Genomic DNA, 57,671 nt, shown 5'->3' with positions numbered 1-57,671 from the left:
ATCTGACCGCCGGTCACCTTGCCCGTCCCGGGCAGCAGGTTGATGATCGCGTGCGCGGTCGTGGACTTACCCGAACCGGACTCACCGACGATCGCCACCGTCTGCCCCGGATACACCGTGAGGCTGACACCGCGCACCGCGGGCACGAGCCCGGAATGCGACTGGAACGACACCTCCAGGTCCCGGATCTCGAGCAACGGCACCTCGTCGGCCGAATTCTGCGGTCCGGCCGATTCGTTCGTGGGCACCGCGCTCACCTCTTCCGGGCCTTGGGATCGAGCGCGTCCCGCAGAGCGTCGCCCATCATGATGAAACCGAGCACCGTGATCGCCAGCGCGGTTGCCGGGTAGAACAGGATCGGTGACCCCTGACGGAGCGTGACCTGGGCCGTGCTGATGTCTCCGCCCCACGAGATCTCGGTGGACGGCAGCCCGATGCCCAGGAACGACAGCGTCGCCTCGGCCACGATGTAGGTGCCGAGCGAGATGGTCGCGATCACGATGATCGGGGCGAGGGAGTTCGGCAGCACGTGCCGGACGAGGGTGCGCACGTTCGACACACCGAGCGCCCGCGACGCCATCACGTAGTCGTTGTTCTTCGCCGAGATCACCGAGCCACGAGCAATTCTCGCCATCTGAGGCCACCCGAACAGCGCCAGGACGACGATCAGCGTCCAGATGGTGCGGTCGGCGAACAGCTGCATCAGGACGATCGCGGCGAGGATGAGCGGGATACCGAAGAAGATGTCGGCGATCCGGGACAGCAGCGAGTCTGCCCAGCCGCCGTAGAACCCGGCGACCGCACCGAACACCACGCCCACGACGAGCACGATCGACGTGACACCGACACCCACCAGCACCGACGCCCGGGCCCCGTAGATCGTGCGGGAATAGATGTCGCAACCCTGCTTGTCGAATCCGAACCAGTGCCCCGCCGACGGACCCTGCATGCTGAACGCGAGATCGCAGAACCTGGGGTCGGTGCCGGTGAACAGACCGGGGAAGCCTGCCACGGCGATCACCACGACGATGATCACCGTGGCGACCAGGAACAGCGGACGTTTGCGGAGGTCCCGCCACGCATCCGACCACATGCTCGTCGGCGGCTGGTCGATGTGGACGGCGTCGGTCTCTCCCGGCGCCGCCACTTCTTCGGGTGCCACGAAATGCGCCTGACGGGTCTTCCGGTCGCCCGTCCGAGGCGACTCGTTCTCCACTTTCTCAGACATAGCGAATCCTCGGGTCGAGCGCGGCGTACAGGAGGTCGACGAGCAGGTTGGCGAGCAGATAGATGACGATCAGCACCGTCACGAAGGACACCACCGTCGGCGCCTCACCGCGGGTGACCGCCTGGTAGATCGTGCCGCCGACACCGTTGATGTTGAAGATGCCCTCCGTGACGATCGCGCCGCCCATCAGGGTCGCGAGGTCGGCGCCGAGGAACGTGACCACCGGGATCAGCGAATTCCGCAGCACGTGCACCTGCACCACGCGGCGCCGCGAAAGACCCTTGGCCGTCGCGGTTCTCACGTAGTCGGCGGTGAGGTTCTCGGCGACCGACGTCCGGGTGAGCCGGAGTACGTACGCGAACGACACCGACCCGAGGACGAACGCGGGCAGCAGCAGATTCTTGAAACTGGTGTTGCCCCCGACCGTCGGCGGCACCAACCCCCATTTCACGCCGACGAAGAATTGGGCCAGGAAGCCGATGACGAAGATCGGGATCGCGATGATCACCAGGCTCACGAGGAGGACGGAACTGTCGAAGATGCCGCCCTTGCGGAGTCCGGCCCACAGGCCGAAGCCGATCCCGAAGATCCCCTCGATGGCGAGCGCCATCAGGGACAACTTGATGGTGATCGGGAATGCCTGCGCCAGAACCTCACTGACGGGGCGGCCGGAGAAGGACGTACCGAAGTCGAGGGTGAAGATGCCCTTCAGATACAGGAGGTACTGCGTCAGGAACGGCTCGTCGAGGTGGTATCGCTCACGGAGTTGGGCCGCCACCGCGGGGCTGAGTGCCTTGTCGCCGGCCAGCGCGGCAATCGGGTCTCCGGGCAGCAGGAACACCATCGCGTAGATCAGGAACGTGGCCCCGAGGAACACCGGGATCATCTGGAGCAAACGGCGACCGACGTACCAGAGCATCGGATCACCTCCTATTCGTCGGGAGCAGTGACGTCAGGAATCCGTAGCCTCGGCTCGTACTCCCGAGCGGGGCCGCGAACTGACAGCTCGCGGCCCCACCCGTCGTCGAAGAATCTCCGGTGCGTCAGTTCTTCTCGATGTCGGAGTACATCGGGATGCCCTTCCAGTCGATGACCACGTTCGACACGTTCTCCGACCAGCCGCTGGCGGCGTTGCGGTACCACGTCGGGACGGCAGGCAGGTCGCGCAGGAGAACTTCCTGCGCCTGATTCAGCAGTTCCTGGGCCTTGTCGGGATCGACCTCACCCGCGGAGGCACGCAGAAGCCGGTCGAACTCGGGATTCGAGTAGTCGCCGTCGTTGGAGCTGCCGCCGGTCTGGTAGTTCTGCGCGAGGAAGCCGTACTGCTGCGGGTAGTCGCCCTGCCACCCCGAACGGAACGCGCTGGGGATGGTGCGGTTGGTGGCCTCGGTGCGGATCTGCGCGAACGTGGGGTACTCCTTGCCCTTCGCGTCGATACCGAGGGTGTTGCGGATGTTGTTGGCGGTGGCGTCGACCCATTCCTTGTGGCCGCCGTCGCCGTTGTACGCGATCTCGAAACTGCCCGACCACGGGGCGATGGCGTCGGCCTGGGCCCACAGCCGCTTCGCCGTCTCCGGGTCATACTTCAGGTTGCCGTTGCCGACGAGCGAATCCGACCAGCCCTCGATGGCGGGGCTGGTGAAGTCGAGCGCGGGGGTGCGGGTGTTGTTGTAGATCTGCTGGGTGATCTGGTCGCGGTTGATCGCCATCGAGATGGCCTGGCGGCGCAGCGTGCCCTCCTCACCGCTGAAGTGCGGCAGCCGGCCCGGGATCGTGAACGTCTCGATGGTCGCGGACGGCTGGTTCACGGTGCGGCCCGGCAGGTCGGTCTCGAACGTCGTGACCGCGCTCGGCGGCACCTGGTCGAGAACGTCGACGTTGCCCGCGAGCAGATCCGTGTACGCCGTGTCGAGGCTGTTGTACATGACGAAGTCGACGCCGGCGTTCTTCGGCTTACGGTTGCCGTTGTAGTCGGGGTTCACGACGGTGTCGATCCGGACGTTGTGCTGCCACGCTCCGGGGCCGGACATCATGTACGGACCGTTGCCGACGGGATTCTCACCGAACGCCGCCATGTCCTGGTACGCCACCGCAGGCAACGGGTAGTACGCGGCGAATCCGAGGCGGTCCGGGAATGCCGACTCGGGCTGCTTCAGTTCGATCGTGAACGTGGAATCGTCGACCACTTTCAGTCCCGACATGGTCTGCACCGTCGGGTTCTCGGCGGCCACCTCGTCGTAGCCCTGGATCGGGTCGAAGAAGGACGCTTGGATCTGCGCATTCGTGGACAGTGCGCCGTAGTTCCAGGCGTCGACGAACGAGGCTGCCGTGACCGGCGTGCCGTCCGTGAACGTCCAACCGTCCTTCAGCTTCACGGTGAAGTTCTTGCCGTCCGTCGTCTCGATCGACTCGGCGACCTCGTTGTTCACCCCGCCGTCGGAGTCGTAGGAAACGAGGCCCGCGAACAGTGAGTCGACGACGCGGCCGCCCTGATTCTCGCTCGTATTGGTGGGAATCAACGGATTCTGCGGTTCACTTGCCCAGGCGTTGACGATTCCGCTACCACCCCCGCTCGTCGAATCACCGGACGAGCAGGCGGACAGCATCCCTGCTGCCAGGCCGACCGCCAGAACGGCGGTTGCCACACGTGTGATGCGCAAAACGATCCTCCCAGATCTGCGTGGTTCCGGGCAGCGGTTCCGGGCGCAGCCCGAATGATGGGATGACGATAAGTCAACGTTTCAATCTGTGTAGCCACGACGGGCGAAACTCGTGCAATCGGCACCTGATCGAAACATCGTCGGCGCAGGGGTATCCACTCGTCGCACCCGATCGCCGTCCGTCGCGTCCAGCCGACCGATCGTCGCAGAATATGGGCATGCAACCCTCTGCAACGGTGCGCTCGGGAGACCATGTGACTACCCTCACACGTGCTAGAAGTGCCGAATTCGAGACTGGAAAGAAGGCCGGGCCACAATGACCAGTGCAGCACAGGCGAGCGGAGCGACGGAGAAGTCGGAACATTCTGATTCCGTCCCGCAGGTGTATCCGCCGAGCCCCGAGTTCACCGCAACGGCGAACGCCGGCCCCGACCTCCAGGCTGCCGCCGACGAAGACCGTCTCGCATTCTGGGCGAAGCAGGCCGAGCGCCTGCACTGGCACGCCCCCTTCTCCGAGGTTCTCGACTGGTCCGACGCGCCCGTCGCGAAGTGGTTCGTGAACGGACGGCTCAACGTCGCCTACAACTGCGTCGACCGCCACGTCCTCGCCGGCAACGGCGACCGCGTCGCCATCCACTTCGAAGGCGAACCGGGCGACACCCGCGACCTGACCTACAACGACCTGCTCGCCGAAGTCAGCAAGGCCGCCAACACCTTCACAGACCTCGGACTCGTCGCCGGCGACCGCGTCGCGATCTACATGCCGATGATCCCCGAGGCCATCATCACCATGCTCGCCTGCGCCCGCCTCGGCCTGACCCACTCGGTGGTGTTCGCCGGCTTCTCCGCCGCCGCCCTGCGCTCCCGCATCGACGACGCCGAAGCCAAGCTCGTCGTCACCGTCGACGGACAGTGGCGCCGCGGCCAGGCCGCACCCCTCAAGCCCGCCGTCGACGAAGCGGTGGACGGCGCCGCATCCGTCAAGAACGTGCTCGTCGTCAAGCGCACCGGGATCGACGTCGACACCACCGAGGGTCGTGACCTGTGGTGGCACGAGACCGTCGAAAAGGCGTCCGACACCCATCAGGCGCAGCCGTTCGACTCCGAGCACCCGCTGTTCATCCTGTACACCTCCGGCACCACCGGAAAGCCCAAGGGCATCATCCACACCTCCGGCGGCTACCTCACCCAGGCGTCGTACACCCACCACAACGTCTTCGACCACAAGGCCGGGCAGGACGTGTACTGGTGCACCGCCGACATCGGCTGGGTCACCGGCCACAGCTACATCGTCTACGGGCCACTCTCGAACGGTGTCACCCAGGTGGTCTACGAGGGCACCCCGAACTCCCCCGACGAGCACCGCCACTTCCAGATCATCGAGAAGTACGGCGTCAGCATCTACTACACCGCACCCACCCTGGTGCGCACCTTCATGAAGTGGGGCAGGGACATTCCCGACGCCCACGACCTGTCCTCGATCCGGCTCCTCGGCTCGGTCGGCGAACCGATCAACCCCGAGGCCTGGAAGTGGTTCCGCGAGGTGATCGGCGGGAACACGGCCCCGATCGTCGACACCTGGTGGCAGACCGAGACCGGCGCGATCATGATCTCCCCGCTTCCCGGGATCACCGCCACCAAGCCCGGATCGGCGATGGCACCCCTGCCCGGTATCTCCGCGAAGATCGTCGACGACGACGCCAACGAACTCGGCGCCGGCGGCTCCGGCTACCTCGTGCTCGACAAGCCGTGGCCGGCGATGCTCCGCGGCATCTGGGGCGACATGGACCGCTACCGCGAAACCTACTGGTCCCGCTACCCCGAGCAGGGCTGGTACTTCGCCGGCGACGGCGCCAAGTACGACGAGGACGGCGCCCTGTGGGTGCTCGGGCGCGTGGACGACGTCATGAACGTCTCCGGGCACCGCATCTCCACCTCCGAGGTCGAATCCGCCCTCGTCGGGCACCACGGTGTCGCCGAGGCCGCCGTCGTCGGCGCCGCCGACGACACCACCGGCCAGGGCATCGTCGCGTTCGTCATCCTCCGGGAAGGCGTCGAGAACACCGGCGACACCCTCATCGCCGAACTCAAGGCCGAAGTGTCCCGGGAGATCAGCCCGATCGCCAAGCCCCGCCAGATCACGATCGTCCCCGAACTCCCCAAGACCAGGTCCGGCAAGATCATGCGACGCCTGCTCAAGGACATCGCCGAAGGCCGCGACCTCGGCGACACCTCCACGCTCGTCGACCCCAAGGTCTTCGACGCCATCCGCGGCAAGTAGGGCGCTCCGCGCCCCGTGAGTGGTTGACGAGTCCCTGCACTCCTCAACCACTCACGGGCGGCGAAGCCGCCACAGCGTCTGCTCCTCGCCGATTCCCTTCAGACCGGTCGTGAAAACGTCGCACCGGTAGTCCGATTCCGCCAGCAGCGGTGCCACCTCGGGGTCGTCGTGAACGGCCCGGGACAGGACGATGTCGCCGCCCGCCGCACAACCCTGCACCCGCGCCGCCAGGTTGACGGTCGCGCCGAAGTAGTCGATCCGGCCGTCGTTGTCGATCATCACCGCGGGTCCCTGGTGCAGCCCGACTTTCAACGCCACCGAATCGTCGCCGCCGAGGTGCCCGCGACGGAAGTCGTCCCAGCCGGACTGCATCGACGCCGCCGCCGACCAGGCCTCCCGCGCGTCCGCGAACGTCGCCATGACCGCGTCGCCCATCTGCTTCACGACGCCGCCGTTCTCGCGCACCACGGCGTCACGCAGGTAGCGGAAATGGCTCTGCACGAACGCGAACGCCCGGACGTCCCCGATGCGCTCGTACAGGGCAGTCGAGCCGCTCAGATCCGTGAACAGCACCGCCAGGTTCGCGATCCCGATCTCGTCGCCGGGCGCTACCCCCTGGTCCGGGAACAGGTCCTGGAAACCGTCGAGCGACGTGACGAGCGCGCCGGTCGCCGCGGCGTCCTTCCACCGCTCCCGCTCGACCACCACCAGCGCTTCGCCGGGGAGCCGGTTGGCGACCTCCAGCCGGATCGCTCCGTCGGTGGCGGGTGAACTCCGCACCCGGAGTTCGCCGGGCCCGCACTCGACCCGCAGCGTTCCACCGGCCTGGCCGACCTCGCAGGCCACCGGGGAGCCCACCTGATAGCACCGGAGCCGCAGCCACCCCGGGTCGAGTTCGAGGTGCTCGGAACGCTGCTCACCCGGCTCGAGCCGCAGCTGAGCCACCGCCGACGGTGAATTCGCCGGACCACCGATGCAGTACCGGGCCCGCTCCGCCCGGCGCACGGCCGCATTGACGTCGAAGCGGATCTCCACCGACCGAACCAGGTCGGTGTCGAAGGCGATGTCGCACGTGTCGCAGTGGACACGGCTCGCCAACTGTGACATCCGGCCGGCGTCCTCACGGACGGTCCGGCAGACGGGGCACAGCACGCTCCAGCTCAGGTCCAGCAGTCCACAGTCCGCGGCGTGGAGGAAGACGTACAGCAGCTGCATCCGATCGACACCCCAGCGGTCCGCCAGCTCGAACGGCCGCATGCCCGTCACCTCCAGTTCGGAGGCGGTCCGCAGGTGGGATGCCAAGCGCCCGATGAGGTTCGGGGCATCGTGCGATCGGGACAGCTGTGCTGTGCGGAGTTCCAGCCGGCCGGCGTCGAGTTGCTCCGGCGGCGGCAGCGCGGGCACGGCGTGCGTCTGCGGGTCGCGAACGTGGAGTTCCAACGCGCGTGCGAGCGCCACCGTTTTCCGTATTCCCTTGCGCGCCAGTAGGGTTCGCGCCACGATCGACCCGAACCAGGTCCGCGGGACGATCCGGGCGAACACCTCGACGTCGGTCTCGTCGGCGACCGGGCGAAGCCGGACACCCGTGGAGACCTCCGCGAGCGGACCGCGAGAGAACCGACGAAGGACCTGGTAGAAGCGGCCCTCGATCCACTCGAACGGGAACTCCTCGTACCGCACCCGCCGCCCGTACGAACGGGTCTCCGCCGAATAGTGCCCCTTGCGCCGCCGGTCCGGCATCGGAGCGAAGTGCACCGGTGACAGATCGATGTTGCGGTTGAGCCGATCGGTATCGGCGAGGAACGACCACAGATCCTGCTTCGGCAGCCGGATCCGGGCCGTCCTGGACAGCAGCACGGCTTTCGCCATGCAAGAACTATAGGCGTAGCCCGTGCGCCTTTCTGGTAGTTGGAACTACCAGAAAGGCGCACGGGGGCTATGCCCCTACGTCGTCGAGGGACTGGTCGCGGGTCTCGCGCATGACGAGCAGCGCCACGAACGTGAGCGCGGCGGCGATCAGCAGGTAGATGCCCACCCAGCCGACGCCGTACGACGTGGCGAGCCAGGTGGCGATGAACGGCGCGACGGCGGCACCGAGGATGCTGGCGGTGTTGTAGGCGATCCCCGAACCCGTGTAGCGCACGTTGGTCGGGAACAACTCGGGCAGAACGGCGCTCATCGGACCGAAGGTCATGCCCATCAACAACATTCCGATGGCCAGGAACACGAGCATGCGGGCGTTGCCCATGCCCTCCTGGTTCAGCATCACGCCGAACGTGAGCCCGAAGACCATGATGAACCCGGTGATGGTGAGCAGCGTGATGCGGCGACCGAAGCGGTCGGCCAGCCACCCCGACACGGGGACGGCGGCCGCGAAGAACAGGACCGCGATCAGCTGGAGGACGAGGAAGTCGGTGTAGTGGAAGCCGGCTCCGGTGCCGCCCTGGGCGGGAGTCTTGCCGGTGCCGTAACTGAGCACCCAGGTGGTCATGATGTAGAAGAGCGTGTACGTGGCGAGCATGACGAACGTGCCGATGATCAGCTGACGCCAGCTGGTCTTGAACACCTCGGCCAGCGGGGTCTTCACCTTCTCGCCCCGCGCGACGGCGCGGGCGAACACGGGCGTCTCCTCGAGCTTCAGCCGCACGTACAGGCCGATCATCACCATGATCGCGCTGAGCAGGAACGGGATACGCCAGCCCCAGGTGAGGAACGCGCCGTCCAGGTCGGGGCTGCTGTTGTCGTGGGCCAGGAACAGCGTGATGATCAGGAACAGACCGTTGGCGAGGAAGAACCCGATGGGTGCGCCGAGCTGCGGCCACATGGCGGCCCAGGCCCGCTTGCCCTTCTGCGCGGTCTCGGTCGCGAGCAACGCCGCGCCACTCCACTCACCGCCTAGTCCCAGACCCTGACAGAACCGCATCAACGCCAGCAGTGCGGGCGCGACGAGGCCGATCTGGTGGTACGTCGGCAGCAGGCCGATCACGAACGTGGCGATACCCATGGTGAGCAGTGAGCCGACGAGCGTCGTCTTGCGTCCGATGCGGTCGCCGAAGTGGCCGAACAGGATCGAGCCGAGCGGCCGGGCGACGAAGGCCAGACCGAACGTGGCGAGGGACGCCAGCAGGGCGGTGGTGCCGTTTCCCTTGGGGAAGAACAGGTGCGGGAACACCGACACGGCCGCGGTGGCATAGATGTAGAAGTCGTAGAACTCGATGGATGTTCCCACCATGCTCGCGACGACGATCCGGCTTCTGGGTACGCCGGCGACGGTGGCCCCGCCGTCCGGTTCTGGCTTCGACGTATCGACGGCACTGCTCACTCGACTTACTCCTGCACGATGCTATTTCAACTATTGGGACGAGCGTCCATTCCTTAGGAATTGAACACCTCGTGTCTTTCGCTTGGCAAATTGGATAAGCTCTTCTCGGTGCGCCGGGAAGTCTGGTCGGCAGAGCATTTGCCGTACCCGGACCACATCGAAAGCGAGCGCCCCCGGTGACCCAGCCCCTCCGCTCCGAACTCTCCCGCTACCTCCGCACCGAGACGGTCGGCGGTTCGATCCTGCTCGTCGCCGCGGCGGTCGCCCTCGTGTGGGCGAACTCCCCCGTCTCGGATTCGTACTTCGCACTGCGCGACTGGCAGATCGGCCCGGAGGCACTCCACCTGAACCTGACGGTCGGGACGTGGGCGCAGGACGGGCTCCTGGCGGTCTTCTTCTTCGTCGCCGGCCTCGAATTGAAGCGGGAAATGGTGGTGGGCGAACTCGCCGACCGCAAACGTGCCCTGCTCCCGATCATCGCGGCCTGCGGCGGTGTGGTCGTGCCCGCGATCATCGCCGCGACGATCGGCGCCGGCACGCCCGGCATGGAACGGGGCTGGGCGATCCCGGTCGCCACCGACATCGCGTTCGCACTGGGTGTGCTGGCGCTGACCGGGTCTCGCATCCCGGCCAGCGCCCGGGTGTTCCTGCTCAGCCTGGCCGTCGTCGACGACCTGCTCGCGATCGTGCTCATCGCGGTCCTGTTCACCAGCTCGATCGCCCTGCTGTGGCTGCTGGGCGCCGCCGTGTGCCTGGCCGTCTACGCGTTCGCCCAGCACCGGCGCATCACCACCCCACTGCTCTACGTTCCACTCGCACTGCTCACCTGGTTCTGCATGCACGACGCCGGAATCCACGCCACACTCGCCGGTGTCGCGCTCGGCCTCCTCACCCGGGTCCGGCGCGACCCCGGCGAGAGAGAATCCCCGGGCGCCCGCCTCGAGCACCGCATCCAGCCGCTGTCGGCGGGCGTCTGTGTCCCGCTGTTCGCCCTGTTCGCGTCCGGCGTGGCCCTGAGCAGCGAGCTCCTCGGGCAGTTGTTCACCAACCCGATCTCGCAGTCCGTGATCGCGGGGCTCCTCGTCGGCAAGACCGTCGGCATCTTCGGCATCTCCTGGCTCGCGATCCGCCTGGGTATCGCGAAGAAGCCGCGAGCACTGGGATTCCGGGACATGTTTGCCCTCTCAGTGCTCGGTGCGATCGGGTTCACCGTTAGCCTTCTCGTAGCGGATCTCGCGCTTGCGGGAATCGGTGACGGCAGCGAGGCCGAAATAGCTAAGGTCGCGGTGCTCGTGACATCGTTGACAGCGTCGCTGATCGGATCAGCGTTACTGTGGCGACGCGGTCGGGTCCATGCGGCCCGGAAGGATGACTCGGAAGTGCAAGAGCTACCTGGAGGGGTCGACAAGTGAGCATCACTCACGGCAAGGGAGACAGCCCGCGATACACGGGAGACGGGGTGCCGAACACGGTGTCGTCGATCCCGCTCACGGACGTGGACGCTCAGACACCCGGCGAGGCGAGCCTCGGCACGCTGGTCAAGCATGCGACCGCGCAGGTGTCCACCCTGGTCCGCGCCGAGGTCGAGCTCGCGAAGGCCGAGGTCACCGGTGAGGTCAAGAAGGGCCTGCAGGGCAGCCTGTTCTTCATCCTCGCGTTCACCGTGCTGCTGTTCAGCTCGTTTTTCTTCTTCTTCTTCCTCGCCGAACTCCTCGACGTGTGGATCGCCCGCTGGCTGGCGTTCCTGATCGTCTTCCTGATCATGGTCGTGGTGACGGCGGTCCTCGCGCTGCTCGGTTATCTGCGGGTACGCAAACTCCGCGCACCGGAGAAGACCATCGACTCGCTGAGGCAGGCCAAGACGGTGCTCCCGACGTCGTACTCGGACGCGGAAGCCCATCTCGCGTCGTCCAGCGGACGTCACGCGCGGTAACTCGCTCCTGTGGCACCACCCGATCCGTCTACCGTCCGTTTCGACGGCCCCTGGATTCATCGCGACATCCATGCCAACGGAATCCGCTTCCACACCGTCGAGGTCGGCGCATCCGCCCCGGATGCGCCGCTCGTCGTCCTGCTGCACGGATTCGCGGACTTCTGGTGGTCGTGGCGCCATCAGCTGACCGCGATGTCCGCGGAGGGGTACCGGGCCGTCGCCGTGGACCTGCGCGGCTACGGCGATTCCGACAAACCGCCGCGCGGCTACGACGGGTGGACGCTGGCCGGCGACATCGCCGGCCTCATCCGGGCGATGGGCTACGGCGAGGCCACCCTCGTCGGGCACGCCGACGGCGGCCTCGTCTGCTGGGCGACGGCCGTCCTCCACGCTCGCCTCGTCCGGTCGATCGCACTGGTCAGCTCGCCGCATCCGGTCGCGCTCAAGCAGGCCGTCCTCCACGACCGCTACCAGCGCAAGGCCCTGCTGCCCTCGTTCGTCTCCTGCCAGGTGCCGTGGCGTCCCGAACGTCGCCTCACCCGCGACAACGGGTCGGAGGTCGAACGGTTGATCCGCGAACGCTCCGGACCCGCCTGGACGGAGAACCCGGAGTTCGACGTCGTGATGTCACGGATGCGCTCGGCGATTCAGATTCCCGGGACCGCGCACTGCACCCTGGAGTATCAGCGGTGGGCGTTCCGCAGCCAGTTCCGCCCGGACGGCAGCCGGTTCATGGCGTCGATGGATCAGACGCTGCGGATCCCGGTCCTGCACCTCCACGGCGACCTCGACCCGTACGTGCTCGCGGACACCGTGCGCCGCAGTCACCGCTTCGCACCCACCCAGCAGATGCATACGGTCCCCGGTGTCGGCCACTACGCGCACTGGGAAGCCCCGGAGCGGGTCAACGCCGCCCTGCTGGACCTCGTCGCACCCCGCACCGTCTGACCGACGGTCAGAGGATGCACGCCCCGGTGTCCACGGCGACGGACGCCCCGGACGCCGCCTGCAGCTGACGCGATACCTCGGCGGCGGTGAGCACGAACCCGGTGTCGCTGTTGTCGACGGCGGCGCCGAAGACCACCCCGAGCACCCGGCCGTCGCTGTCGACGAGCGGTCCGCCCGAGTTCCCCTGCCGGATGGAACCGCGGACCGTGTACACCTCACGCTGGACCGTTCCCGCCCGGTAGATGTCGGGACCACTGAGGTCCAGGATCTCCCGGATCCGCGCGGCGCTGGCGGTGTACGGCCCGCCGCCCGGGTATCCGAGCACCAGGGCGTTGTCGCCGGTCCGGGCCGGCTCGGGCGCGAAGTTCAGGACGGGGGCGTCCAGTCCGGGCACCTCGAGCACCGCGACGTCGGCGGACGGGTCGAACAGCACGACCTCGGCGTCCATCGGCCCGTTCGCCGTGTCGACGACGATGCCCGCCGTTCCCGCGACCACGTGGGCGTTGGTCATCACCCGGTCGGGCGCCACGACGAATCCGGATCCCTCGAGCGCCCGCTGACAACTCGGGGCCACACCCCGGATCCGCAGCACGCTCGACTGCAGCGAGGACGCGACGGGGCTCTCCAGGACGCTGGCGTCCGGCGGGTCGACGGTCGTGATGGGGGTACGCCCGAACGGGCCGATGACGTCGGGAAGCCCGGACGTGTCGAGCAGGGCAGTGAACTCGGTGGGCAGTTGCCGCATCCAGGCGGGCGCGATGTTGTCGACAGTTTCGAGGACGCTCGACCCGCGCACCGCCGCCGCCAGCTGAGGCTGGGACGAGGACGTGAGCGGGATCGCCAGCAGCCACGCCGCGACGAACACCGCGACGGCCTGCACGCAGGCGCCGATCACGCTGTCGACGGACCGCGCGACCGGACTGTGCATACTTCCCCGCGCGGCGCGGCCGAGGACCATGCCCGCGACTTCGCCGATGATCACCAGCACCACGATCAGGGCGATACCGACCAGCACGCGGCCGCGACCCTCGTCCACGTGCACGAGCACGTGTGGGGCGATCAGGATGCCCGCCACCGCACCGAGTACGACCCCGATGAAGGCGAGCACCGACGCCACCGCGCCCTGCCGCCAGCCGGACGTCGCGGCGACGAAGGCGATCAGCACGATCGCCAGGTCGATCCAGTGCGAGCCCGTCATCGCTCGGCCGCCGGCCGGCCGTGACCGTGGGTCAGATGGTCGTCGTCGAGATCGTTGTCGAGTTCGGCGAGGACGGTGTCGAGGTCGCGGATGTCGTGGCGGTCCCACTCCTGTTCCCAGCCGGAGACCGCGAACAGGGCGGCCAGGATGCCGGCCGTGAAACCCCACACGAGCATGCCGTCGACGGCGAACGCGGGACCCTGGTATCCGGCCGGGTGCCGCACCTGGAACCGGTTTCGCGGATCGATCAGGGTGTGCACGGGGACCCGGGCGACACGTTCCGCCTCTGCGGGATCGACCACGCCGACCTCGCTGGGCTTCTCCCAGTACGCGAGGACGGGAGTGACGTCGAAGCCGGACGGCGGGATGAAGATTTCCTCGAGCACGGCGAGCGGGCGGACACCGGACGGGTCGAGTCCCGTCTCCTCCTGGGCCTCCCGCAGCGCGGTAGCGATGGGCCCCTCGTCGCCGGGATCGCTGGCGCCCCCGGGGAACGCCACCTGACCACTGTGCTGACGCATCGTGGACGCACGCTGGGTGAGCAGGATGTCCGCGTCGGCGGGCAGACCTCCCGACATCAGCGGGTCCGCCTCGACGGGGCCGCCGAACAACACGAGCACCGCCGCCTCACGGGTGGTCGCGCCGCGGGGTGCGCGCCGATCGAGGACGGGGTTGATCTTGTGCGGGTCGGCCGGGGTCCGGTGCACGACCCGGCGCAGCCACGGCGGAACGGCGGAACCCTCCACGGAGTTCGTCATGCCGCCACCCCCAGGTTCTGTTCGACGGCGTCCGCGATCTCGTCGACGCTGCGGAACGGCTGCGGCAGAACCTTCGCCACCGTGCCGTCGGGCCGGATCAGCACCGAGACGGGCAGGACAGGCGGGGCTCCGACCGCGACGCGGACGCGCCCGTCGCCGTCCTGCACACCGGGCAGCGTGACGGAGTAGTCGACGAGCCGGGACAGCGCGCTGGACTCGTTGGGATCGGTGTGCACCGTAAGCACGGTAACCGCGTCACCCGCACGATCCGAAAACTGCTGCATATAGGGCAGCTCCTCGGCGCAGGGGCCGCACCAGTAGGCCCACAGATTCAGCAACGCCGGTTTACCACCGAGCGCGGCGGCCAGATCCACCTGGCTGCCGTCGGCCACGCATTCCAGTGTGATGCCGGACAGCACCGAACCCGGCGAAGGCTCGGACGTGGCCGTCGAGGCCGGGCACGATTCCAGACCCGCCTGCGTCCTCAGTGCCGCGAGCGCGTCGGGATCGGCGCTCACCGCCGTCGGGGTACGGCCACCCGAACCGAACCGGTCCTGGTACGACGGCACCTCCGCGTCGTCACCCCGCGGCCAGATCGCGACGACGAGAGCCACCACGACGACGAGGGCGGCCAGACTCCACCGCGCTGCGCTAGACACCCGTATCTACCCTCACCTGCCGGCCAGACGCAGCAGATGCTCCGTCTCCGGTCCACGAACCAGTTCGGCGGCGACGTCGGGGTCGATCGGGCCCAGCCCGTACGACGGACAGTCCTTGGCGAGCACACACACCCCGCAGGCGGGCTTGCGGGCGTGGCAGACGCGTCTGCCGTGGAAGATCACGCGGTGCGAGAGCAGCGTCCACTCCTTGCGCTCGATCAGGGCGCCGATCGCGTGCTCGACCTTGACCGGGTCTTCCTCCTCGGTCCACTTCCAGCGTCGGACGAGCCTGCCGAAGTGGGTGTCGACGGTGATTCCCGGCACATCGAACGCGTTGCCGAGGATCACGTTGGCCGTCTTCCGGCCGATCCCGGGCAGCGTCACGAGGTCCTTCAGATTGCCGGGGACCTCGCCGTCGAAGCGTTCCAGCAGAGCCTGCCCCAGCCCGATCAGTGAGTTCGTCTTGTTGCGGTAGAAGCCCGTGGACCGGATGTATTCCTCGAGTTCGGTGCGTTCGGCCTCCGCGTACGCCTTGGCGTCGGGATAGCGGGCGAACAGCGCCGGCGTCACCATGTTCACCCGCACGTCAGTGCACTGCGCGGAGAGGATGGTCGCGACGGCGAGGTCGAGTGGGGTGGTGAAGTCGAGCTCGCAGTAGACGTGCGGGAAGGCCTCGGCGAGCCGCCGGTTCATTCTCCGGGCGCGCCGGACGAGTCCGATCCGGGTTTCGTCCTGTTTCGCGGCCCGCGAACGGGTGCGTCCACGCACTTCGGAGCCGTCGCTGGGGGTCGCATGCACGGGAACAATTCTACGGATACCCGACCGATCCGAATCGCCGCTGTGTCGCTTCTGAGACATTTCCAGTGTTTACTTCCCGGTATGCAAGGTCTCGCTGTGGTCCTCTTCCCAGTGCTGCTGATGCTGTTTGCGCTGGCAATGGAGCGGGTGGAGTTCAGACTCCGCCGGCTCACGGTTCGTCAGCAAGAGGTGGAAGAGTTCCTCGACCAGGCAAGTCACGACGAAGTGGCCACCCTGGCCCACGAAGGTTTCCCCCACGCATTGGCACGCTTCCATCGACGTCGCAAGGGTCGGTCGGGCTTCGAATCCGACGACGCCGCCGTCACCGAAGTGGGCTCGCGGCGCGCCAGCTGAGCGCTGGGCAGCCCCCGTATCAGCACACCGAAGGACGCATCCCCCGGTTAACTTTTGCGACTTCCGTGGTATCGGTCACTCAGACCGAGCCGTCTCAACGTAGACTTCAGAGCCGTACCTGTTGCACAGCGACACGCCGCGGATCACCGGGGCATCGTCGACATGCAGCAAATCGCGCACAATATGCATACAGACGAACAATATTCCCAAGGAGCGCACGTGGACGACGTCCTGGCAAGAGCCGGCATCTTCCAAGGAGTCGAGCCCTCAGCGGTAGCGGCGCTGACCAAGCAGCTGCAGCCTGTCGACTTCCCCCGCGGACATGTCATCTTCAACGAAGGTGAGCCCGGTGACCGCCTGTACATCATCGTTTCGGGCAAGGTGAAGATCGGCCGCCGCTCGCCGGACGGCCGTGAAAACCTGCTGACGATCATGGGCCCGTCCGACATGTTCGGTGAGCTGTCCATCTTCGACCCGGGTCCGCGTACGTCCACCGCGACGACGGTCACCGAGGTCCGCGCGGTCAGCATGGACCGCGAAGCGCTCAAGGCGTGGATCGACCACCGCCCCGAGATCGCCGAACAGCTCCTGCGGGTGCTCGCGCGCCGTCTGCGTCGCACCAACAACAACCTGGCCGACCTCATCTTCACGGACGTCCCCGGTCGTGTCGCCAAGGCGCTGCTGCAGCTCGCGCAGCGGTTCGGCACCCAGGAGGCGGGCTCGCTGCGCGTCACCCACGACCTCACGCAGGAAGAGATCGCCCAGCTCGTCGGCGCTTCCCGTGAGACCGTCAACAAGGCGCTCGCCGATTTCGCGCACCGCGGATGGCTTCGCCTCGAAGGCAAGAGCGTGCTGATCTCGGACTCCGAGCGCCTGGCACGTCGCGCGCGGTAGTCCCGGCACCTACGACTGCGGCCACCCCCTCACAGCGAGGGGGTGGCCGCAGTCGTTTCAGTGACTAGTCGACGCTGCGCAGGTAGGCGAGCTGCACGTTGACGGACTTCTCCGCCACCGGCCACAACTTCGGGTCGACGTCGGAGTAGACGTGCTCGACCACCTCGCGGACGGTGGGGGTGCCGCCGAGTTCGCCGAGCGCGGCCCGCACCTGATCGAGTCGCTCCTCGCGATGATCGAGGTACTGCTGCGCGACGACGTTCAGTTCGGGCAGTTCGGGTCCGTGGCCGGGCATCACCCGGTGTCCGGTTCCGAGGTCCAGCAGGCGGCGCAGCGACGACAGGTAGTCGCCGAGGTCGCCGTCCGTGTCGTCGAGCACAGTGGTGCCGCGGCCGAGGATCGTGTCGCCGGTGAGGACAGTGCCCTCACCTTCCACGGTGAAGGACACCGAATCCTTCGTGTGCCCGGGCGTGGCGATCACCGTGAGGGTGAGCCCCGCGACGTCGATGGTCTCGCCGTCCACGAGGGTTTCGCCGCCGCCCCGAAGGAATTCGGGATCCACCGAACGCACGGGCGCACCGGTCAGTTCGAAGAACCGCTGCACTCCCCCGGTGTGGTCGAAATGACGGTGCGTGATCAGCGTCAGCGCGACCGGTCCGAGTGCCGCGACGCGGGCGAGATGCTCCTCGTCGGCGTCACCCGGATCGACCACCACACACTCGTCCCGGCCCGGCGCACGAAGGATCCACGTGTTGGTTCCGTCGAGCGTCATCATGCCGGGATTGTTCTCGAGCATGACCGAGACGATCGGGGTGACCTCCCGCACCTGGGCGTAGGCCGGATGGGCAAGCGTCATGGCACTACGACTCCGGCCGCACTTCGGCGATCAGTTCCACCTCGACGGGTGCGCCGAGCGGCAATTCCGCGACGCCGACGGCCGAACGCGCGTGGGCGCCCGCGTCCCCGAACACCTCACCGAGGAATTCGGAAGCGCCGTTCACAACACCGGGCTGACCGGTGAAACCCTCGGCGGACGCGACGAATCCGACGACCTTCACGATCCGCACCACCGAGTCGATGCCGACGAGCGCGTCGACCGCCGCCAGCGCGTTGAGTGCGCAGGCCCGGGCCGCGGCCTTGGCGTCTTCGTCCGACACGCCGGCGCCGAGCTTCCCCGCGACCGTCAGCTTGCCCTCGACGATCGGCAGCTGCCCCGACGTGTAGACGTAGTTGCCGGTGCGCACGGCGGGCACGTAGGCGGCCACCGGCGGAACGACGGACGGCAGCGTGATGCCGAGCTCGGCGAGGCGAGCAGACCAGTTCTGTGTCTCTGCCACGGCCGTCAGCCCTTCGGACGCTTCAGGTACGCGACGTGCTGCTCACCGGTAGGCCCGGGCAGAACCGTCACCAGTTCCCAGCCGTCGGTGCCCCACTGGTCGAGGATCTGCTTGGTCGCATGTGTGAGCAGCGGAACGGTGGCGTACTCCCAGGAAGTCAATTCACTCATGCCGGTGAGCCTATCCCCCGCACATCCCGGCTCCCAGACTTATAGGCTCGACCCGTGGTTGCATCCCCAGACCAGCTCACCCCGACGTGGCCCGAGAAGGCCGCGCAGGCCCGGCTGCACTTCGTCTCCGGAAAGGGCGGCACCGGAAAGTCCACGGTGGCCGCCGCGTTGGCTCTCGCGCTGGCCGAGGGTGGGCGTCGCGTGCTGCTGGTGGAAGTCGAGGGCCGGCAGGGGATCGCCCAGCTCTTCGACGTGCCCCCGCTGCCGCCGCAGGAGACGAAAGTCGCGGCCGCCGAGGGCGGCGGGGAGGTCATGGCGCTGGCCATCGACATCGAGACCGCGTTCCTCGAATACCTCGAGATGTTCTACAACCTCGGCTTCGCCGGCCGCGCGATGCGCAAGTTCGGCGCCATCGAGTTCGCCACCACCATCGCACCGGGGCTTCGGGACGTGCTGCTGACCGGCAAGATCAAGGAATGTGTGGTGCGCACCGACAAGTCCGGCAAGCGGGTGTACGACGCCGTCGTCGTCGACGCCCCGCCGACCGGGCGGATCGGCAACTTCCTCGACGTGACGAAGGCGATGGCCGACCTCGCGAAGGGCGGGCCGGTGCGTTCGCAGAGTGAGGGCGTGGTGCGCCTGCTGCATTCCGACGAGACCGTCGTCCACCTCGTGACACTGCTCGAGGCGCTTCCGGTGCAGGAGACCACCGACGCCGCAGAGGAACTGGTCCGCGCCGATCTGCGGCTGGGCGCCATCGTCGTCAACCGCACCAGCCCGCAGTTCCTGCCCGCCGAGACGCTGGCCGACGCCGCGAAGGGGCGCATCGACGCCGAATCGATCCGGGCCGGACTGCAGAAGAGCGGGATCACCCTCGACGAAGAGGATTTCGCCGGGTTGCTCACCGAGACGATCGAGCACGCGTCCGTCCTCGAGGCACAGGAGGAGAGCGCCGGTCAGCTCAGCGAAGTGGATGGCGCGCGACTGCATCTGCCGTCCCTCGCCGACGGTGTCGACCTGGGCGGACTGTACGAACTCGCCGAATATCTGACGGAACAGGGTGTCCGATGACCCAGACAACTGAACACGAGCGTCGCCGCACCGCCTCCGCTCTCGATGTCGCGGGGATTCTGCAGAACAAGGCGACGCGGATCGTCGTGTGTTGCGGCGCCGGTGGCGTCGGCAAGACCACCACAGCCGCATCGCTGGCACTGCGCGCGGCGGAGCAGGGGCGAAAGGTGGTCGTGCTGACCATCGACCCGGCGCGCCGGCTCGCGCAGGCGCTCGGCGTCGCGGAACTCGACAACACGCCGCAACCCGTGGAGCTCGGACCGGACGCGACGGGCGAACTGCACGCCATGATGCTCAACATGCGCCGCACGTTCGACGAGATGGTCATCGAGCACTCCACGTCGGAGAAGGCGGAGCAGATTCTCGCGAACCCGTTCTATCAGACCGTGGCCACCTCGTTTTCGGGAACGCAGGAGTACATGGCGATGGAGAAGCTGGGGCAACTCGCCTCCAGCGACAAATGGGACCTGGTGATCGTCGACACCCCGCCGTCCCGCAACGCCCTGGACTTCCTCGACGCACCCCAGCGCCTGGGCGCATTCCTCGACGGTCGCATGATCCGGTTGCTCACCGCGCCGGGTCGCGGTCTCACCCGGCTCGTCACCGGTGCGATGGGCCTGGCGCTGCGCGGCGTCTCCACCATCGTGGGTAGTCAGATGCTGTCGGACGCCTCGAGTTTCGTGCAGTCACTGGACTCGATGTTCGGCGGCTTCCGGGAAAGAGCCACGCGCACTTACGAATTGCTCCGGCAGCCGGGCACGAAATTTCTGGTGATCGCGGCCGCGGAGCCGGACGCACTGCGGGAGGCGGCGTTCTTCGTCGACCGGCTCGCAGGCGACGAGATGCCGCTCGCGGGCCTCGTCCTGAATCGGACGCACCCCACTCTCAGTTCTCTGTCGGCCGATCATGCGGTCACTGCCGCCGATCAACTCGGGGACCAAGACCCCCTCACCGCCGCTGTGCTGCGAATCCACGCCCATCGGGCGGTGATCGCCAAGCGTGAGGTCCAACTGCTGAGCCGGTTCACGGCCGCCCACCCTCGGGTGCCGATCGTCGGCGTGCCCTCGCTGCCGTTCGAGGTGTCGGACCTCGAGGCGTTGAGAGCGGTAGGTGACCAGCTCACCCGCACGAGCTGATCAGCTCGCTGCCGGAGAACCGGTCACCCGCCTGTGCCTGTCTGCGATTCCGATCCTCGAATTTCAGACAGCGGATTGGTGCTGCCGCTGAGCTTCGAAGAAGTCGGACCATGATTCCACCTCGGGGTGCTGCTTGAGCAACGCCCGGCGCTGACGTTCCGTCATGCCACCCCACACGCCGAACTCGACACGATTGTCGAGAGCATCGGCTCCGCACTGCATCAATACCGGGCAATGCCGGCAAATGGTTGCGGCCTTGCGCTGTGCTGCGCCGCGTACAAAAAGTTGGTCGGGATCGACTTCCCGGCAACGAGCCTGGGTGACCCAGGCGATTCGCGCTTCTGCTTGCTCGACGTCCAGACGGCTGGTTGGGGTGGTCATGTGCATTCGTTTCCCCTCTTCGAGTCTGCACCCCCCGGCACCTAGCACGCCGAGGCTGCACCACATAAGCGATGGGGTGTTATCTCCATCACACTGTTCCAACAATTTAGGTAAAGAAACCGCAACGCGCAAGACGAAGAACACGCTTTTTTGGTACGCCCGTCCATACCCCGTGCTCAGGGCATTTTCCTGGCCGAATTCCGCGCCCAACCAGCGCACCCGCAGACCCCACGTACTCTGTAGATCGTGTCGATTGCAAAAACAGTGGGGAAGCTCGCGGGATCCTCCGCCTTGGCAGGAGTGCTCCTCGCCGGCGTGATGTTTCCGCTCGCCGGCGGGTTCGGTTACGCCTCCAACAGGGCGGCTGACACCGTCGACAACGTCTCCGCGGAACTGGTCGAAGGAACGGTTCCCGCGGTCTCGACGATGGTGGACTCGGCGGGCAATCCCATCGCGTGGCTGTACGACCAGCGGCGCTTCGAAGTGCCCAGCGAAAAGATCTCCAACGAGATGAAGCTCGCCATCGTCTCCGTCGAGGACCGCCGGTTCCCCGAGCACAAGGGCGTCGACTGGCAGGGCACGATGCGCGCCTTCCTGACCAACACCACGAGCGGTGAGGTGCAGCAGGGCGCGTCCACCCTCGACCAGCAGTATGTGAAGAACTACCAGCTGCTCGTCGTGGCCAAGACCGACGCCGAACGCCGGGCGGCGATCGAGACGACGCCCGCCCGCAAGATCCGCGAGATCCGGATGGCGCTGACCCTCGACAAGGAACTCACCAAGGACGAGATCCTCACCCGCTACCTCAACCTGGTTCCGTTCGGCAACGCCTCGTTCGGCATCCAGGACGCCGCACAGACCTACTTCGGCATCGACGCGTCCGAACTGAACACGCAACAGTCCGCGATGCTCGCGGGCATGGTGCAGTCGAGTTCGGCTCTGAACCCGTACACGAATCCCGATGGCGTCCTCGAACGACGCAACGTGGTTCTCGACACGATGATCTCGAACATTCCCGAGCGCGCCGCCGAACTCCGGCAGCTCAAGGAGACGCCCCTCGGCGTGCTGCCCGAGCCCAACCGGCTGCCCCGCGGGTGCATCGCGGCCGGCGACCGCGGCTTCTTCTGCGACTACGCCCTGCAGTACCTGGCCAACGCCGGCATCAGCCGCGAGCAGATCGACAAGGGCGGCTACCTGATCAAGACGACGCTCGACCCCGCGGTCCAGGCGTCGACGAAGGCGGCACTCAGCGCGAACGCCAGCCCGGGGCTCGACGGCATCGCGAACGTCATGAACGTGGTCCAGCCCGGCCAGGATTCGCACCGGATCCTCGCGATGGGCAGCAGCCGCACCTACGGCCTCGACGCGAACGCCAACGAGACCGTGCAGGCGCAGCCGTACTCACTGGCCGGTCACGGCGCCGGGTCGATCTTCAAGATCTTCACGACGGCCGCCGCGATGGAGAAGGGCCTCGGCACGAACGCCATCCTGGACGTGCCCGGGCGGTTCGAGGCCCGGGGCATGGGTAGCGGTGGTGCACGAGGCTGCCCCGCGTCCACGTACTGCGTCGAGAACGCAGGCAAGTACCCGGCGGCACTGTCGGTGACGGACGCCCTGGCGCAGTCCCCCAACACCGCGTTCGTCAAGCTGATCCAGGCGACCGGAGTCGCCCCCACCGTCGACATGGCGGTGCGGCTGGGTCTGCGCTCGTACGCCCAGCCCGGCACGTCGGGATTCGACGACCGCAGCATGGCCGACTTCCAGAAGGATCAGAACCTGGGTTCGTTCACCCTCGGTCCCACGTGGATCAATCCGCTGGAACTGTCGAATGTCGCGGCGACGCTCGCCTCGCACGGCAAGTGGTGCCCGCCCACCCCCATCGATTCGGTGTTCGACCGTGAAGGCAAGCCCGTCTCGGTCACCCAGCAAGCCTGCGAGCAGGTGGTCGAACCCGGCCTCGCGGACACGCTCACCAACGCCATGAGCAAGGACGACAAGCCCGGTGGCACGTCCGCCGGGGCGGCGGGCAGCGTCGGCTGGACGCTGCCGATGGCAGGCAAGACGGGTACCACGGAATCCCACATGTCCTCGGGCTTCCTCGGATTCACCAACAACTTCGCCGCCGCCGTCTACGTGTTCGGCGACTCGCCGACGCCGGGTGAGATCTGTTCGGCCCCGCTGCGGCCGTGTGGCGACGGCAACCTGTTCGGTGGAAACGAACCGGCGCGGACCTGGTACGCGGCGATGAACCCGATCGCCAACAACTTCGGGCCGACGACGCTGCCGCCGGTCGACCAGAAATACGCGCGCGGTTCGCAGAACGGTCAGGTTCCGGACGTCACCGGACTGAGCCAGTCGGCCGCGACGTCCCGTCTGCAGGGCGCGGGGTTCACGGTGAACGCGGTCACCACCGCGTCGCAGGCGGCCAAGGGGACGGTCACGGGCGCATCGCCGTCCGGTTCGGCCATTCCGGGGTCGACCATCACGATCTACGTCAGCGACGGATCGGTGAAGGCCGCTCCTCCGCAGGCGCCGGCTCAGGGGATCCCCGTTCCGCCCATCCAGCTGCCCGGCCTGCCGCCGATCCAGCTGCCGCCCATACCCCGCTAACCATCGGTGAGTGGGAAAGTGTGGCGACGCACGCTTTCCCACTCACCCCGGGAAGTCAGAGGCGGGACTTCACCGCGTGCGAGAGCCGCGACCCGTCGGCCTTGCCGCCCGCGAGTGCGCCGGCGGCCTTCATGACCTGCCCCATCTGACGCATGCCGGGACGCTCACCGATCTCCTCGGCCACCTGAGCGATCGCGGTGTCCACGACGTCGACCAGTTCCGCGTCGGTCAGCGGCGTCGGGAGGTACTCGTCGATGATCTGCGCCTCGGCCCGCTCCTGCGCTGCCAGCTCACCTCGACCGTTCTCGGTGTAGATCTCGGCGGACTCGCCGCGCTTCTTCGACTCCTTCGCGAGGACCTTCAGCACCTCGTCGTCGGTGAGCTCGCGGGCTTCCTTGCCGGAGACCTCTTCGGTCTGCACGGCGGCCATCAGCATGCGGATGGTGGCGGTGCGCAGCGAATCCTTGGCCTTCATGGCGGCCGTCATGTCGGAGCGCAGTCTTGCTTTCAGTGAATCTGGCATGGGCGAAACGCTACGCGCCCCGATTCGTCCACTGCATCTCGATTGCGCTCATCAGTATCCTGGAAGAGTGTCTGACGAGTTCCGTGCCAACCTGACCCGCGCCGCCCTGGGTACGGCGGGTGCCGCCGCCCTCGGCATCGGCTACGCCTCGCTCATCGAGCGCAATGCGTTCGCGCTGCGCGAGGTCACTATGCCGGTACTCGAACCCGGGTCGTCGACGCTCCGTGTGCTGCACATCAGCGACCTACACATGATGCCCGGACAGCGGCTGAAACAGAACTGGCTGCGGGAGCTGGACAACCTCGACCCCGACCTCGTCGTGAACACCGGCGACAACCTGTCGCACCAGCGGGCGGTGCCCGCAGTGGTCCAGGCGCTGGGGAATCTGCTCGCCCGCCCCGGACTGTTCGTCTTCGGCAGCAACGACTACTTCGCGCCCAAGCCGAAGAACCCGCTCGAGTACTTCCGCAAGGAACACAAGCGCGTCCTCGGCGAGCCGCTGCCGTGGGGCGACCTGCGGGCCGCGTTCACCGAGCGCGGCTGGTTCGACGTCACGCACGTCCGCCGCGACCTCGAGGTGTCGGGTGTCCGGATCGCGTCGGCCGGAGTCGACGATCCGCACCTCAAGCGCGACCGGTACGACACGATCGCCGGTCCGCCCAATCCGCTGGCCGATCTCCGGCTGGGCATCACCCACTCGCCCGAACCGCGGGTGCTCGACCGGTTCGCGGACGACGGCTACGACCTCGTGCTGGCGGGCCACACGCACGGCGGTCAGCTGTGCCTGCCGTTCTACGGCGCGCTGGTCACCAACTGCGACATCGACCGTTCACGGGTGAAGGGTCCGTCCAAGTGGGGTGCACACACCCAGCTGCACGTGTCCGCGGGAATCGGGACGTCGCCGTGGGCGCCCGCCCGCTTCTGCTGCCGCCCCGAGGCGACGCTCCTGACGTTGGTTCCGGCTCAGCGCGGCGGCTCGGACGCCGACGCCGCGCGGGGTCGCGCCGAGTCGTCCGAGAGCACCGTTATACGCAACTGACCAGGGGATTTAATGGTGACTGGTTGGGTAATGTAAGCTAGCCGAGGTTCAACACGGGGTGTGGCGCAGCTTGGTAGCGCGCTTCGTTCGGGACGAAGAGGTCGTGGGTTCAAATCCCGCCACCCCGACAGTGTGAGACACCGAGAAGAGGCCTTGACCGGTTCGCCGGCCAGGGCCTCTTCTGCGTGGTGAGGGTGTTTCCGTTTGCGGCGACCCCGCGACCATCGGTCCGAAACCTCAGGCTAGCCTCACCTCATGTCTTCGAGGCTCTACGTACGCGCCGGGCTGGTCGCCCTGGCCACCGTCTTTCTCGCCGCCTGCGGCACCACCGACACCGGGTCGTCCGCCGGCAACGCCGACGTCGCCACCGGCGGCCGCCAGTTCGCCACGGCGGACGCCGAGACGGCCAAGCTCGGCACCGACGCCGAACCGGGCGTCTTTCCCCGGACCATCACCCACGCCCTCGGCGAGACCGTCATCGAGAAGAAGCCCGAACGGGTGATCGTCCTCGACGGCGGTGAGCTGGACGACGTGCTCTCCCTGGGAATCACACCCGTCGGACTGGCCAGCCCGGAGAGCGCCGCCGGTCAGCCGTCCTACCTCGCCGACAAGCTGGCCGGGGTGCCGGACGTCGGGACCACCAACAACCTGAACCTCGAGGCGATCTCCGCTCTGCAGCCCGATCTGATCCTGGGCAGCAAGCTGCGCGCCGACAAGCTGTACCCGCAGCTGTCGTCCATCGCGCCGACCGTGTTCGGCATCCGCCCCGGTTTCCCGTGGAAGGAGAACTTCCTGCTGGTCGCCGACGCCCTCGGTGAGGAGACCAAGGCGGAGGAGGTGCTCAACGCCTATCAGACCCGCGCCGACGAGGTCCGGGAGTCCATCACGGGCGAGCCGACGATCTCGCTGGTCCGGTTCATGTCCGGCAAGATCCGCCTGTACGGCAACCTGTCGTTCATCGGCGTCATCCTGAGGGACGTCGGACTTCCGCGTCCGACGGTGCAGAACGTCGACGAACTTGCCGTCGAGGTGAGCCAGGAGACGATCGGTGAGGCGAACGCCGACCGGATCTTCTACTCCAGCTACGGCGCGCCCGAGACCACCGACGAGTCGACCGTGGTCGGCGGTCCGCTGTGGAATCAGATGCAGGCGGTGAAGGACGGCAAGGCCGTGCACGTGAGCGACGAGACCTGGTTCCTCGCGCTGGGGCCCACCGGGGCGATGATCGTCCTCGACGATCTCGAGAACATGCTCGCGGCCTGAGTCACTGCGGGGCGGGCATGAACGCGTCGTAGATTGCCTGCGGCGCACAGTCGATGGCCCAGATGACCATGAGTCCGACCGCCACCGTGAGGGCGGGCCCGAGCACGACCTTCTCGAAGGGCCCGCCTGCCCGGATGGACAGGAACGACGGGAGCCGGAACTCCCACCACCGTTCCTTCCCGAGCGTGAGGAACGGCGCGAGGAAGGGGACGCCCTCCTTGGTGATGGCGTCCCCGAGGCAGTGGGTGGCGCAGCCGAGGGCCACCGCGACTCCGAGTCCGGTGGAACCGGCCTCGGTGGGATACGACTGCCAGGTGAGCGCGGACAGCACCGCCGCAACCGCCGAAACCGCCAGCCAGCCTTTTTCTTTGGCCAGCTCTCCGGCCAGCCCGCGGAGCGCGAGCCCGAGGCAGACGAACAGCGTCGCGATGATGGCGGGCTTGCCGAACTGGACGACCAGCGCGGACACCCCGGCCCCGATACCCACGGCAAACAGGGCCGTGTGGGTGAGCGTGCGGTGCCCGCCCCGCCGCTTGCCGTCGCGTTTGCCTTTGGTGACGGTGTAGAACCCCAGCGACACCGCATCGACGCCCTTCGCGACGACGTTGCTGACCGGACCGAACGAGCGCGAGACCGTGGACTGGCTCGTGTCCAGGTCCGGGAGAAGCGCCGCTCCGGCGCACACCGCCGCGAACGTGAAGGTCTCGGCGGTCGAGGTGGGCCCACCCCAGTCGAGAGGCAGCAGATCTGCCACCGCCAGACCGACAGCCGCACCGGACATTGCATGGGTGGGACCCATCACCATGGAAGACAGCACCTTTCGACCCCGACTCGGGACACGGTCATCCGAGCCGGTGTCCTGACACCGCCCAACCTAGCAACAACATCCGACACACCCGTCACACCCCTGTGAGTACTTCTCAACCACGGGCGGTTGAGAAGTACTCACGGGCGCGAAGCGCAGTGGCGTCCGTCCCCGCTCGAGGTGGATGATGGAAGTGCACTGCATGCAGTCGGGCGGAGGAGGGTCGTCGTGGAAACTGTGATCGTGTTCGTTCTCGCCGTACTGATCTATTGGTGGGGCCTGCTCTGAGCCTGCCCCACCCACGGCATCAGTGCTGGCTCTGCCCTTCCCGGACACCGATTTCCACTCGCTTGCCCAGGTCGGGGTCGACGCTCTTCCAGTAGTCGAAGACCCGCAGCAGAACCGGTTCGCTGACACCGCCGAGCGCGTGGCCGACGATGTTGTTCACCAGGCGGTCGCGTTCGTCGTCGCTCAGGACCTCACGGACGAGCGTGCCCGCCTGCGTGAAATCGCCGTCCTCGGCGTGCTCGATGTAGCCGGCTCGCACGGACTCGCCGTCGAACGCCCACAGGCCCTCGTCGCCGGCGAGCGACGCGTCGGCGTGCGGGCCGCCATACGAGTTCGGCGCGTACACCGGGGTCTCGGGCGAATTGGTGGCGTACCGCATCGCACCGTCCTGCGAGTACGAGTTCACCTGGTTCTTCGGCGCGTTGACCGGCAGCTGCGCGTAGTTGGCGCCGATGCGGTACCGGTGCGCGTCCGCGTAGGAGAAGACCCGCCCCAGCAGCATCTTGTCGGGCGAGAAGCCGATTCCCGGAACGACATTCGACGGCTCGAACGAGGCCTGCTCGATCTGGGCGAAGAAGTTGTCCGGGTTACGGTTGAGGGTCCACTTGCCGACCTCGATCAGCGGGTAGTCCTTCTGCGACCACACCTTGGTGAGGTCGAACGGGTTGAACCGGTACCCCTCGGCCTCGTCGACGGGCATGACCTGAACCTTCAGCGTCCAGCTGGGGAACTCGCCGCGGGCGATCGTGTCGTACAGGTCGGCGCGGTGATGATCGGGGTCGTTGCCGGCGAGGGTGTCGGCCTCGTCCTGCGTGAGGAACTCGATGCCCTGATCGGTCTTGAAGTGGTACTTGACCCAGAACCGCTCGCCGTCGGCGTTGACCCACTGGTACGTGTGCGAGCCGAAACCGTCCATGTGACGCCACGTCTTCGGGATTCCGCGGTCACCCATCAGCCAGGTCACCTGGTGCGCGGACTCGGGCCGCAGCGTCCAGAAGTCCCACTGCATGTTGTGGTCGCGCAGACCGGATCCCGGCAGTCGCTTCTGCGAGTGGATGAAGTCGGGGAACTTGATCGGGTCCTTGATGAAGAAGACGGGCGTGTTGTTGCCGACGAGGTCGTAGTTGCCGTCCTCGGTGTAGAACTTGACGGCGAATCCGCGCGGGTCACGCCAGGTGTCGGGGCTGCCCTGCTCGCCGGCGACGGTGGAGAAGCGCACCAGCGACTCGGTCCTGGCGCCGGGCTGGAACAGAGCGGCCTTCGTGTAGCGGCTCACGTCGTGGGTGACGACCAGTTCGCCGAACGCACCGCCGCCCTTGGCGTGGACGACGCGCTCCGGGACACGCTCACGATTGAACTGGGCGAGCTTCTCGATCAGGTAGTGGTCGTGCAGCAGGATGGGGCCCTGCGTGCCCGCGGTGAGGGATTCGTTGTCGCTGGCGACGGGAATTCCGAAGTTGTTGGTGGTGGCGCGCTGTGTTTCAGGCATGGCAAAGCCTCCAGGTTGCATCGGGTGAGGGTGTAGCGGTGGGGACGGACGGGGTCAGGACAGGGCTGCTGCCGACCCGGTTCCGCTCTGCGCGCCGGTCTGGCACTGCGAGCAGAGCCCCCAGAAGACGACCTCGGCCTCGTCGATCTCGAAACCGTGGGCCTGCGAAGGGTCGAGGCACGGAGCCTCACCGACGGCGCAGTCCACGTCCACGACGGTCCCGCAGCTGCGGCACACGAGGTGGTGGTGGTTGTCTCCGGTACGGGTTTCGAACCTCGCGGGCGATCCCGCGGGCTCGATACGTCTGAGCAGGCCGGCGGCGGTGCACGCCTTGAGGACGTCGTATACCGCCTGGGTGGAGACCGATCCCAGCTCTTCACGAACTACGGCCGCAATGTCGTCGACGTCGGAATGCGGCCGTACGGCAACCGCATTCAACACTGCAACACGTGGCGCAGTGACACGCAGGCCCACCTCGCGCAGCTGCGCTTTGGGATCCGTGTCGTGTCGCATGTGTTCCAGTATCGCGCCTTTTTGGAATTAGTCAAGAAAAGGATGTGTCGAAAATTCTTGACATGTCGGAAATTTCCGACATAAAGTCGCGGCGTGCCCGACGACGACGTCTTCATCGCCCTCGCCAACCCCGTGCGACGGCGCCTGCTGGAAATCCTGGTGGACGGCCCCCTCACCGCCGGAGACCTCGCCGGCCGGTTCGACCTCAGCCGGCCCGCGGTGGCAGAGCACCTACAGGTCCTGCGCCGGGCCGGACTCGTCCGCGACGAACCGTCCGGACGGCAACGGCACTACCACCTGACCGCCGAGCCGCTCGCCGACGTCGGCGACTGGCTGCACCCGTTCGAGCGGTTCTGGCGTGGCCGCTTGCGCACACTCGCCGACTTCCTCGAGGAGGACTCGTGACCGACCGCACCACCACCAAGATCTCCGTCGACCAGTTCATCGCCGCGCCGCCCGCCAAGGTGTGGCGCGCCCTCACCGAGCCGGAACTGCTCGCCCGCTGGTGGGCCGCGGGCGATATCGCCGCCACGGTCGGGCATCGGTTCCACCTCGAGATGCCCGGCTGGGGCGCCGTTCCCTGCGAGGTGGTCGAGGTCGAACCCGAGCGGCGCTTCGTCTACACGTTCACCGAGAACTGGACGCTGGCCTGGCGCCTCGTTCCCGAGGGTGCGGGCACCCGCCTGTTCCTCGACCACTCCGGCTTCGACCTCGACGACAAGCGCAGCCGCGACGCGTTCGAGCGGATGGGTCCGGGCTGGCGCGACACCGTGCTGCCCCGTCTCGCCGGCGTGGTGGCGGACATCGGACCGCGACCCGCCTGATCGGGTCAGCGGAGTTGCGCGGGTCCTGTGGTCATCCGGCCGTCCGTGATCACGATGCCGTGGTGTGTGCCGGGCGTCAGCCAGTCACCGAGGCTGGGACCTTCGGCCGCCACGTCCACGCGGGCATATCGGAAATGGCCCCGCAGTCGTGCGGATGCCGTCACGAGGCCCCGGTCGCCGGGTTGCGCGAACCCCAGCGCTCCGGCGATCGGTAGTCGCGGGCCGCGCGGCCGAGTGTTCGTGGTGACGCGCCACGCGTCGGACGACGCCTCGAAGTCGCCGTGCACGTCGCCGTCGAACTCGGCCGGCACCTTCGGCAGGCTCCAGTGCACCCGTCCGCCGTGTACGGAGGGTTCCGAATCCACGGCGATGAACGGGACCGCCATGCGGGGCAGGACGCCGATGCGACGACCGGGCGCGCGGAGCACCGGACTCGCGAGGATTTCCCGGTAGGGGCCGACCGGCGAGTCCAGGTAGTCGACCATCATCGCCAGGGTCAACGGCACTGTGGCGCCGTCGGGTCCGAGCGCGCGGGCGGCCGCAGTGCTGCGATGCCACCACAGCGTCGCGCGGACTCCCGCCGGCCACGGGGGCGGCGCGCTCTCGGGCCAGTCGGTGCGCTGGGTGGTCGATTCAGGCACGCTCCACATCGACTGTCTCCTTTCGGGTTGCGACCGTCAGCGGGAGCCGCAGCGCACCCGGCGCATCGGCGGGCACCACCGGACTCCGGGGCGGCGACGGTTCGATACGTACGTATGGCTTGCCCGGTTCGGGCCGGGCATCGACCTCACCCTTGTTGGGCCACAACGCGAATGCACGCTCGGCCTGGGCGGTGATGGTCAGCGACGGGTTGACCCCGAGATTCGCGCTCACCACGGAACCGTCCGCCACGTGCAGGCCGTCGTGTCCGTACGCCCGCAGGTAGGGGTCGACGACACCGGTGTCCGGGGAGTCCCCGATGGTGCAACCCCCGAGGAAATGCGCGGTCATCGGAATGTTCACGACGTCGGCGAACGAACCGCCGGGGTCTCCCCCGATCCGCTCGGCCACCTTGCGGATGGCCGTGTGACCCTGCGGGATCCATTCAGGTGGTGGATCTCCGGGTCCGGGCCGGCTGGTCACCGCGCGGCCGAGGCGGCCTTTCCCCTTGGCCAGTTCGAGCGAATTGTCGTCGGTCTGCATGACGAGCGCGATCACGGTGCGCTCCGACCAGTGCCGTACCGAGAGGCTGCGCACGAACGCCCCGGGGCGACGCAACGCGACGCCCACCGTTTTCAGCAGCCGCGGCGTTCTGCCGCCGCCGTCGCTGAGGACCGTCTGCAACAGTCCGATGGCGTTGCTGCCCTTGCCGTACCGGACGGGTTCGATGTGGGTGTGATCGTCCGGGTGGAACGAGGACGTGATGGCCACACCCTTCGTGAAGTCGGTGGCGCGGTTCTTCGCCGTGGCCGCGAGGACCGCTTCGGAGTTGGTGCGCACCACCGATCCCAGCCGCGGCGACAACCGCGGCAGCGCACCGGATTCCTTCATCGCCAGCAGCAGCCGGGCGGTGCCGTACGTGCCCGCGGCGACCACCACTTGGTCGGCGGTGAACGTGTGCTCCCGCTTGCGGATTCCGTCGGTGCGGCGGGTCCGCAGCTCGTAGCCGCCGCCCGCCCGGGGGTGCAACGCCTTCACCGTCGTCAGCGGATGTACCAGGGCGCCCGCCTTCTCGGCGAGGTGGAGGTAATTCTTGACGAGCGTGTTCTTCGCGCCCACCCGGCAACCCGTCATGCAACTGCCGCACTCGGTGCACCCCGTGCGCTCGGGTCCCACTCCGCCGAAGAACGGATCGGCCACCCGCGACCCCGGTTCGCCGAAGAAGACGCCCACCGGTGTGGACGTGAACGTCTCAACGGCGCCCATCTCCTCGGCCACCTCGCGCATGACGGCGTCGGCGGGGGTGAACGACGGATTGGTCGTCACGCCCAGCATCCGTTTCGCCTGCTCGTAATACGGGGCCAGCTCCGACTGCCAGTCGGTGATGTGCGCCCACTGCTTGTCCTCGAAGAAGCGGCGCGGCGGCTGGTAGAGGGTGTTCGCGTAGTTCAGCGATCCGCCCCCGACGCCCGCCCCGGCCATGACCAGGACGTCGGGGAGGAGGTGGATCCGTTGCACGCCGTAGCAACCCAGCCACGGCGCCCACAGGTAGCGCCGCAGCCGCCAGCTCGTCTCGGGCAGCTCGTCGTCGGCGAAACGTCTGCCCGCTTCGAGAACACCGACCCGGTAGCCTTTCTCGGTGAGCCGGAGCGCCGCGACGCTGCCACCGAAACCGGAGCCGACCACGATCACGTCGTAGTGCGTCACGCGACGGTCTCCTTCGCGGCCCTGCGTCGTGAGACGTAGTTTTCCTGGTCGAAGCGCTGCAGCTGGGAGCGGAACTTCCAGGTGAAGGTCGGCCACTGGACGGAGTTCCGTCCCTCGGAGTCGTAGTACCAGCTCGAGCAGCCGCCCTTGTTCCAGACGGTGGACTGCAGGTCGGACTGGATGCGGGTGTTGTACCGGCGCTGCGCCTCCTCGGTGACCTCGAAGGCGGTGATGCCGCTGTGGTGCATCGTGTTCAATGCGTCGGCGATGTACGCGGACTGCGATTCGAGCATGTAGACGATGGAGCTGTGCCCGAGGTTGGTGTTGGGACCGTACATCAGGAACAGGTTGGGGAACCCGGCGACGGTGGTCCCCTTGTACGCGCTCGGGCTCCCGTCCCAGTGCTCGGCGAGCGTGCGGCCGTTCGCACCGCGCAACGCCTGCGCCACAGGAGGTTCCGTCGGCGTGAAGCCGGTCGCGAAGATGATGGTGTCGACCTTGTGCACGCCCCCCACCGCGTCGACCACGCCGTCCGGCGTGACCCCGGCGAGTCCCGCGTCTACGAGCGTGACGTCGGGACGGTCGAGGGTCCGGAGCCAGTCGTTCGACAGCAGCATCCGCTTGCAGCCGATCGTGAAGTTCGGCGTGAGCTTGCGGCGCAGTTCGGGATCGCGCACCTGCCTGCGCAGGTGCACCTTGGCGACCATTTCGAACACCGGCAGCAGCCCGGTCGCGTGCGCGAGCACACCACCCAGGGCCTCGCGGAAGCTGTACACGGACCCACGGACAGCTTTCTGCACCAACGGCAGTCGCCGGTAGATGCCCTTCTCGGAGCCGGACAGTTCGCGGTCGAGGCGCGGGATCACCCAGGCGGGCGTGCGCTGGAACACGGTGAGATGCTCGGCCGCCGGCGCGATCTCCGGGACGAACTGCACCGCAGACGCACCGGTGCCGATCACGGCCACGCGCTCACCGGTGAGGTCGTGGTCGTGGTTCCACGTCGCCGAATGGAACGTGGTGCCGCCGAACGTCTCCAGCCCCGGCATGTCCGGGACGCTGGGCGTCGACAGCGCACCGGTAGCGGCCACCACGACATCGGCGGTCAGCGTTCCGCGGCTCGTCCGGACGGTCCAGATGGTCTCGCCATCGTCCCAGTGCGCTTCCTGCAGTTCACAATCGGTCACCACCCGGGACCGGACACCGGTGTCGGCCGCGACCTTCTTCAGGTAACGGTGGATCTCGGGTTGGCGGGCGAACGTGTGACTCCAGTCGGCGCTCGGCGCGAACGAATACGAGTACAGCGACGTCGGGACGTCGCACGCACACCCGGGGTAGGTGTTGTCTCGCCACGTGCCGCCGACGTCGTCGCCGCGCTCGATGATCAGGACGTCGGCCTGCGGCTGCGTCTGCAGGATGCGCGCCGCCAGTCCCATACCGGCGAAACCTGCCCCCACGATGAGGGTGTGTACGTGCTGCGGAAGATTCACGACTTCTCCACCTTCGATTCCCACACGGGCAACAGCCGCGCGCGTAGTGACTGTTCGGCCTCGGGGGTGCGGAACAGTGCCGACACCGCCAGACCGCGAACCAATTCAATAGTGAGCTCGATGGCGTCGGCGTCGAGCCGATCGCCGAACACCGCCGCCGACCCGCGGCGCAGAGCGTCGTTGACCTTCCGCTCGAGCGGAACCGTCGCCTCGTACAGCGCCGGGTCGGTGCGGGCGGCCACCCACAGCTCGAGGGCCGCATAGAACAGCGGGCCGGAGAAGGCGTCGGCGAGCACTTCGACGCCCCGACCTGCATCCACTTCGGCGGCGAGGATCTCCTGCAGCCGCTTGTCCACGAGATGTTCCACGGCGGCCACCACCAGCGACTCCTTGGTCGGGAAATGGTGCAGCTGCGCGCCGCGCGACACCCCCGCCCGACGGGCGATGCCCTGCGTGGTGGTGCGGGCGTACCCGAGCTCGACCAGGGAGTCGACGGCCGCGTCGAGCAGCTTCGTGCGCATCGCCGCGGTCCGCTCGGCCTGCGTGCGGGCCGGCTTGACTACTTCTGTGTCAGGTGTCACACCCAGCACTGTAGGCGGAAAAAAGAAAACAGTCCAGACTGCTTGTAAGTTTGCGCTACGCGCCCGTGAGTACTTATTAACGTCCGGCGGTTAATAAGTACTCACGGGCCTAGGGCACCAGGCGGTACCGCAGCATCATGTCGTGGTCCTCGTGGTCGAGCATGTGGCAGTGCCACACGTAGCCCTGAAGGGGATGCGACGACTGCTCCATGTGGCCGTGGCCGCCTTCGGAGTGGTCCATCGTGTGCGCCGACATCCCGAACGTGGCGTCCGGGTCGAAGCCGAGTTCGTCGGCAGTCGGGAACCGGACGATGATCCGGGTGATCGAGTTCGCGTCCGCGATCACCGTGTCCTTGAACCCCGACTCCCACACCTGGGGCGCCAGGTTCGGCCCGAGCACGAACGGGTCCGCCGACGGCGTCCACCGCATCCCGACCGCGGGCACCGGGACCGCCTGCATCAGGGCGTTCGTGTCGATCGCCTGCCGTCCGATCACCCGGAACGTCACCAGATGCAGGTGGATCGGATGCGGTTCGGGCGTGACGTTGACGATGTTCCACTGCTCGACCGTCCCCTGCCGGGGCATCTCGATGTCGTCGGTCGTGTAACGCAGGTTGTTCAGCGACATCAGCGGCGACGGCTGACCGAGACCCTGCGCGAGCTGCATCACCGACACGTTGCGCACCACCGACGGCCGCGCGACGGGCGGGAGGACGGCGAGACCACGGCTTGCACCCCGCAGCGTCTCCGGCACGCCACCGGTGAACCCGGCGGCGGTCCCCACCCGGAACCGGCAGAACCGCGGCATGATCTGCACCCCGCGCTGCGCGACCTGCGCCGGTATCGGCTCGTCGTTGCGCAGTTCCACCGTCGTGCCGGGTGCGAGGGTCCCGAAGTCGACGAGGAGGTCCACCCGCTCGCCGGGTCCGAGCCGGACGTGGTCGGTGGCGACCGGCGCGTCGAGCAACCCGCCCTCGGCGCCGATCACCCAGAACCTCATCCGGTTCTCGAAGAACAGATTCCACACGCTGAACGATGCGGCGTTCACCATCCGCAGACGGTACAGGCCCCGCGCCACCGGCACTTCCGGCCACACCTTGCCGTTCACCACCCCCACGTCACCGGGTGTGGCGGCCTCCCAGCTGCCCTGCGGGTTCAGCGGGTTGGACCGGACACTCTGACGTCCGTCGTCGGTGAAGTTCTTGTCCTGCAACACGAGCGGAAGTTCGAACTGCCCCGAGGGCAGACCGAGCGGGTTGCCGGTCCCACCGGTGTCGTACTCGTCGCGCAGCAGGTACATGCCCGCCAGCCCGGCGTAGATGTTGAGCCGGGTGACGCCCATCGCGTGGTCGTGATACCAGAGCGCGCAGGCCTCCTGCCGGTTCGGGAACTCGTGCACCATCCCCTGCCCGGGCCGCATCGTGTCCTCGGGGTGTCCGTCGAACTCGGGGGGCGTCCGTCCGCCGTGCAGGTGCAGCGACGTCGGCACCTGGGTGCGGTCCTGCTCGCTCACGCCGTGGATCCGCGTGTCGACGTCGGCGGCGAGGGGGTTGCTCGCGATGTCGTTGCGGTAGGTCAGTGAGGTCCGTTCACCGACGTGGGCTTCGATCGTCGGGCCCAGGTAGTCCATGCCGCCGTAGCCGAGCGCCGGGGACGCCGGCAGGTCGGGATGGAACACGTGCGTCGTGCTGTTCGCGTGCACCTCGACGGAGCTCCCACCCATCATCGGCAACGGCGGCAACTGTTCCCGGAACGGCTGGAGCGGCGGCGAGGAGAAGACGAACGGCCGCAGCGGATCGATCCCGAACGGGTACGCGCTCGCCGATCCCACCCCGACCGCCCCCAGCCCGGCCGTCAGCGCCAGTCCACGAACGAACGACCTACGCGGAATCCGTCCATCCATTCGGAGGAGCCCCCTGCACGGTGAGAACAGCATTGCGAATCGAGTAGCCGACGGTACCGCAACCGTTGCCCCTCTCACCGGGTTTACGGGACGTCCCTTCGCACGGCGGCCGTCGTCGTGCCAGTCTGACCCCATGACTGGTGCAGCTCCGAAGAACATGGCGTGGATCCCCGGGGGCACCTTCTGGATGGGTTCGGAGGACTTCTACCCCGAGGAACGGCCCGTCCACCAGGTGACCATCGACGGGTTCTGGATGGACACGCACCAGGTCACCGTCGCCGAGTTCCGGCGATTCGTGAAGGACACCGGTCACGTCACGACCGCCGAGATCGCCCCCGACCCCGCGCAGTACCCGGGCGCGGATCCGGCTCTGCTCGTGCCCGGTTCGCTGGTGTTCACCCCGACACCGGGACCCGTCCCGCTCGACGACTACACCCGCTGGTGGTCGTTCACCGCGGGCGCGGACTGGCGGCACCCCGAGGGTCCGGGCAGCAACGTCGGCGGACGCGAACGCCATCCCGTCACGCACGTGTCGTGGTTCGACGCCCGCGCCTACGCGGAGTGGGCGGGCAAGGACCTGCCGACCGAGGCCGAATGGGAGTTCGCGGCCCGCGGCGGCCTGGACCGGAAGCCGTTCGTGTGGGGCGAGGAGCACGAACCGGGCGGCAGGCCCGGCGGGAACGTCTGGCAGGGACGGTTCCCGTGGGAGAACCTCCTCGAGGACGGCTACGCCGGGACGTCGCCGGTCGGCCATTTCCGGCCCAACGGTTACGACCTCAGTGACATGGCCGGCAACGTGTGGGAATGGACCACCGACTACTTCACGGTGGATCACTCCGAGAGCGGGAAGAACGTCGCACCCACCAGTTCCTGCTGCATTCCGACCAACCCGAGAGTCGACACGGCACGCGCCGAGAACTCGGACGAGCCCTACGCGCGCCGCGTGATCAAGGGCGGCTCGCATCTCTGCGCGCCCAACTACTGCCTGCGCTACCGACCCTCGGCCCGGCAGGGTGACACCGAGGAGACGTCGACGTGCCACATCGGGTTCCGGTGCATCATCCGCCCGTGACGGGCGTTCTCACCTGACGCGGATGATGACAAGCGGGCCCGAACGGTGTTCGCTCGAGGTGTGCGGTCGACGAAACTGTCTGTGGCGCTGGCCAGGGAAGCTCTGGCCGCGCGCACCGAAACGGCCAACGGCTGGTTGCAGGGCACACCTCCCGGCCGTACCGTTCGGCGCGTCATCGACGGGCTGATCGAGATCGAACTCGTCGACCGGTCGATGACGCTCGCCGCCAGGATCTTCACGTCGGTGCTGCCCGTGATGATTGCGGCGTCGACGCTGAGCAGTTGGAACGTGACCGCACGCACCATCAAGACCCAGTTCGGCTTCGACCCCACGGAACTGACGTCCACGTCCGGCACCGTCGACACCACCGACGCCTCCTTCGCCGCGTTCGGGGTCGTCGGTCTGCTGATGATCGCGATCAGCGGTACGTCCTTCGCGAGGGCCCTCGCCCGGATCTACGGAAAGATCTGGAACGTCCCGTCGATCAATCTCCGAGACGCCTGGCGGTGGCTCGTCGTCCTGTTCGCCGTTGCGCTGTCGGGGACGGCGATCGGCGTGGCCAGCGAGCTTACGAGCATCCGATTCATCGGGCCACCTCTCGCCGTCGCCGGGGAGTTCGCGGTGTGGATGGCCGTGTGGACCCTCAGCCCGTACCTGTTGACGATAGGCACCCTCAAGGGTCGCGTGCTCTGGGCGACGGGCGCGCTGACCGCCGCCGCGCTCACCGCTCTCCACGTCGGCGGACGTCTCGTCCTGCCCCGGATCACCGCCGCCGCGCAACACCAATTCGGGCCGCTCGGCCTGGTGTTCACCGCGATCAGCTGGCTGTTCGTCCTCTCCGTCGTCATCGTGGGTTCCGCGGTGATCGTCAAGGCCATCGCGCTCGACGAGGGCTACGTCGGTCATTACCTGCGCGGACCGGACGCCGTCGCGTCAGAACAAGCCGCCGAAACCCTTGCCCAGGACGACGGCGCCCATCACGAGTAGCAGCACGCTCATCACCGCGGCGTTGTTGGCCTGGAGCCAAACCTTGAGATTGTCGAGGGTCCTCCGCATCTTGTCTGCGGCGACGGCGTAGGCGATCACCGGGACGAGGACGGTCGATCCGGCCAGCACGGTGTACACGATCAGGGCCACCACCTGCTCGCTGCCGTTCACGCCGGCCGTGCCGATCCCGACGCCCGCGGACACGCAGAGCAGCAGGTTCTTGGGATTGATTGCCGCCAGCGCAAATCCGAGTCCGGTGGATTTCACGAAGTTCAGGTCGTCGATGGCCTGCATCCACTTCGGTGGCTCCGCGTGGGCATTGCGGCTTCTCCACTGCCGTCCCGCGAGCAGGAGCAGCAGCACACCGAGAATTACCTTCACCCAGGACGCTGTCGCGGAGGGACCTTCGGAGTCGGACGTGTCGATGCTGCCGGCGAGGAGCATGAAGATGCCCGTCGCGACGAGGATGCCCAGTATCCAGCCGACACCGAAGCCCGCGCTCGCACCGCCCGCACGCTTCGACAGCAGCATCAGGATGACGGCGATGATCGGGATCGGCGAGATCGCGACACCTACCGCGAGCGGTAACAGTTCTCCGATGACTGAGCCCATGTCCGAACCGTAGGGTGGGGGCGTCGTCTCCGCCTCGCACGTGTCGGGTGAACCCATTTCACGCCGTGCTGCTGCATCTCGGCGAGCTGCGCCCACGTCAACGGAATCGGCACCGACGTGTCGGACAGACTGTGCACCACCCGCAGAGGGCGGTCGAAGCCGTCGACGGGCACCTGCTGCATCTCCCGGAACAGCTCCCGGAACTGCTCGTTCCACAAGGGCGCCGCGAACAGGTCGCCGACCGCAGTGGGATGGGCGAGCAGGTACCGGCCGAGTTCCCGGCTGCACGTCACCTTCGCCAGCTCCATCAATTCGATTCCCTTCGGCGACAGATACCGCCGGATGTCGACCTCGGGCCGCTGGTCGTCGATGCCGGCGAGGGTCAGCAACGCGTAGTTCACGATTCCGGTCGTCGGCAGTGCCGGAATCGCGGGTCCCGCGGCCGGGAAGAGCTGTTCGAGGTGTGTCGGCGCCGCCACGGCGACGGCACCCCGATAGTCGAGTGCGGGTGCCCGGGTGGTGGCCCCGCGGGCGGCGAAGTAGGTCGCGTGCCCGCCCTGCGACAGTCCCGTGACGATCCACCGGTCGCTGAGCACGTCGCCGTAGACGTCGTGTGCGGCCAGGACGATGTCGACGGCGTTCGCGGCAGCCGCAGGACCGTCGAGGTAGGCATTCACACCGGCCGTGCCGATTCCCGCGTAATCCGTTGCCACGACGGCGTACCCGGCGGCGAGCCACTGTTCGATCGCGGGCAGTTCGACGTAGTTGAACCCGGCGACCGACGGTGCGCACTGGTCGGCGATCCCGACCGTGCCGTGTGCGTAGGAGACCACCGGCCAGCCGCCGTCGGGTGGATCACCACGGGGCAGGAAGATCGATCCGGTCGACTCACCGGCCGCGGTCGCGGTGCGCAGCGTCGAGTAGCGGACCCGGACGCTGTCGCCTGCCTGGGCGGGGACCGCGGCGGGTGGAAGTTCTTCCTGCGACAGCAGGATTCCCGGCTGCGCGGACGCCTCGCCCGCACCGGTGAGCAGCAACAGAACCGCCGCCACCGCAGCACCGACGACTCTCATTGGCCCAGTGTCCACCCGCACAAACAGACGTGAGTGGCAAAGCGTGCGGAAGCACACCTTGCCACTCACGTGGGGGGGAGATCAGACCAGCAGTTCGGCGATCTGAATGGTGTTGAGGGCGGCACCCTTACGCAGGTTGTCGCCGGACACGAACAGTGCCAGACCGCGACCCTCGGGGACACCCGGATCCTGACGGATACGCCCGACCAGCGACGGGTCGCTGCCCGCGGCCTGGAGCGGGGTGGGGACGTCCACGAGCTGCACACCGGGAGCCGTCGACAGGAGCTCCTGCGCACGCTCCACCGACAGCGGACGCTCGAATTCGGCGTTGATCGACAGCGAGTGGCCCGTGATCACGGGGACGCGGACACACGTGCCCGACACCAGCAGGTCGGGCAGGCCGAGGATCTTGCGGCTCTCGTTGCGGAGCTTCTGGTCCTCGTCCGTCTCACCGCTGCCGTCGTCGACGATCGAGCCGGCCAGCGGCAGGACGTTGAACGCGATGGGTGCGACGTACTTGTTCGGGGCCGGGAAGTCGACGGCGCTACCGTCGTGCACCAGCTTCTCCGCGTCGTCGATGACGGCGCGGGCCTGGCCCACGAGCTCCTCGACACCGGCGATGCCGCTGCCGGACACGGCCTGGTAGCTCGACACGATGAGACGCTGCAGACCGGCCTCGTCGTGCAGAACCTTCAGCACCGGCATCGCGGCCATCGTGGTGCAGTTGGGGTTGGCGATGATGCCCTTCGGCGGGTTCTTCGCCTGCTCCGGGTTGACCTCGCTGACGACCAGCGGGACGTCGGGGTCCTTGCGGAACGCCGACGAGTTGTCGACGACCGTGGCGCCTGCCGCCGCGAACCGCGGGGCCTGCTCACGAGAGAGCGTCGCACCGGCCGAGAACAGGGCGATGTCGATGCCCTTCAGGTCCTCGTCGGACGTCGCGGATGCGTCCTCGACGACGATCTCCTCGCCGCGGAACGGCAGCTTCTTGCCAGCCGACCGCGCGGAGGCGAAGAACCGCACCTTGTCCGCGGGGAAGTTGCGTTCCTCGAGGAGGGTGCGCATGACGATGCCGACCTGTCCGGTCGCACCGACGACAGCGATGGTGGTCATGATCTACCGTCCCGTTCCTGCGTGCACGACAGCTTCTTCGTCGCCGCCGAGCTCGAATGCATCGTGGATAGCCTTCACGGCCTTGTCCAGCTCCACGTCCTTGACGAGCACCGAGATACGGATCTCGGACGTGGAGATGAGGTCGATGTTGACACCGGCCTTCGCGAGAGCCTCACAGAACGTCGCGGTGACGCCCGGGTGGCTCTTCATGCCGGCGCCGACCAGCGACACCTTGCCGATGTGGTCGTCGAACAGCACCTGCGTGAAGCCGATCTCGCCCTGCAGCTTGGTCAGCTTCTCGACGGCGCGCGGGCCGTCGGCGGTGGGCAGCGTGAACGTGATGTCGGTCTTGCCGGTTTCGACCTTCGAGACGTTCTGCAACACCATGTCGATGTTGATCTCCGCCTCGGCCACCGCGCGGAAGACCTGCGCGGCGTAACCCGGGGTGTCGGGCAGGCCGACGACGGTGATCTTGGACTCGCCGCGATCGTGCGCGACTCCGGTGATGATTGCCTCTTCCACGGGGATGTCCTCCATCGATCCGGACACGATGGTGCCCGGCTTGGTCGTGTATGACGAACGGACGTGCACAGGCACGTTGTATCGGCGGGCGTACTCGACGCAGCGGAGCATGAGCACCTTCGCGCCGCATGCCGCGAGCTCGAGCATCTCTTCGAACGACACCGTCTCGAGACGCTGCGCGTCGGGAACGATGCGCGGGTCGGCGGTGAAGATGCCGTCGACGTCGGTGTAGATCTCGCAGACGTCGGCCTCGAGGGCCGCTGCGAGGGCCACCGCGGTGGTGTCCGAACCGCCGCGCCCGAGGGTCGTCACGTCCTTGCTGTCCTGGCTGACGCCCTGGAATCCGGCGACGAGGACGATCGAGCCCTCGTCGAGCGCATCCCGGACGCGGCCCGGTGTGACGTCGATGATCTTGGCGTTGCCGTGAGCACCGGTGGTGATGACGCCCGCCTGCGAGCCCGTGAACGAACGGGCCTCCGCACCGAGCGAATGGATTGCCATTGCGACGAGAGAATTGGAAATGCGCTCACCGGAGGTCAGCAGCATGTCCATTTCGCGGGCGGGTGGGGCTGGGCACACCTGCTGAGCCAGATCGAGCAGCTCATCAGTGGTGTCCCCCATCGCTGAAACCACGACGACGACATCGTTGCCGGCCTTCTTGGTCTCGACGATCCGTTCAGCCACTCGTCGGATTCTCTCGGCGGTTGCCACCGAGGATCCGCCGTACTTCTGGACGACGAGAGCCACGCGTTTCTACCTCCAGGTCGATGAATCTGTACTGGTCCAGCTGTCGAGCTTACCGGCGGAGTCCAATCTGATCCCGGGTGAGTCCGTTCGGCCGCCTATCCGAACGCCGTGTTCGCGGCGTCCGCGACTCTCGCCACGGCCGCGCAGTTCGGCCCGTGAACAGTGACGACTGCACCCGCGTGACCGAGCCTTCGGGTGAACTCGTCGACCACCGCTCCGGGCCGTGTGACGTCGATCGGCTCACCCATCGGGCTCGTCCACCGGCATCGGTCGCCGACTGTCTCCGGCTCGGCGGGAACGGGTGGTCGGTTTTCCTTGACCGGCGACATCGTGAACGACACGGTCACCTCGCTCCCGGGCACCCGATTCGGGTTCGGAAACAGGACGCAGTCGAACGGGGTGGGCGGTGATTCCGGATCGACGACGCGTCCGCCCGCTGTGGTCCCCAGCACGTCGAGCACTTCGCACGGGTCGTGGACCGCGAGCGCCACCTGACGCGGGGACGTCGGGACGCGAGCGGGCAGTTCCGACCGCATCCTGTCGATCGCCGAGCCGAGCACCGCGTCGGCGAGCGGGCAGGCGTCCTGGCCGGCGACGGTTCCGGCGCGGACGGACGCGAGCGGCGGTTTCAACTGTTCCTCGAGGACGTTCAACTGGAAGACGCGCTCGCACGTCCCGCGGGCCAGGTCGGCGCCCGCGCCTCGATAGACGGTCACGCCGTCGACCGTCTCAGGCCCGGTCAGCGCCGCATCCGACAGCATCGACGGCAGCAGGGACAACTCCACGTACGTGGTCGCGCCGCCGGGCCGGACCATCAGCGCCGAACACACCGGCAGTTGGACGGCGGACCCGTACTGCTGGACTGTCCCGGCGCCCCGCACGACCGCCTCGTCGAGCAGTCCGCACGGATCGGCGTCGCGGAGTGCGTCCTCGACGTGGACCTGCCGTTGCTGCTCCGGCGTCAGTTCCTGCAGCGGCGACGCCCCCGCAGTCCCCGACACGCTGTGCGCACATCCGGACGTGAACACGGCGCACAGGAGCGCCGCGGCAACTTTCTTCACACGATCCCCCCTCGAATCGGCACGAACACTACCGCCGACTCGGGATCATCGGAGAGAGGACGGGACGCTGTGAACCAGACCGATCATGTCGGGAACGAGCAGCCAGATCGGATCGCTCACCAGCGCCCCCTGATCACCTGGTCCTCACGAACGGCGGGATCTCGAACGTTCCGTCGAACACCTCCGGCTTCGGGCTGTACATCCGGAGCAGCGGCCGGAACCCGACTGCCGGTGTCGGCAACCAGTTGGCGCGGGCCACCGGATCGGTCGGGGCGACGGCGCTGAGCGTGATGGTCAGCGAACCGTCGTCCGCGAACACCAGTCCCGGCGTGCGGTCACCGATCGAATAGCGGTCGATCGGATTGTCGACGAGGTAGAACTCCGGAAGGTCGTACATGGTGATCGACCAGAACGCGTCGACCGGCGGGGTCGGCGCGAACGTGAGTGTGTAGGTGTGTTCGCCCGACAGTTCGTTGCCTTCGCTGTCGTGGTAGATCGGCGCGTACGCGGCCTCGTAGCCGTGGTTTCCCCACAGTCCCGCCATCGCGGCGCCGGCCCGCAGTCCCAGCGCCTTCGAGCGGTCCTCGATGCGCCACTCGGGTGAGTCGAGGGTGCCGATCTCGAAGTAGTCGTCGTTGTAGTCGAAGGCGTGGTACATCAACTGCCAGCCGTTGACCACCTCGCTACCTGCGCCCGATTTCAGCGCGGTCGTCAGCGATTGGCGCCCGGCCTCGGCTCCGGCCGTGAGCACGGACGCGAGGTCCGGCGGCGCCTCGAGGTACGGCGACGGCCCGGTCTCGAGCAACCCGAGCGGGGCGAACGCCTGCTGCGCGACGAGGTCCTGCGCGGAAGGAGGGTACGCCTGCGAGTACACCCGCAGCTTCTCCCAGAACTGAAGTTCCTCGGGGACGTTCGGGTCGGGTATCGGCAGGCCCTCCGCCGGTTCCTGGTCGCCGACGGGTTCCAAGGTCAGGGCCGACTGCAGTCGCTTCACCCGCTCCAGGTCTGCCTCACCGTCGCAGGCCCAGCGGCCGATAATGGTGCCCACCGCGGTCGGGAACGCGATCTGCGTCGCGCCGTCGGGGACCTCACCGGACCACCCGGGTCCGGTCAGCAGGAAACGGCCGGCCGCGGTACCCGTCGCGCGTTTGCCGACGTACGCGAAGTTGTCGGTCCACGCATCGACGAATTGCAGCACGTAGTACGCGCCACCGGCGTCCGGCACTCGCAGCAATTGCGGTCCGTGGCCGAGATCGATCTGGGCGATCGAGTAGATGGTGTCGTTGTTGACCGAGACGAACGTGTCCTGCGGCCCCGCGAGTGTGCGGGCGTGGCTGAAGGTGTTGAAGGGTCCCGCGTCGAGGCTCCCCATCCCCTCCGACACGAAGCGGTTCACCTGGTCGAGGTCGAACACCAGCGGAAATCCGTACACCCACGCCTTCGCGGCGAGTTCCTGCAATTCTCCACTCACTACTGTCTCCTGTCATGGGCGGCTCCGCCGCCCGTGCGTGGTCTGCGAGTCCAGAGACTCGTCAACCACTCACGGGCGCGCAGCGCCTACTGTCGGTCCGGTTCCGCGAGTGCCTCACGCACGGTCGGATAGAGGTCGACGGGGGTCGAGTCCGAACCCGAGTGTCGAATCGCGTCCCGGAACTGCCCGATGTCCCGCGCCACGCGTAGCTCGATTCCCCGGCGCGCGAGCACATCCCGCAACTGCACGAGCATCTGCGCGGCACTGACGTCGATGAACGGCGACGTCTCGGCGTCGAGGACCACCACTCGCGTGTCGTCGGTGCACAGGTCCTCGATGCGGTCCTTGACGTGATCGGCGTTCGCGAAGAACAGTCCCGCCTCGACGCGCACCACGACCACGTGCGGTGTGGTCGGGAGGTCGGGGTGACGCTCGGCGTCCACCCACAGCGACCCTTCCTTCGCGAGCGCCGCGACGTGGGGACGCGACGCCCGGTAGAGCAGCAACAGCATCGACACGCCGATGCCGATGACGAGTCCGGGCAGGGTGTCGAACAGGAGCACGCCAACCATCGCGGCGAGGGCGGCCGCGAAATCGGCACGCGCGGCGTATCCGTAGATGCTGCCGAGCCTTTCGGTCCACACCCCGTAGAGACGGCGCAGCGCGGAGATGTCCACGAGTTCGATGACGGCGGCGATGACCACCGCGGCGAGCGTCGCCTCGGGGAGTTTCTCGAACAGTCCGGTGAGGAACAGCAGGGTCACCACGGTGAGGACCGCGACGACGAGACCGCTGACCTGCGATTTGGCACCGGCCCCACCGTTGACCGCCGTCTTGGAGAGGCTCCCGTTCACCACCATTCCCGAGCACAGCCCGGAGCCGAGATTGGCTGTGCCGAGGCCGAGGAGTTCCCGGTTGGCGTCCACCTCGTAGCCCTCTTTCGCGGCGTACGTCTTCGCGGCACCGAGCCCTTCCGCGAACCCGATGAGCAGCACGCCCACTGCGGGGCCGAGAAGGTCGATGTAGTCGTCGAATCCGACACCGTCCGGCAGTCCCACCGACGGCAGACCGGAGTCGATGTGACCGACGATGTCGACACCTCGACCGTCCAAACCGAACACGGCGACCGCGGCGATCCCGAGGAGGACGGCCAGCAGCGAACCGGGGACGAGCGGCAGCCACCGCTTGAATCCGAGAACCACGACGAGACTGAGGACACCGACGGCGAGTGTGCCCCAGTCGATGTCGCCCAGGTGGGTGACGACTCCCCAGGCCTGTTCGAAGAAGTTGCCGTGCTCCTTCTCCACGCCGAAGAGGGCAGGAACCTGCCCGATGATGATGGTCAGAGCCAGCCCGACGATGAAGCCCTTCAGCACCGGCTCCGAGATGAACGACGCGATGAAGCCCAGACGGAGGAGCCCCGCCAGCAGCCCGGCGATGCCGGTGGCAATCGCCAGCACTGCTGTCAGGGCGGCGTACTTGCCGCCGTCCGCCCCGGCGAGCGGCGCGACGATGGCAGCCGACAGGGCGGCCGTCGCCGACATCGGCCCGACCACCAGATGCCGGGAACTGCCGGCCGCCGCGTAAAGAATTAGGGCGGGTATCGCCGCGTACAGACCGACGACAGGGGGAACTCCCGCGATGGTCGCGTAGGCCAGGGCCTCCGGGACCAGCACGGCCCACACGGTCAGGCCCGCGATCACGTCGGGCCTGACCCATCCTTTCCGATACTCCTGCAGCGAGCCGAATACCGGCCAGGTGCCGGTCGCGGAGCTCACCACGTCGTCATCGTCCTAGTCCCTGGCGGTGTCCCAGGTGGTGACCGCCCAGATCACGACGACGTCGAGCGCGATGATCAGAATCGACCACAGCGGGTAGTAGGGCAGCCAGAGGAAGTTCGCGAGGATCGACAGCGCGGCGATGCAGACGGCCACGACACGGGCCCAGGTGGCGCCCGTCATGAGGCCGATCGCGCTGATGACCAGAACGACGCCGAGAACGATGTGGATCCATCCCCACGCGGTGGTGTCGAACTGGTAGGTGTACTCGACGCCGATGACCAGCAGGTCGTCGGAGGCGACTGCGGCGATGCCCTGGAAGAAGGAGATCACGCCGACGGTCAGCAGCAATATCGCCGCTGCCAGCGACGTTCCCGCGGCAAAACCCTGTTTGACAGGGCTGTTGGTCCTGGACTCCGGATGTGTCGTCATGTCCATGCCCTTCTCGAAAGGATGTGCTCGAACAGTGGAATCGTGCGACTTCGCGATGGCATCGGCATCATCCGCACCGGGTGATCCTCATCTGCAACGGATGATGTGTCGTCGTCGGCCGGGTGCAAGAGTCGATTCGGGGCATCCCGGTTGGCCGGCCGATTGTTGCGAAGGGACACGCGATGACCGATCCGCAGGACGTATCCGGCACGGCGCCGGCTTCTCAGTGGTCGATGCCGCGGGGGCTGATCGTGATTCTCGGGCTGGCCGCGCTCGTCGTCACTGTGGCGGGAATCCAGGTGGCTGCGTCGATCGTCGGGCCGATCTTCCTTGCTCTCATGCTGACCGTCGCGGTTCACCCGCTGCCCGAATGGCTTCACCGGAAGCGTGTCCCGGGATGGCTCGCGACGATCGCGGCGATCCTGGTCGTCAACGGCATCATCCTCGTCCTCGTGCTGTCGCTGGCCCTGTCGGTCGCCCAGCTCGCCACGCTTCTACCGGAGTACGCGGACGACTTCACGGCCCTCATCGACAGCGCCCAGAGCTTTCTGAACAGTAACGGCGTGAACTCCGCCGACGCCCAGACCTTGCTCTCCCAGGTGGATTACAGCAAGGTGTTCGGTCTCGTGGAGGGGATCCTGCAGGCCATGCTGGGCATCTTCTCGAATCTGCTGTTCATCCTCGCCCTCCTGCTGTTCATGGCGGTCGACGGAAGCACCTACGGTTCGCGGATGCGCATCGTGACGCGGATGCGCCCCGACATCGCCACCGCCCTCTCCGCGTTCTCGGTCGGCACCCGCAAGTACCTGATCGTGTCCACCGTCTTCGGGCTGATCGTCGCCGTCATCGACACCGGGGCACTGTGGGCGCTGGGGATTCCGTTGCCGATCCTGTGGGGACTGCTGTCGTTCATCACCAACTACATCCCGAACGTCGGTTTCGTCCTCGGGCTCGTTCCACCGGCACTGCTGGCGCTGCTGCAGGGTGGTCCGGAACTGATGCTCGTCGTCATCGTCCTGTACAGCGTCATCAACGTCATCATCCAGTCCGTGATCCAGCCGAAGTTCGTCGGCGACGCGGTGGGCCTGTCCGTGACGTTCACGTTCCTGTCACTGGTGCTCTGGACGTGGATCCTCGGGCCTCTCGGCGCGATTCTGGCCATCCCGCTGACACTGATGGCGAAGGCGCTGCTGATCGACATCGACCCGTCCACGCGGTGGGTCAACACGATCCTCAGCAGTGCTCCCGCTCCCCCTGCCCCGGTCCCTGCCCCTGCCCCCGCCCGACCGCGACACGAGAAGGAAGAATCATGACACCCGATTTCTCGGACACCACCGATTTCGAGGACGCCGACCGCGGCTTCGTCGACCGTCTCGACCCCCGCACCGTCACGGATGGGGACGGTCGCGTGGTGTGGGACATGCAGGAGTATTCGTTCCTGAACGGCGACTGCCCGGACACCGCCGACCCGAGCCTCTGGCGTCAGTCGCAACTGTGCGCGAAGGACGGCCTGTACGAGGTCACCGAGGGCATCTACCAGCTTCGCGGTATCGATCTGTCCAACATGACGATCGTCGAGGGCGAGACGGGCATCCTGGTGATCGACCCGCTGATCTCGCAGGAAACCGCGGCCGCCGCGCTCGCGCTGTACCGGAAGAACCGTGGCGATCGGCCCGTCACCGGAGTGATCTACACGCACTCCCACATCGATCACTTCGGCGGCGTCGTCGGCGTTCTCCCGGACGGTCGCGGCGACGTCCCGATCCTCGCCCCCGAAGGGTTCCTCGAACACGCGGTGGCCGAAAACGTCTACGCCGGAACCGCTATGGGACGCCGCGCCACCTACATGTATGGCGCGTTGCTCCCCAAGGGGCCGCGCGGTCACGTCGGCGCCGGCCTCGGCACCAACGTGTCGTCGGGTGTCCCCGGACTGATCCCACCGACCGTCGACATCACCCACACCGGTCAGGAGGAGACCGTCGACGGCATCCGGATCATCTTCCAGGTGACGCCGGGAACGGAGGCGCCCGCCGAGATGAACTTCCTGTTCCCGGACCACCGGGCACTGTGCATGGCGGAGAACGCCACCCACAATCTGCACAATCTCCTCACGCTGCGGGGCGCGCTGGTCCGGGACCCCCGCGCCTGGTCGCGGTACCTCGATCAGGCGATCGAGATGTTCGACGGCGGCTACGACGTCGCGTTCGCCTCCCACCACTGGCCGACGTGGGGTCGCGACCGGGTGGTGAAATACCTGTCGGAGCAGCGCGACCTGTACCAGTATCTGCACGATCAGACCCTGCGGATGCTCAACTCCGGGCTGACGGGGCTCGAGATCGCGGAGAATTTCCCGATGCCTCCCGCCCTCGAATCAGCCTGGCACACACGTGGTTACTACGGCTCCGTCAGCCACAACGTCAAAGCGATCTACCAGCGCTACATGGGCTGGTTCGACGGCAACCCGACGTCGCTGTGGCAGCACACGCCGGAGAACGTCGCGACACGGTACGTCGAATGCATGGGCGGTCAGGACGAGGTCCGGGCAAAGGCGCAACGGTATTTCGACGACGGCGACTTCCGGTTCGCCGCCGAACTCCTCAAGCATGCGGTGTTCGCCGACTCGTCGGACAGCGACGCGAAAGAACTACTCGCTCGCACCTACGAGCAACTCGGGTTCGGCTCGGAGAACGCGACGTGGCGCAACTTCTACCTCACCGGCGCACTCGAATTGCGCGGCGGCATCGTTCCGCCTCCCATTACCGAACTCGGCGCGGACATGCTGAGCGCCCTGACGATCGAGCAGATCTTCGACTCCGTCGCCCTCCGCATCAACGGCCCGCGAGCCTGGGACAAGACCCTCGTCGCGGAGTGGCACTTCACCGAACCCGAAGCGCACTACCGGACGACGCTGTCCAACGGTGCACTCATCCAGACGCTGTCGCCGAGGACCGCGACGCAACCGGACGTCTCGCTGACCCTGACGAAGATGCAGTTGGTCGGACTGTTCGCCGGCAAGGGACTCGAGGGCGTAGAGGTGACGGGTGACCCGTCGAAGCTCTTGGTCCTCACGGAACTCGTCGACCCACCCGACAGCGCGTTCCCGATCGTCACTCCGTAGGCGCTCCGCGCCCGTGCGCCTTTTTGGTAGCTGGGACAACCGGAAAGGCGCACGGGCGGCGGAGCCGCCTAACCACGTTCCCCGGCTGCACCGCCTGGAATTTGCCCACCGCGCGACCGAACTGCGTGCGCGCCGAGGTGTGCTCGACGACGAGGGCCAGGACGCGTTCCATGGTCCCGGCCATCGCGAGCGCCCGAGCCAGTGCGCCGCGCCGGAGGAACTCCGTCACGACGTCGGCGGGCACCGGCGTGCCCTGCTGCGCGGAGACGTCGACCCGGACGTGGTCCCGGGGCATCGACGCGAGGTTGGCCGCCTCCGTCACCTCGACATCCGCGCGGGCGAATTCGGCGACCCGCCACGTGACGTCCGCCTCCCACACGGCCACCAGCGCATCCACCGAACGCGCCCACGGGACGTGCCGCGCGGTGCCGTCGGCATCCAGCACGGCTGCGGTGCGGACCACGGCGGGGCCGGAAGTCGCGGTCGGGCAACCGGACCTGCCGAGCAGCCAACCCGCGAGCAGATCGTTCTCGGCGATCGGGAGATCAGCGGCGCCGGCGGCCGCGAGCAGGTACGCCGACTCCGTCCACCCGGCGTCGCTGCCACCCCCGGATTCGGGGCCGGTGAGCCTCGTGAGGCCGAGTTCGGCGAGCGTCGACCACAACTCTCAGATCGAACTCCCGAGCCTCGCCCGGGGCCCGCCGATCTGTGGCGAAGACCTGGCCGAGCATGCGTGCGAACTCCCGCATCTCGGTGTCGGTTGCCGGTCCGGTCATCAGCGCATCCCCAATCCCCGCGCGATGACGCCGCGCAGAATCTCACTCGTACCGCCTCGCAGGGTGCCGAGGACCTTCACCACCGAGGCGCCGAGCTCGGCGTCGTCACCACGCCCCAGTGCCTCCGACACCGCGCGGGACATGTGATGGAGGCCGAAGGTCCGGGCGACGAGCGCTCCGATGCGGGCATCGGCCGGTTGCCGTCCCTCCCGGATTTCCTCGGCCATTGCGGCGAGGATCGAGAACGTGGACATGAAACGTTCCGGACCACTGCGTTCGAACCCGAGCTCGGACGTGACCTGCTTCCAGCCTTCGCCGATGCGGCCGAGCACCAACTCGTCGGGCACGAACACCTCGTCGAGGATCACCTCGTTGAAATGGTGGTCGCCCGACATCGAGAGGATCGGCCTGATCTGCACCCCCGGGGAGTCGAGCAGAACGATGAATTGGCTGAGCCCGGCGTGGCGCTGCGCCTGGTCGAGCGGAGCCGACCGCGCGAGCGCGAAGAAGGCGTCGGCCCGGTGGGCGCCGGACGTCCACAATTTGGTCCCGGTGATCCGCCAGCCGCCGTCCACCCGGACCGCTTTCGTGCGGACACTCGCGAGGTCGGAGCCCGATTCCGGTTCGCTCATTCCGATCGCCCAGCTGATCTCGCCGGTGGCGATTCCGGGGAGGAAACGCTGCTTCTGTTCCTCGGTGCCGTAGGCGAGCAGCGACGGTGCGGCCTGCCGGTCCGCGACCCACTGTGCGGCAACGGGCGCGCCGACGGCCAGCAATTCTTCGGTGACGACGAACCGCTCCATGAACGTGCGGCCCTGCCCGCCGTACTCCGCCGGGATCGTCATGCCCAGCCAGCCGCGGGCCGCGAGGGCCTTCGTGAAGTCCGGGTTCCACCGGGTGAGCCACGTGTCCACACCGGGTGTGAACACGCCGGCGTCGATCTGCTCGCGCAGGAACGCTCGCACCTCGGCCCGCAACGTGTCGAGGTGGTGATCGGGTGGGTCCGCGGCCGGCACCACCTGTGTGCATGCTGTCCACTTTCGTTGACGTGTGGCGGATGCTTCCGCAGGCTCACGCCTGCAACGCGGCTTTGGCCAATTTTCTCAGGTCACCGCGAAGTGACGGACTCCGAATCGGGTGCACGATCGCGATGACGAAGTAGTCCGAACGACATCACGAAAGCGTGGCGTTGCCGTTCGGTAAAACACGTTCACCCACACAAAACAACGCATTCTCGCTAAAATCGTCGCACCGGCCTACGGCGTCGGGGATTGGCGTTTGTCGAAGATCGTTTCTCGGTGCAGCGAGAATTGGGGGTCGGCGTGACGGCAGCACCTCTCGGGGAATTTCATCTGAGTACTCGAATACCTTCGAGTGCAGGGGGTCGGACGGTTACCCGGACCCGCCTGCACACCATGCTCACCGAAGCGCTCACCGACGACGCCCACCCCTGCCCGGTTGCGCTCGTCTGTGCACCGGCCGGGTCGGGCAAGACGCGGGCCGTGGCCGACTGGGCACGGGAGGTGCTCGCCGCCGCCGACGCTCCGACCATTGCCTGGCTCACGATCGAGGAGCGGCACAACGACCTCGACGTAGTCCACCGTGCCATCCTCCGCTCACTCAGCGACACCGGAAATCCTCGCCTGCAGAAGGCTTGCGCCGGGCTCGATTCCGAGGCGCCGGACGTCGGCGCGCACTTGTCGGCCGCGTTGCACGAACTCGGCGAGAACATCTGGATGGTCATCGACGACGCCCACCTCCTCCGCGACACCGACGTACTCACCGACCTCGAGTCGTTCATGCGCTGGCAACCTCCGATGTTGCGGACGGTCATCATCGGGCGATTCGAGCCGCCGCTCGCTCTGCAGCGACTTCGCCTGGACGGCAAGCTGTTCACACTCACGGCGAAGGCTCTCGCGTTCACGTCCGCCGAGGCGGCCGAGATGCTCGACGAGCACGACGTCGTGCTGCGTCCGGCCGATCTCGACGCGCTGATGGACCGCACGGAGGGGTGGGCGGCCGGAATCCGCTTGGCGGGCATGTCTTTGGAAGGCCACCCGGATCCGAGCCGACTGATCGCCGAGTTCACGGGCGACCGCCGGGCCGTTGCCGACTATCTCATCGAGGAGGTCCTCGCCGGCCAGACCGACGAGATGCGCGAGTTCCTCCTGCGCACGTCCGTCCCGGCCTCGTTCACCGTCGAACTCGCGGAGAAGCTCACGGGCTGCACGGATGCGCACGGCAACATCGACTGGCTCGAGCACCACAATTTTCTGATCAGCCGAATCACGGACAGCCCCACGCACTATCGCTACCACCCGCTACTGCGGAGTTATCTGCGGGCGGAGATCAGCCGGATCGGCCACGTCGAAGTCGAGCACCTCGAATTGACGGCCGCCCACTGGCACGATGAATTCGGGGACGCGCTGCTCGCGCTCGAACACGCGGTGAACTCCGGTGATCACGACGAGATCGTGGCGCTGCTCGCCCGGACTTCGCTGGCCCTGATCGTCGGAGGTCATGGTGAGGCCGTCGGCCGGCTTCTCGCGCGGGCACCCCGATCTTCGCAGGACCACCCGTCGGCGCGGCTCATCCGCGCCGCCGCGGCGCTCGCGTCGGGCAACATCGCGGTGGCCACGTCCACCCTCGAACTTCTCGACCGCAGACGGTCGGGGTTGCTGGTGGACGGTGCCGCCGAGTCCCGGTTACATCTGCTGCTCCGCGAATCGCTCCGGGTGCAGACCGCGATCGGCACCGGCGACATCGAGACCGCCCTGAACCGGCTGCGCAGCGTGGGTGTCGGATCGAGCGGCGATCCCGATCTCGACGCGTTCGTCCTGCTCCAGGAAGGGCGTGCGCTGCTGTTCCTCGGGCGGAACGACGAGTCGGACGTCGTGCTCGAGAAGTCGTTGGCTCACGCTCGCCTCGGCGGTGCGTCGCTGGGCGTCATGTACTGCCTGGGGTCTCTCGGCGCTGTCGCGATGTCGCGGGGGGACGTCGTGCGAGCGTCCGCACTGGCGGACGAGGCACTCGCGATCGGTCGGACGCATTCGGCAACGAGCGATCCGACATTCCACTTGACCAAGCTCATCGACTCCTGGTGCCGCTACCTCCGGATGGATCCCGATGCCGCCCGCCTTGCCGCCGAATCCGCCGAGGCGCTGCGTCGGGCGAACACCGGGATCGCGGGCTTCGCCGACGGTGCCGCCACCCTGTTCGGTCTCGACGATTCCGGATACCGGCACAATTCGGTGACAACGCTGCACGCGGAGAGCCCCGTGTCGTCCTCGTTGCCGGTTCCGCCGGGGGTCCGGGCGGTGTTGCTGCCTGCCATTCAGTACGCGTATCTGTCCGCCGGCGAGACCGGGTGGGCGCACGAACTGGCGACCGAGACGCACGCTCTCCTCGGGCCCACCGGCGACACAGCCCTCGTCGAGGCGATCATCCATCTGCATCTCCACCGACTCGACCTGGCCCGCAAGACGCTCCAACCCGTCGTGGACGGTGAACTGGAGTGCGCGGCGGGAACCAATCTGATTGCGGCGTGGCTCGTGGACGCATCGATCGCGCTTGCCCGCAAACATGATTCACGAGCCCACAGCGCACTCACCGAGGCGTTGCGTCTCGCGGAGCCGCAGTCGGCGTTGCGCCCGTTCCACGACTGCGGACCACAGATCCGAGAACTTCTGGTGCGGAGCACCGGCCGGTTCGGTGTCCTCGAACCCTTCGCCGAGAGGCTCCGGGCGTCGTTCCCGCGGTCGGAGAGCGCTGCGTCCGACATGTTGACTCCCCGCGAACTGGAACTCCTCGTGGAGCTTCCGTCGTGGCGGACCGCCGAGCAGATCGCGGCAGATCTGTGCGTGTCGGTGAACACCGTGAAGACCCATCTGCGCGGGATCTACCGCAAACTCGGCGTCACCTCCCGCCGCGACGCCATCGCGGCCGCGCAACACAACGGCCTTCTCTGAGCCGGTTCACCACTTGCGGGTGAGGCGCGTTGCCGTTCTGTCGGTCACCCTGAAATCTACGGCTGACCGAGTTCTGGAACGACGATGCGAATGAAGGAGCCCGCCGTGGTGCGTCCTGAATCGAACTGGCCCGGCAAGGTCAGGTACGCCTTCCTGATCAGCGGCGCCCTGTCCGATCGGGTGCTGGCCGCGTTCCCCGAGTTGGACGTCTCGGACGTCACGACCGGCGACACCACGCTCTACGGTCCGGTCGACAGCCCGACAGATCTCCGTGGCATGCTGGCGCGCTTCGACGCGCTGGGACTGACCGTCATCGAGATGCGGCGGCTACCGGACTGACCCGGCGTCGGGGTTCAATGATTGGAGGGTCCCGGGAGGCGGTGAAGCCGATGTGAGCGGCGAGTTCGAACCGGGCACGGTGTTTGCCGGCTACGTGATCGAACGGGTTCTGGGACGAGGCGGCATGGGCACCGTCTACCTCGCCCAGCATCCCAACCTGCCGCGCAAGATCGCGCTCAAGCTGCTCGACACGTCGTGGACGAACGACGACTACGTCCGGTCACGTTTCGAGTCGGAAGCAGACCACGCCGCGCATCTCGACCATCCCAACATCGTCACCGTCCACGACCGTGGCCGTGAAGGCGGCAGGTTGTGGATCGCGATGCAGTACGTTCCCGGCACCGACGCCAGGAAAGCCCTCGGTTCCGGCGCCCTGGACGTCGAGCGCGCCGTGCACATCGTCAGCGAGACAGGGAGAGCACTCGACCACGCCCACGAGGCCGGGATTCTGCACCGCGACGTGAAGCCGGCGAACATCCTGCTCGCGCCGGGTGATCCCGAACGTGTACTGCTCACCGACTTCGGCACCGCCAAGGCCCTCGACGAAACACATCAGCTGACCCGCACCGGGGTGTTGGTGGCGACCCTGCACTACGCCGCGCCCGAGCAGATCGAGGGTGAGAAACTCGACCACCGCGTCGACATCTACGCGTTGGGCTGCACCTTCTTCCACCTGCTCACCAACGAACCGCCGTACCCCGGCAACACCGCGTCCTCGGTGATGCACGGCCATCTGAACGGACCGATTCCCCAGCCGAGCGTGGTTCGCCCCGGGCTGCCCGCCGGTGTCGATGCGGTCGTCGCGCGCGCCATGGCCAAGAACCGCGAAGCGCGCTACTCGACCTGTCGTGAGTTCAGCGATGCCATCCGGGCGATCGAGTGGGCCGGGCCCGGCCACGTGACCCGGCCTGCTGCCCTGGTCGACCCCGCCGCGACCACCCGCGCGAGCGGTCCGGACGTGACCCGCCCCGACACCGAACGGGGTGCGGCGCCCACGAAACCGACAACGGTCGGGGGCTCGCGCCGACGGAAACGCTGGCTGCTCGCCGCGCTTCTGGGCGTCCTCGTCGTCGCCGCTGTCGCCTACGTCGCCTGGCCGGGCGAGGAGTCGACGAGCGCGCAGGTCGTGCTCCCGCTGACCGATCTGCAGGGACCCGCCGGGCTCGCGGTCTCGGGCACCGGGGACCTGTACATCGCGGACAGCGCGGCCAAACAGGTCCTGAAAGTGAGCGCCGGGACGTATGCGCAGACAGCTCTTCCCTTCACCGGACTCGAGGTTCCGCAGGGAGTGGCGGTCAGTACGTCCGGCGATGTGTACGTCTCCGACCTCGTGACCAATACCGTGACGATGCTGCACGGCAGCACCCAGGTACCGATGCCGTTCGGCGGCCTGAACCAGCCGTTCGGAATCGCACTCGGACCGGACGCCACGCTGTATGTCGCCGATACGCTGAACAATCGGGTGATGGCCCTGCGCGACGTCACCGCGGCTCCCGTCGCGGTGCCGCTGACGGTGATCGGCCCGTTCGCCGTCGCCGTCAATGAACACGGGGATCTCTACGTCGGCACGCCCAACAAGGTTCTCACGTGGAACGCCGCCACCCATGCCCAGAGCTTTCTGCCCTTCACCGACCTCCAGAGCGTCGGGGGTGTCGCGGTCGACGACGAGGGAACCGTGTACGCCATCGATCAGAACCACAATCGCATTCTGCGGCTGGCCGCCGGTTCGGACGAGCAGGAGGTTCTCCCGTTCTCCGGGCTGGATCAGCCGGAGGGGATCGCCGTGTCGAGCCGAGGCGACGT

Annotated in this window: 53 protein-coding genes and 1 tRNA gene (2 of these 54 only partly in view); 21 read left to right on the top strand and 33 right to left on the bottom strand. The window is 67.4% G+C overall.

What is annotated here, in order from left to right:
- The 4 genes from QM806_RS11890 to QM806_RS11875 form a co-directional block, all read right to left on the bottom strand.
- Window positions 1-257 carry the 5' end (the start) of a dipeptide ABC transporter ATP-binding protein gene (locus tag QM806_RS11890; protein WP_005561759.1) on the bottom strand. Its footprint begins 1,489 nt before the window's first position, so only the first 257 of its 1,746 coding nucleotides appear in the window; its start codon is at window positions 255-257; its stop codon lies off the left edge, out of view.
- The gene (locus QM806_RS11885) at window positions 254-1,228 is read right to left on the bottom strand and encodes an ABC transporter permease (RefSeq protein WP_039951795.1); all 975 of its coding nucleotides are present in this window, start codon (window positions 1,226-1,228) and stop codon (window positions 254-256) included. The genes QM806_RS11890 and QM806_RS11885 overlap by 4 nt, the downstream gene beginning before the upstream one ends.
- On the bottom strand, window positions 1,221-2,147 hold the full coding sequence (locus QM806_RS11880; protein WP_005248477.1) for an ABC transporter permease: 927 nt from the start codon (window positions 2,145-2,147) through the stop codon (window positions 1,221-1,223). Before QM806_RS11880 ends, QM806_RS11885 begins: the two co-directional genes overlap by 8 nt.
- A 124-nt stretch (window positions 2,148-2,271) precedes the next feature.
- Window positions 2,272-3,888 (bottom strand): peptide ABC transporter substrate-binding protein, encoded by a 1,617-nt coding sequence (locus tag QM806_RS11875; RefSeq protein WP_043787390.1) that lies wholly within the window; start codon window positions 3,886-3,888, stop codon window positions 2,272-2,274.
- 316 nt (window positions 3,889-4,204) lie between these two features.
- Here QM806_RS11875 and acs point away from each other — a divergent pair, with 316 nt between their 5' ends.
- Window positions 4,205-6,169, top strand: a complete 1,965-nt coding sequence (gene acs, locus QM806_RS11870) for an acetate--CoA ligase (protein ID WP_054245907.1) — start codon at window positions 4,205-4,207, stop codon at window positions 6,167-6,169.
- Between the two features lie 51 nt (window positions 6,170-6,220).
- Here the strand turns inward: acs and QM806_RS11865 are convergent, their stop codons facing one another.
- Complete coding sequence (locus QM806_RS11865) at window positions 6,221-8,038, bottom strand: adenylate/guanylate cyclase domain-containing protein (RefSeq protein ID WP_283291463.1); 1,818 nt, start codon at window positions 8,036-8,038, stop codon at window positions 6,221-6,223.
- 67 nt (window positions 8,039-8,105) lie between these two features.
- On the bottom strand, window positions 8,106-9,491 hold the full coding sequence (locus QM806_RS11860; RefSeq protein ID WP_005256102.1) for an MFS transporter: 1,386 nt from the start codon (window positions 9,489-9,491) through the stop codon (window positions 8,106-8,108).
- Window positions 9,492-9,667: 176 nt separating this feature from the next.
- On the opposite strand from QM806_RS11860, the gene nhaA reads away from it, so the two are divergent.
- From nhaA to QM806_RS11845, 3 genes are read left to right on the top strand one after another with little or no spacing between them, the layout of a single operon-like run.
- Entirely contained in the window at window positions 9,668-10,903 is a 1,236-nt protein-coding gene (nhaA, locus tag QM806_RS11855) for a Na+/H+ antiporter NhaA (RefSeq protein ID WP_005561768.1), read from the top strand.
- A complete protein-coding gene (locus tag QM806_RS11850) occupies window positions 10,900-11,424 on the top strand; it encodes a phage holin family protein (protein WP_005256099.1) in 525 nt (174 codons plus the stop codon). Before nhaA ends, QM806_RS11850 begins: the two co-directional genes overlap by 4 nt.
- Before the next feature lie 9 nt (window positions 11,425-11,433).
- Window positions 11,434-12,372, top strand: coding sequence for an alpha/beta fold hydrolase (locus QM806_RS11845; RefSeq protein WP_005256097.1), 939 nt, complete (start codon window positions 11,434-11,436; stop codon window positions 12,370-12,372).
- A 7-nt stretch (window positions 12,373-12,379) separates the two neighbouring features.
- On the opposite strand, the gene marP is transcribed toward QM806_RS11845, so the two are convergent.
- From marP to nth, 4 genes are read right to left on the bottom strand one after another with little or no spacing between them, the layout of a single operon-like run.
- On the bottom strand, window positions 12,380-13,570 hold the full coding sequence (marP, locus tag QM806_RS11840; protein ID WP_005256096.1) for an acid resistance serine protease MarP: 1,191 nt from the start codon (window positions 13,568-13,570) through the stop codon (window positions 12,380-12,382).
- A complete protein-coding gene (locus QM806_RS11835; RefSeq protein ID WP_005561770.1) occupies window positions 13,567-14,328 on the bottom strand; it encodes an NUDIX hydrolase in 762 nt (253 codons plus the stop codon). The genes marP and QM806_RS11835 overlap by 4 nt, the downstream gene beginning before the upstream one ends.
- Complete coding sequence (locus QM806_RS11830; protein WP_043787391.1) at window positions 14,325-14,987, bottom strand: TlpA family protein disulfide reductase; 663 nt, start codon at window positions 14,985-14,987, stop codon at window positions 14,325-14,327. Before QM806_RS11830 ends, QM806_RS11835 begins: the two co-directional genes overlap by 4 nt.
- Before the next feature lie 12 nt (window positions 14,988-14,999).
- Window positions 15,000-15,845: an endonuclease III gene (nth, locus tag QM806_RS11825; RefSeq protein WP_502943850.1), complete on the bottom strand. Its 846-nt coding sequence runs from the start codon at window positions 15,843-15,845 to the stop codon at window positions 15,000-15,002.
- A gap of 21 nt (window positions 15,846-15,866) precedes the next feature.
- Between nth and QM806_RS11820 the strand changes: the two genes are divergently transcribed.
- On the top strand, window positions 15,867-16,139 hold the full coding sequence (locus QM806_RS11820; RefSeq protein ID WP_005248489.1) for a hypothetical protein: 273 nt from the start codon (window positions 15,867-15,869) through the stop codon (window positions 16,137-16,139).
- A 219-nt stretch (window positions 16,140-16,358) separates the two neighbouring features.
- On the top strand, window positions 16,359-17,033 hold the full coding sequence (locus tag QM806_RS11815) for a Crp/Fnr family transcriptional regulator (protein ID WP_005256089.1): 675 nt from the start codon (window positions 16,359-16,361) through the stop codon (window positions 17,031-17,033).
- A gap of 64 nt (window positions 17,034-17,097) precedes the next feature.
- Here QM806_RS11815 and QM806_RS11810 read toward each other — a convergent pair whose 3' ends face one another.
- From QM806_RS11810 to sp36, 3 genes are read right to left on the bottom strand one after another with little or no spacing between them, the layout of a single operon-like run.
- Window positions 17,098-17,889 carry an MBL fold metallo-hydrolase gene (locus QM806_RS11810; protein WP_269591116.1) on the bottom strand — a complete coding sequence of 264 codons (792 nt, stop codon included), beginning with the start codon at window positions 17,887-17,889 and terminating at the stop codon, window positions 17,098-17,100.
- Between the two features lie 4 nt (window positions 17,890-17,893).
- The gene (locus QM806_RS11805; RefSeq protein WP_005256087.1) at window positions 17,894-18,370 is read right to left on the bottom strand and encodes a RidA family protein; all 477 of its coding nucleotides are present in this window, start codon (window positions 18,368-18,370) and stop codon (window positions 17,894-17,896) included.
- 5 nt (window positions 18,371-18,375) lie between these two features.
- Window positions 18,376-18,540: a Sp36 family protein gene (sp36, locus tag QM806_RS11800; protein WP_005248493.1), complete on the bottom strand. Its 165-nt coding sequence runs from the start codon at window positions 18,538-18,540 to the stop codon at window positions 18,376-18,378.
- Between the two features lie 54 nt (window positions 18,541-18,594).
- Here sp36 and bagA point away from each other — a divergent pair, with 54 nt between their 5' ends.
- Together bagA and bagB are read left to right on the top strand one after the other, a co-directional pair.
- Window positions 18,595-19,611 (top strand): ATPase BagA, encoded by a 1,017-nt coding sequence (gene bagA, locus QM806_RS11795; protein ID WP_054245902.1) that lies wholly within the window; start codon window positions 18,595-18,597, stop codon window positions 19,609-19,611.
- Complete coding sequence (bagB, locus tag QM806_RS11790; RefSeq protein WP_005570581.1) at window positions 19,608-20,747, top strand: ATPase BagB; 1,140 nt, start codon at window positions 19,608-19,610, stop codon at window positions 20,745-20,747. The genes bagA and bagB overlap by 4 nt, the downstream gene beginning before the upstream one ends.
- A gap of 63 nt (window positions 20,748-20,810) precedes the next feature.
- Here the strand turns inward: bagB and QM806_RS11785 are convergent, their stop codons facing one another.
- The gene (locus tag QM806_RS11785) at window positions 20,811-21,134 is read right to left on the bottom strand and encodes a WhiB family transcriptional regulator (protein ID WP_005248496.1); all 324 of its coding nucleotides are present in this window, start codon (window positions 21,132-21,134) and stop codon (window positions 20,811-20,813) included.
- A 258-nt stretch (window positions 21,135-21,392) separates the two neighbouring features.
- Here QM806_RS11785 and QM806_RS11780 point away from each other — a divergent pair, with 258 nt between their 5' ends.
- Window positions 21,393-23,738, top strand: a complete 2,346-nt coding sequence (locus tag QM806_RS11780) for a penicillin-binding protein (RefSeq protein WP_037203501.1) — start codon at window positions 21,393-21,395, stop codon at window positions 23,736-23,738.
- Window positions 23,739-23,793: 55 nt separating this feature from the next.
- Here QM806_RS11780 and QM806_RS11775 read toward each other — a convergent pair whose 3' ends face one another.
- The gene (locus tag QM806_RS11775) at window positions 23,794-24,261 is read right to left on the bottom strand and encodes a GatB/YqeY domain-containing protein (protein ID WP_005248498.1); all 468 of its coding nucleotides are present in this window, start codon (window positions 24,259-24,261) and stop codon (window positions 23,794-23,796) included.
- Between the two features lie 67 nt (window positions 24,262-24,328).
- Here QM806_RS11775 and QM806_RS11770 point away from each other — a divergent pair, with 67 nt between their 5' ends.
- The 3 genes from QM806_RS11770 (at window position 24,329) to QM806_RS11760 (ending at window position 26,563) form a co-directional block, all read left to right on the top strand.
- Entirely contained in the window at window positions 24,329-25,300 is a 972-nt protein-coding gene (locus QM806_RS11770; protein ID WP_005256078.1) for a metallophosphoesterase, read from the top strand.
- A gap of 54 nt (window positions 25,301-25,354) precedes the next feature.
- A tRNA-Pro gene (locus QM806_RS11765) sits at window positions 25,355-25,428 on the top strand.
- 127 nt (window positions 25,429-25,555) lie between these two features.
- Entirely contained in the window at window positions 25,556-26,563 is a 1,008-nt protein-coding gene (locus tag QM806_RS11760) for an ABC transporter substrate-binding protein (RefSeq protein WP_182623517.1), read from the top strand.
- 1 nt (window position 26,564) lies between these two features.
- Here the strand turns inward: QM806_RS11760 and QM806_RS11755 are convergent, their stop codons facing one another.
- The 3 genes from QM806_RS11755 to QM806_RS11745 all read right to left on the bottom strand — a co-directional run bounded on the left by QM806_RS11755 (window position 26,565) and on the right by QM806_RS11745 (window position 29,658).
- Window positions 26,565-27,368, bottom strand: coding sequence for a metal-dependent hydrolase (locus QM806_RS11755; RefSeq protein WP_283291452.1), 804 nt, complete (start codon window positions 27,366-27,368; stop codon window positions 26,565-26,567).
- Window positions 27,369-27,675: 307 nt separating this feature from the next.
- Complete coding sequence (locus QM806_RS11750; RefSeq protein ID WP_283291450.1) at window positions 27,676-29,145, bottom strand: catalase; 1,470 nt, start codon at window positions 29,143-29,145, stop codon at window positions 27,676-27,678.
- 54 nt (window positions 29,146-29,199) lie between these two features.
- Window positions 29,200-29,658 carry a Fur family transcriptional regulator gene (locus tag QM806_RS11745; RefSeq protein ID WP_005256074.1) on the bottom strand — a complete coding sequence of 153 codons (459 nt, stop codon included), beginning with the start codon at window positions 29,656-29,658 and terminating at the stop codon, window positions 29,200-29,202.
- A 93-nt stretch (window positions 29,659-29,751) separates the two neighbouring features.
- On the opposite strand from QM806_RS11745, the gene QM806_RS11740 reads away from it, so the two are divergent.
- Entirely contained in the window at window positions 29,752-30,063 is a 312-nt protein-coding gene (locus QM806_RS11740; RefSeq protein ID WP_005256073.1) for an ArsR/SmtB family transcription factor, read from the top strand.
- A complete protein-coding gene (locus QM806_RS11735) occupies window positions 30,060-30,482 on the top strand; it encodes an SRPBCC family protein (RefSeq protein WP_283291448.1) in 423 nt (140 codons plus the stop codon). Before QM806_RS11740 ends, QM806_RS11735 begins: the two co-directional genes overlap by 4 nt.
- Before the next feature lie 5 nt (window positions 30,483-30,487).
- On the opposite strand, the gene QM806_RS11730 is transcribed toward QM806_RS11735, so the two are convergent.
- The 5 genes from QM806_RS11730 to QM806_RS11710 form a co-directional block, all read right to left on the bottom strand.
- A complete protein-coding gene (locus QM806_RS11730) occupies window positions 30,488-31,132 on the bottom strand; it encodes an acetoacetate decarboxylase family protein (RefSeq protein ID WP_283291446.1) in 645 nt (214 codons plus the stop codon).
- Complete coding sequence (locus QM806_RS11725) at window positions 31,116-32,828, bottom strand: FAD-dependent oxidoreductase (protein WP_283291444.1); 1,713 nt, start codon at window positions 32,826-32,828, stop codon at window positions 31,116-31,118. The genes QM806_RS11730 and QM806_RS11725 overlap by 17 nt, the downstream gene beginning before the upstream one ends.
- Window positions 32,825-34,315, bottom strand: a complete 1,491-nt coding sequence (locus tag QM806_RS11720) for a flavin-containing monooxygenase (protein WP_054245898.1) — start codon at window positions 34,313-34,315, stop codon at window positions 32,825-32,827. The genes QM806_RS11725 and QM806_RS11720 overlap by 4 nt, the downstream gene beginning before the upstream one ends.
- Window positions 34,312-34,905, bottom strand: coding sequence for a TetR/AcrR family transcriptional regulator (locus QM806_RS11715; protein WP_283291440.1), 594 nt, complete (start codon window positions 34,903-34,905; stop codon window positions 34,312-34,314). Before QM806_RS11715 ends, QM806_RS11720 begins: the two co-directional genes overlap by 4 nt.
- Before the next feature lie 100 nt (window positions 34,906-35,005).
- A complete protein-coding gene (locus QM806_RS11710; RefSeq protein ID WP_502943849.1) occupies window positions 35,006-36,832 on the bottom strand; it encodes a multicopper oxidase family protein in 1,827 nt (608 codons plus the stop codon).
- 100 nt (window positions 36,833-36,932) lie between these two features.
- Between QM806_RS11710 and QM806_RS11705 the strand changes: the two genes are divergently transcribed.
- Window positions 36,933-37,871 (top strand): formylglycine-generating enzyme family protein, encoded by a 939-nt coding sequence (locus QM806_RS11705; protein ID WP_283291437.1) that lies wholly within the window; start codon window positions 36,933-36,935, stop codon window positions 37,869-37,871.
- 81 nt (window positions 37,872-37,952) lie between these two features.
- Complete coding sequence (locus QM806_RS11700; RefSeq protein ID WP_063786584.1) at window positions 37,953-38,858, top strand: hypothetical protein; 906 nt, start codon at window positions 37,953-37,955, stop codon at window positions 38,856-38,858.
- Here the strand turns inward: QM806_RS11700 and QM806_RS11695 are convergent.
- The 8 genes from QM806_RS11695 to QM806_RS11660 form a co-directional block, all read right to left on the bottom strand.
- Window positions 38,805-39,470 (bottom strand): GAP family protein, encoded by a 666-nt coding sequence (locus tag QM806_RS11695; protein ID WP_283291434.1) that lies wholly within the window; start codon window positions 39,468-39,470, stop codon window positions 38,805-38,807. The genes QM806_RS11700 and QM806_RS11695 overlap by 54 nt on opposite strands.
- On the bottom strand, window positions 39,431-40,543 hold the full coding sequence (locus tag QM806_RS11690) for an alpha/beta hydrolase (protein WP_005564631.1): 1,113 nt from the start codon (window positions 40,541-40,543) through the stop codon (window positions 39,431-39,433). Before QM806_RS11690 ends, QM806_RS11695 begins: the two co-directional genes overlap by 40 nt.
- An 81-nt stretch (window positions 40,544-40,624) precedes the next feature.
- Window positions 40,625-41,656 carry an aspartate-semialdehyde dehydrogenase gene (locus QM806_RS11685; protein WP_005564633.1) on the bottom strand — a complete coding sequence of 344 codons (1,032 nt, stop codon included), beginning with the start codon at window positions 41,654-41,656 and terminating at the stop codon, window positions 40,625-40,627.
- Between the two features lie 3 nt (window positions 41,657-41,659).
- Window positions 41,660-42,925: an aspartate kinase gene (locus QM806_RS11680; RefSeq protein ID WP_005253449.1), complete on the bottom strand. Its 1,266-nt coding sequence runs from the start codon at window positions 42,923-42,925 to the stop codon at window positions 41,660-41,662.
- A 95-nt stretch (window positions 42,926-43,020) separates the two neighbouring features.
- The gene (locus tag QM806_RS11675) at window positions 43,021-43,986 is read right to left on the bottom strand and encodes a hypothetical protein (RefSeq protein WP_283291430.1); all 966 of its coding nucleotides are present in this window, start codon (window positions 43,984-43,986) and stop codon (window positions 43,021-43,023) included.
- A gap of 133 nt (window positions 43,987-44,119) precedes the next feature.
- On the bottom strand, window positions 44,120-45,457 hold the full coding sequence (locus QM806_RS11670) for a DUF1254 domain-containing protein (protein ID WP_054245894.1): 1,338 nt from the start codon (window positions 45,455-45,457) through the stop codon (window positions 44,120-44,122).
- 86 nt (window positions 45,458-45,543) lie between these two features.
- A complete protein-coding gene (locus tag QM806_RS11665) occupies window positions 45,544-47,238 on the bottom strand; it encodes a SulP family inorganic anion transporter (protein ID WP_005562087.1) in 1,695 nt (564 codons plus the stop codon).
- 12 nt (window positions 47,239-47,250) lie between these two features.
- On the bottom strand, window positions 47,251-47,673 hold the full coding sequence (locus QM806_RS11660) for a DUF7144 family membrane protein (RefSeq protein WP_005253445.1): 423 nt from the start codon (window positions 47,671-47,673) through the stop codon (window positions 47,251-47,253).
- Window positions 47,674-47,849: 176 nt separating this feature from the next.
- Here QM806_RS11660 and QM806_RS11655 point away from each other — a divergent pair, with 176 nt between their 5' ends.
- Together QM806_RS11655 and QM806_RS11650 are read left to right on the top strand one after the other, a co-directional pair.
- Window positions 47,850-48,980, top strand: a complete 1,131-nt coding sequence (locus tag QM806_RS11655; protein ID WP_005562089.1) for an AI-2E family transporter — start codon at window positions 47,850-47,852, stop codon at window positions 48,978-48,980.
- Complete coding sequence (locus tag QM806_RS11650) at window positions 48,977-50,785, top strand: alkyl/aryl-sulfatase (protein ID WP_007298490.1); 1,809 nt, start codon at window positions 48,977-48,979, stop codon at window positions 50,783-50,785. Before QM806_RS11655 ends, QM806_RS11650 begins: the two co-directional genes overlap by 4 nt.
- On the opposite strand, the gene QM806_RS11645 is transcribed toward QM806_RS11650, so the two are convergent.
- Both QM806_RS11645 and QM806_RS11640 read right to left on the bottom strand, forming a co-directional pair.
- Entirely contained in the window at window positions 50,775-51,449 is a 675-nt protein-coding gene (locus tag QM806_RS11645; RefSeq protein ID WP_283291427.1) for an acyl-CoA dehydrogenase family protein, read from the bottom strand. The two genes, QM806_RS11650 and QM806_RS11645, sit on opposite strands and share 11 nt — an antisense overlap.
- A gap of 111 nt (window positions 51,450-51,560) precedes the next feature.
- Window positions 51,561-52,577: an acyl-CoA dehydrogenase family protein gene (locus tag QM806_RS11640; protein WP_054245911.1), complete on the bottom strand. Its 1,017-nt coding sequence runs from the start codon at window positions 52,575-52,577 to the stop codon at window positions 51,561-51,563.
- 399 nt (window positions 52,578-52,976) lie between these two features.
- On the opposite strand from QM806_RS11640, the gene QM806_RS11635 reads away from it, so the two are divergent.
- The 3 genes from QM806_RS11635 to QM806_RS11625 form a co-directional block, all read left to right on the top strand.
- A complete protein-coding gene (locus QM806_RS11635) occupies window positions 52,977-55,529 on the top strand; it encodes a winged helix-turn-helix domain-containing protein (RefSeq protein WP_182623510.1) in 2,553 nt (850 codons plus the stop codon).
- 90 nt (window positions 55,530-55,619) lie between these two features.
- Window positions 55,620-55,868, top strand: coding sequence for a DUF8691 family protein (locus QM806_RS11630; RefSeq protein WP_005253439.1), 249 nt, complete (start codon window positions 55,620-55,622; stop codon window positions 55,866-55,868).
- A gap of 52 nt (window positions 55,869-55,920) precedes the next feature.
- Window positions 55,921-57,671, top strand: the 5' portion of a protein-coding gene (locus QM806_RS11625; protein WP_133985957.1) for a serine/threonine-protein kinase PknD. Its footprint extends 55 nt past the window's final position; 1,751 of the gene's 1,806 nt are visible here — the first part of the coding sequence; it begins with the start codon at window positions 55,921-55,923; its stop codon lies off the right edge, out of view.

The organism is Rhodococcus sp. IEGM 1351, from assembly GCF_030056875.1.
GTDB lineage: Bacteria > Actinomycetota > Actinomycetes > Mycobacteriales > Mycobacteriaceae > Rhodococcus_F > Rhodococcus_F opacus.
The sequence above is the reverse complement of the archived record's forward strand: the minus strand, read 5'-3'. Positions and strand labels throughout refer to the sequence as shown.

Excerpts from the sequence above, each read along its gene's own strand:
- QM806_RS11885 (WP_039951795.1), bottom strand. The coding sequence starts at position 1,228 with ATGTCTGAGAAAGTGGAGAACGAGTCGCCTCGGACGGGCGACCGGAAG.
- QM806_RS11880 (WP_005248477.1), bottom strand. The coding sequence starts at position 2,147 with ATGCTCTGGTACGTCGGTCGCCGTTTGCTCCAGATGATCCCGGTGTTC.
- acs (WP_054245907.1), top strand. The coding sequence starts at position 4,205 with ATGACCAGTGCAGCACAGGCGAGCGGAGCGACGGAGAAGTCGGAACAT.
- QM806_RS11865 (WP_283291463.1), bottom strand. The coding sequence starts at position 8,038 with ATGGCGAAAGCCGTGCTGCTGTCCAGGACGGCCCGGATCCGGCTGCCG.
- marP (WP_005256096.1), bottom strand. The coding sequence starts at position 13,570 with ATGACGGGCTCGCACTGGATCGACCTGGCGATCGTGCTGATCGCCTTC.
- QM806_RS11835 (WP_005561770.1), bottom strand. The coding sequence starts at position 14,328 with ATGACGAACTCCGTGGAGGGTTCCGCCGTTCCGCCGTGGCTGCGCCGG.
- nth (WP_502943850.1), bottom strand. The coding sequence starts at position 15,845 with ATGTCTCAGAAGCGACACAGCGGCGATTCGGATCGGTCGGGTATCCGT.
- QM806_RS11820 (WP_005248489.1), top strand. The coding sequence starts at position 15,867 with ATGCAAGGTCTCGCTGTGGTCCTCTTCCCAGTGCTGCTGATGCTGTTT.
- QM806_RS11810 (WP_269591116.1), bottom strand. The coding sequence starts at position 17,889 with ATGACGCTTGCCCATCCGGCCTACGCCCAGGTGCGGGAGGTCACCCCG.
- sp36 (WP_005248493.1), bottom strand. The coding sequence starts at position 18,540 with ATGAGTGAATTGACTTCCTGGGAGTACGCCACCGTTCCGCTGCTCACA.
- bagB (WP_005570581.1), top strand. The coding sequence starts at position 19,608 with ATGACCCAGACAACTGAACACGAGCGTCGCCGCACCGCCTCCGCTCTC.
- QM806_RS11785 (WP_005248496.1), bottom strand. The coding sequence starts at position 21,134 with ATGCACATGACCACCCCAACCAGCCGTCTGGACGTCGAGCAAGCAGAA.
- QM806_RS11775 (WP_005248498.1), bottom strand. The coding sequence starts at position 24,261 with ATGCCAGATTCACTGAAAGCAAGACTGCGCTCCGACATGACGGCCGCC.
- QM806_RS11760 (WP_182623517.1), top strand. The coding sequence starts at position 25,556 with ATGTCTTCGAGGCTCTACGTACGCGCCGGGCTGGTCGCCCTGGCCACC.
- QM806_RS11755 (WP_283291452.1), bottom strand. The coding sequence starts at position 27,368 with ATGGTGATGGGTCCCACCCATGCAATGTCCGGTGCGGCTGTCGGTCTG.
- QM806_RS11750 (WP_283291450.1), bottom strand. The coding sequence starts at position 29,145 with ATGCCTGAAACACAGCGCGCCACCACCAACAACTTCGGAATTCCCGTC.
- QM806_RS11745 (WP_005256074.1), bottom strand. The coding sequence starts at position 29,658 with ATGCGACACGACACGGATCCCAAAGCGCAGCTGCGCGAGGTGGGCCTG.
- QM806_RS11730 (WP_283291446.1), bottom strand. The coding sequence starts at position 31,132 with ATGTGGAGCGTGCCTGAATCGACCACCCAGCGCACCGACTGGCCCGAG.
- QM806_RS11710 (WP_502943849.1), bottom strand. The coding sequence starts at position 36,832 with ATGCTGTTCTCACCGTGCAGGGGGCTCCTCCGAATGGATGGACGGATT.
- QM806_RS11705 (WP_283291437.1), top strand. The coding sequence starts at position 36,933 with ATGACTGGTGCAGCTCCGAAGAACATGGCGTGGATCCCCGGGGGCACC.
- QM806_RS11695 (WP_283291434.1), bottom strand. The coding sequence starts at position 39,470 with ATGGGCTCAGTCATCGGAGAACTGTTACCGCTCGCGGTAGGTGTCGCG.
- QM806_RS11690 (WP_005564631.1), bottom strand. The coding sequence starts at position 40,543 with ATGAGAGTCGTCGGTGCTGCGGTGGCGGCGGTTCTGTTGCTGCTCACC.
- QM806_RS11685 (WP_005564633.1), bottom strand. The coding sequence starts at position 41,656 with ATGACCACCATCGCTGTCGTCGGTGCGACCGGACAGGTCGGCATCGTC.
- QM806_RS11660 (WP_005253445.1), bottom strand. The coding sequence starts at position 47,673 with ATGGACATGACGACACATCCGGAGTCCAGGACCAACAGCCCTGTCAAA.
- QM806_RS11655 (WP_005562089.1), top strand. The coding sequence starts at position 47,850 with ATGACCGATCCGCAGGACGTATCCGGCACGGCGCCGGCTTCTCAGTGG.
- QM806_RS11650 (WP_007298490.1), top strand. The coding sequence starts at position 48,977 with ATGACACCCGATTTCTCGGACACCACCGATTTCGAGGACGCCGACCGC.
- QM806_RS11635 (WP_182623510.1), top strand. The coding sequence starts at position 52,977 with ATGCTCACCGAAGCGCTCACCGACGACGCCCACCCCTGCCCGGTTGCG.
- QM806_RS11630 (WP_005253439.1), top strand. The coding sequence starts at position 55,620 with ATGAAGGAGCCCGCCGTGGTGCGTCCTGAATCGAACTGGCCCGGCAAG.